Source organism: Nocardia glycosmidis (assembly GCF_052545115.1).
Genome location: NZ_JBQWRH010000006.1, coordinates 115,344 through 173,014, shown reverse-complemented (window position 1 = coordinate 173,014; position 57,671 = coordinate 115,344). Strand labels below are relative to the sequence as shown.

General features: G+C 68.1%; 51 protein-coding genes and 1 tRNA gene (2 of these 52 cut by a window edge). 25 read left to right on the top strand and 27 right to left on the bottom strand.

Annotation, left to right across the window (positions count from 1 at the left end):
• A protein-coding gene (locus tag ACT86A_RS10150) for a dolichyl-phosphate-mannose--protein mannosyltransferase (protein ID WP_445091779.1) crosses the window boundary here: on the bottom strand, positions 1–785 show its start. It extends 841 nt beyond the left edge of the window; the window shows 785 of its 1,626 coding nt (coding positions 1–785); its start codon is at positions 783–785; its stop codon lies beyond the left edge, outside the window.
• A 238-nt stretch (positions 786–1,023) separates the two neighbouring features.
• Here ACT86A_RS10150 and rsmI point away from each other — a divergent pair, with 238 nt between their 5' ends.
• A complete protein-coding gene (gene rsmI, locus ACT86A_RS10145) occupies positions 1,024–1,866 on the top strand; it encodes a 16S rRNA (cytidine(1402)-2'-O)-methyltransferase (protein ID WP_445091778.1) in 843 nt (280 codons plus the stop codon).
• Positions 1,867–2,117: 251 nt separating this feature from the next.
• Here rsmI and ACT86A_RS10140 read toward each other — a convergent pair whose 3' ends face one another.
• Together ACT86A_RS10140 and metG are read right to left on the bottom strand one after the other, a co-directional pair.
• Positions 2,118–2,786, bottom strand: a complete 669-nt coding sequence (locus ACT86A_RS10140) for a TetR/AcrR family transcriptional regulator (RefSeq protein WP_445091777.1) — start codon at positions 2,784–2,786, stop codon at positions 2,118–2,120.
• A 215-nt stretch (positions 2,787–3,001) separates the two neighbouring features.
• Positions 3,002–4,588, bottom strand: coding sequence for a methionine--tRNA ligase (metG, locus tag ACT86A_RS10135; protein ID WP_445091776.1), 1,587 nt, complete (start codon positions 4,586–4,588; stop codon positions 3,002–3,004).
• Between the two features lie 71 nt (positions 4,589–4,659).
• Here metG and ACT86A_RS10130 point away from each other — a divergent pair, with 71 nt between their 5' ends.
• The 3 genes from ACT86A_RS10130 (at position 4,660) to rsmA (ending at position 7,810) form a co-directional block, all read left to right on the top strand.
• Positions 4,660–5,487, top strand: coding sequence for a TatD family hydrolase (locus ACT86A_RS10130; RefSeq protein WP_445091775.1), 828 nt, complete (start codon positions 4,660–4,662; stop codon positions 5,485–5,487).
• 198 nt (positions 5,488–5,685) lie between these two features.
• Positions 5,686–6,813, top strand: a complete 1,128-nt coding sequence (locus ACT86A_RS10125; RefSeq protein ID WP_445091774.1) for a resuscitation-promoting factor — start codon at positions 5,686–5,688, stop codon at positions 6,811–6,813.
• Between the two features lie 130 nt (positions 6,814–6,943).
• On the top strand, positions 6,944–7,810 hold the full coding sequence (gene rsmA / locus ACT86A_RS10120; protein ID WP_445091884.1) for a 16S rRNA (adenine(1518)-N(6)/adenine(1519)-N(6))-dimethyltransferase RsmA: 867 nt from the start codon (positions 6,944–6,946) through the stop codon (positions 7,808–7,810).
• Between the two features lie 23 nt (positions 7,811–7,833).
• Here the strand turns inward: rsmA and ACT86A_RS10115 are convergent, their stop codons facing one another.
• Positions 7,834–8,040, bottom strand: coding sequence for a heavy-metal-associated domain-containing protein (locus tag ACT86A_RS10115; protein WP_445091773.1), 207 nt, complete (start codon positions 8,038–8,040; stop codon positions 7,834–7,836).
• Positions 8,041–8,446: 406 nt separating this feature from the next.
• Positions 8,447–10,258, bottom strand: coding sequence for an ABC-F family ATP-binding cassette domain-containing protein (locus tag ACT86A_RS10110; protein WP_445091772.1), 1,812 nt, complete (start codon positions 10,256–10,258; stop codon positions 8,447–8,449).
• Between the two features lie 308 nt (positions 10,259–10,566).
• Here ACT86A_RS10110 and ACT86A_RS10105 point away from each other — a divergent pair, with 308 nt between their 5' ends.
• Entirely contained in the window at positions 10,567–10,794 is a 228-nt protein-coding gene (locus tag ACT86A_RS10105; RefSeq protein WP_445091771.1) for a hypothetical protein, read from the top strand.
• 30 nt (positions 10,795–10,824) lie between these two features.
• Here the strand turns inward: ACT86A_RS10105 and ACT86A_RS10100 are convergent, their stop codons facing one another.
• The 3 genes from ACT86A_RS10100 to ACT86A_RS10090 form a co-directional block, all read right to left on the bottom strand.
• Positions 10,825–11,760 (bottom strand): 4-(cytidine 5'-diphospho)-2-C-methyl-D-erythritol kinase, encoded by a 936-nt coding sequence (locus ACT86A_RS10100; protein ID WP_445091770.1) that lies wholly within the window; start codon positions 11,758–11,760, stop codon positions 10,825–10,827.
• Positions 11,761–12,076: 316 nt separating this feature from the next.
• Positions 12,077–12,973, bottom strand: a complete 897-nt coding sequence (locus ACT86A_RS10095) for an Abi-alpha family protein (protein WP_445091769.1) — start codon at positions 12,971–12,973, stop codon at positions 12,077–12,079.
• Entirely contained in the window at positions 12,964–14,286 is a 1,323-nt protein-coding gene (locus tag ACT86A_RS10090) for a DUF445 domain-containing protein (RefSeq protein ID WP_445091768.1), read from the bottom strand. The genes ACT86A_RS10095 and ACT86A_RS10090 overlap by 10 nt, the downstream gene beginning before the upstream one ends.
• 192 nt (positions 14,287–14,478) lie before the next feature.
• Here ACT86A_RS10090 and ACT86A_RS10085 point away from each other — a divergent pair, with 192 nt between their 5' ends.
• The gene (locus ACT86A_RS10085) at positions 14,479–15,348 is read left to right on the top strand and encodes an Abi-alpha family protein (protein WP_445091767.1); all 870 of its coding nucleotides are present in this window, start codon (positions 14,479–14,481) and stop codon (positions 15,346–15,348) included.
• 519 nt (positions 15,349–15,867) lie between these two features.
• Positions 15,868–16,395 carry a nuclear transport factor 2 family protein gene (locus ACT86A_RS10080; protein WP_445091883.1) on the top strand — a complete coding sequence of 176 codons (528 nt, stop codon included), beginning with the start codon at positions 15,868–15,870 and terminating at the stop codon, positions 16,393–16,395.
• Position 16,396: 1 nt separating this feature from the next.
• Here ACT86A_RS10080 and ACT86A_RS10075 read toward each other — a convergent pair whose 3' ends face one another.
• Entirely contained in the window at positions 16,397–18,040 is a 1,644-nt protein-coding gene (locus tag ACT86A_RS10075) for a peptide chain release factor 3 (RefSeq protein WP_445091766.1), read from the bottom strand.
• Positions 18,041–18,346: 306 nt separating this feature from the next.
• On the opposite strand from ACT86A_RS10075, the gene ACT86A_RS10070 reads away from it, so the two are divergent.
• A complete protein-coding gene (locus ACT86A_RS10070; RefSeq protein ID WP_445091765.1) occupies positions 18,347–18,937 on the top strand; it encodes a 50S ribosomal protein L25/general stress protein Ctc in 591 nt (196 codons plus the stop codon).
• A 15-nt stretch (positions 18,938–18,952) separates the two neighbouring features.
• Positions 18,953–19,537: an aminoacyl-tRNA hydrolase gene (gene pth, locus ACT86A_RS10065; protein WP_445091882.1), complete on the top strand. Its 585-nt coding sequence runs from the start codon at positions 18,953–18,955 to the stop codon at positions 19,535–19,537.
• Positions 19,538–19,661: 124 nt separating this feature from the next.
• On the opposite strand, the gene ACT86A_RS10060 is transcribed toward pth, so the two are convergent.
• Positions 19,662–21,314, bottom strand: coding sequence for a fatty acyl-AMP ligase (locus ACT86A_RS10060; protein ID WP_445091764.1), 1,653 nt, complete (start codon positions 21,312–21,314; stop codon positions 19,662–19,664).
• A gap of 120 nt (positions 21,315–21,434) precedes the next feature.
• Positions 21,435–22,619, bottom strand: a complete 1,185-nt coding sequence (locus tag ACT86A_RS10055) for an aminotransferase class V-fold PLP-dependent enzyme (protein WP_445091763.1) — start codon at positions 22,617–22,619, stop codon at positions 21,435–21,437.
• A 177-nt stretch (positions 22,620–22,796) separates the two neighbouring features.
• On the opposite strand from ACT86A_RS10055, the gene egtA reads away from it, so the two are divergent.
• The 4 genes from egtA (at position 22,797) to egtD (ending at position 27,530) form a co-directional block, all read left to right on the top strand.
• Complete coding sequence (gene egtA / locus ACT86A_RS10050) at positions 22,797–24,143, top strand: ergothioneine biosynthesis glutamate--cysteine ligase EgtA (RefSeq protein WP_445091762.1); 1,347 nt, start codon at positions 22,797–22,799, stop codon at positions 24,141–24,143.
• Between the two features lie 112 nt (positions 24,144–24,255).
• Complete coding sequence (egtB, locus tag ACT86A_RS10045; protein WP_445091761.1) at positions 24,256–25,602, top strand: ergothioneine biosynthesis protein EgtB; 1,347 nt, start codon at positions 24,256–24,258, stop codon at positions 25,600–25,602.
• Positions 25,603–25,733: 131 nt separating this feature from the next.
• Positions 25,734–26,540 carry an ergothioneine biosynthesis protein EgtC gene (egtC, locus tag ACT86A_RS10040; RefSeq protein ID WP_445091760.1) on the top strand — a complete coding sequence of 269 codons (807 nt, stop codon included), beginning with the start codon at positions 25,734–25,736 and terminating at the stop codon, positions 26,538–26,540.
• Between the two features lie 18 nt (positions 26,541–26,558).
• Positions 26,559–27,530, top strand: a complete 972-nt coding sequence (gene egtD / locus ACT86A_RS10035) for an L-histidine N(alpha)-methyltransferase (RefSeq protein ID WP_445091759.1) — start codon at positions 26,559–26,561, stop codon at positions 27,528–27,530.
• A 342-nt stretch (positions 27,531–27,872) separates the two neighbouring features.
• On the opposite strand, the gene ACT86A_RS10030 is transcribed toward egtD, so the two are convergent.
• The 6 genes from ACT86A_RS10030 to ACT86A_RS10005 all read right to left on the bottom strand — a co-directional run bounded on the left by ACT86A_RS10030 (position 27,873) and on the right by ACT86A_RS10005 (position 32,803).
• Positions 27,873–28,517, bottom strand: coding sequence for a DUF2461 domain-containing protein (locus tag ACT86A_RS10030; RefSeq protein ID WP_445091758.1), 645 nt, complete (start codon positions 28,515–28,517; stop codon positions 27,873–27,875).
• An 86-nt stretch (positions 28,518–28,603) separates the two neighbouring features.
• The gene (locus ACT86A_RS10025; protein ID WP_445091757.1) at positions 28,604–29,581 is read right to left on the bottom strand and encodes a hypothetical protein; all 978 of its coding nucleotides are present in this window, start codon (positions 29,579–29,581) and stop codon (positions 28,604–28,606) included.
• Between the two features lie 102 nt (positions 29,582–29,683).
• Positions 29,684–29,944: a hypothetical protein gene (locus ACT86A_RS10020; protein ID WP_445091756.1), complete on the bottom strand. Its 261-nt coding sequence runs from the start codon at positions 29,942–29,944 to the stop codon at positions 29,684–29,686.
• Positions 29,945–30,127: 183 nt separating this feature from the next.
• The gene (locus tag ACT86A_RS10015) at positions 30,128–31,108 is read right to left on the bottom strand and encodes a ribose-phosphate diphosphokinase (RefSeq protein ID WP_445091755.1); all 981 of its coding nucleotides are present in this window, start codon (positions 31,106–31,108) and stop codon (positions 30,128–30,130) included.
• A complete protein-coding gene (glmU, locus tag ACT86A_RS10010; protein ID WP_445091754.1) occupies positions 31,105–32,595 on the bottom strand; it encodes a bifunctional UDP-N-acetylglucosamine diphosphorylase/glucosamine-1-phosphate N-acetyltransferase GlmU in 1,491 nt (496 codons plus the stop codon). Before glmU ends, ACT86A_RS10015 begins: the two co-directional genes overlap by 4 nt.
• Positions 32,596–32,732: 137 nt before the next feature.
• Positions 32,733–32,803, bottom strand: a tRNA-Gln gene (locus ACT86A_RS10005).
• Between the two features lie 689 nt (positions 32,804–33,492).
• Between ACT86A_RS10005 and ACT86A_RS10000 the strand changes: the two genes are divergently transcribed.
• The 6 genes from ACT86A_RS10000 (at position 33,493) to ACT86A_RS09975 (ending at position 40,324) form a co-directional block, all read left to right on the top strand.
• Entirely contained in the window at positions 33,493–34,107 is a 615-nt protein-coding gene (locus tag ACT86A_RS10000; protein ID WP_445091881.1) for a TetR/AcrR family transcriptional regulator, read from the top strand.
• A 181-nt stretch (positions 34,108–34,288) separates the two neighbouring features.
• Positions 34,289–34,936 carry a TetR family transcriptional regulator gene (locus ACT86A_RS09995; RefSeq protein ID WP_445091753.1) on the top strand — a complete coding sequence of 216 codons (648 nt, stop codon included), beginning with the start codon at positions 34,289–34,291 and terminating at the stop codon, positions 34,934–34,936.
• A gap of 232 nt (positions 34,937–35,168) precedes the next feature.
• On the top strand, positions 35,169–38,780 hold the full coding sequence (mfd, locus tag ACT86A_RS09990; protein WP_445091752.1) for a transcription-repair coupling factor: 3,612 nt from the start codon (positions 35,169–35,171) through the stop codon (positions 38,778–38,780).
• 137 nt (positions 38,781–38,917) lie between these two features.
• Positions 38,918–39,547, top strand: coding sequence for a nucleoside triphosphate pyrophosphohydrolase (locus ACT86A_RS09985; protein ID WP_445091880.1), 630 nt, complete (start codon positions 38,918–38,920; stop codon positions 39,545–39,547).
• A gap of 134 nt (positions 39,548–39,681) precedes the next feature.
• Complete coding sequence (locus tag ACT86A_RS09980; protein WP_445091751.1) at positions 39,682–39,930, top strand: type II toxin-antitoxin system VapB family antitoxin; 249 nt, start codon at positions 39,682–39,684, stop codon at positions 39,928–39,930.
• Positions 39,875–40,324: a PIN domain-containing protein gene (locus tag ACT86A_RS09975; RefSeq protein WP_445091750.1), complete on the top strand. Its 450-nt coding sequence runs from the start codon at positions 39,875–39,877 to the stop codon at positions 40,322–40,324. The genes ACT86A_RS09980 and ACT86A_RS09975 overlap by 56 nt, the downstream gene beginning before the upstream one ends.
• A gap of 316 nt (positions 40,325–40,640) precedes the next feature.
• Here ACT86A_RS09975 and ACT86A_RS09970 read toward each other — a convergent pair whose 3' ends face one another.
• From ACT86A_RS09970 to ACT86A_RS09925, 10 genes are all read right to left on the bottom strand, one after another.
• A complete protein-coding gene (locus ACT86A_RS09970) occupies positions 40,641–41,051 on the bottom strand; it encodes a PIN domain-containing protein (RefSeq protein ID WP_445091749.1) in 411 nt (136 codons plus the stop codon).
• Positions 41,048–41,266, bottom strand: a complete 219-nt coding sequence (locus tag ACT86A_RS09965) for a type II toxin-antitoxin system VapB family antitoxin (RefSeq protein WP_445091748.1) — start codon at positions 41,264–41,266, stop codon at positions 41,048–41,050. The genes ACT86A_RS09970 and ACT86A_RS09965 overlap by 4 nt, the downstream gene beginning before the upstream one ends.
• A 306-nt stretch (positions 41,267–41,572) precedes the next feature.
• On the bottom strand, positions 41,573–42,148 hold the full coding sequence (locus ACT86A_RS09960; RefSeq protein ID WP_445091747.1) for a TerD family protein: 576 nt from the start codon (positions 42,146–42,148) through the stop codon (positions 41,573–41,575).
• Between the two features lie 67 nt (positions 42,149–42,215).
• Positions 42,216–42,599: an SDR family oxidoreductase gene (locus tag ACT86A_RS09955; RefSeq protein WP_445091746.1), complete on the bottom strand. Its 384-nt coding sequence runs from the start codon at positions 42,597–42,599 to the stop codon at positions 42,216–42,218.
• 396 nt (positions 42,600–42,995) lie between these two features.
• A complete protein-coding gene (locus tag ACT86A_RS09950) occupies positions 42,996–43,964 on the bottom strand; it encodes a DUF389 domain-containing protein (RefSeq protein ID WP_445091745.1) in 969 nt (322 codons plus the stop codon).
• Between the two features lie 20 nt (positions 43,965–43,984).
• Positions 43,985–45,391, bottom strand: coding sequence for an MATE family efflux transporter (locus tag ACT86A_RS09945; protein ID WP_445091744.1), 1,407 nt, complete (start codon positions 45,389–45,391; stop codon positions 43,985–43,987).
• 177 nt (positions 45,392–45,568) lie between these two features.
• The gene (locus ACT86A_RS09940; protein ID WP_445091743.1) at positions 45,569–46,600 is read right to left on the bottom strand and encodes a PLP-dependent cysteine synthase family protein; all 1,032 of its coding nucleotides are present in this window, start codon (positions 46,598–46,600) and stop codon (positions 45,569–45,571) included.
• A gap of 52 nt (positions 46,601–46,652) precedes the next feature.
• A complete protein-coding gene (locus ACT86A_RS09935; protein ID WP_445091879.1) occupies positions 46,653–47,957 on the bottom strand; it encodes an alanine racemase in 1,305 nt (434 codons plus the stop codon).
• A gap of 344 nt (positions 47,958–48,301) precedes the next feature.
• Positions 48,302–49,312: an ornithine cyclodeaminase family protein gene (locus tag ACT86A_RS09930; protein WP_445091742.1), complete on the bottom strand. Its 1,011-nt coding sequence runs from the start codon at positions 49,310–49,312 to the stop codon at positions 48,302–48,304.
• Positions 49,284–50,438, bottom strand: coding sequence for a TauD/TfdA family dioxygenase (locus ACT86A_RS09925; RefSeq protein WP_445091741.1), 1,155 nt, complete (start codon positions 50,436–50,438; stop codon positions 49,284–49,286). Before ACT86A_RS09925 ends, ACT86A_RS09930 begins: the two co-directional genes overlap by 29 nt.
• A 319-nt stretch (positions 50,439–50,757) precedes the next feature.
• On the opposite strand from ACT86A_RS09925, the gene ACT86A_RS09920 reads away from it, so the two are divergent.
• The 6 genes from ACT86A_RS09920 to eno all read left to right on the top strand — a co-directional run.
• On the top strand, positions 50,758–52,275 hold the full coding sequence (locus tag ACT86A_RS09920) for an ABC transporter substrate-binding protein (RefSeq protein WP_445091740.1): 1,518 nt from the start codon (positions 50,758–50,760) through the stop codon (positions 52,273–52,275).
• Positions 52,272–53,201, top strand: a complete 930-nt coding sequence (locus ACT86A_RS09915) for an ABC transporter permease (RefSeq protein WP_445091739.1) — start codon at positions 52,272–52,274, stop codon at positions 53,199–53,201. The genes ACT86A_RS09920 and ACT86A_RS09915 overlap by 4 nt, the downstream gene beginning before the upstream one ends.
• A 226-nt stretch (positions 53,202–53,427) precedes the next feature.
• Positions 53,428–54,255 (top strand): ABC transporter permease, encoded by an 828-nt coding sequence (locus ACT86A_RS09910; protein WP_445091738.1) that lies wholly within the window; start codon positions 53,428–53,430, stop codon positions 54,253–54,255.
• 33 nt (positions 54,256–54,288) lie between these two features.
• On the top strand, positions 54,289–56,049 hold the full coding sequence (locus ACT86A_RS09905) for an ABC transporter ATP-binding protein (protein WP_445091737.1): 1,761 nt from the start codon (positions 54,289–54,291) through the stop codon (positions 56,047–56,049).
• 112 nt (positions 56,050–56,161) lie between these two features.
• Positions 56,162–56,887 carry a lytic transglycosylase domain-containing protein gene (locus tag ACT86A_RS09900; RefSeq protein WP_445091736.1) on the top strand — a complete coding sequence of 242 codons (726 nt, stop codon included), beginning with the start codon at positions 56,162–56,164 and terminating at the stop codon, positions 56,885–56,887.
• A gap of 385 nt (positions 56,888–57,272) precedes the next feature.
• Positions 57,273–57,671, top strand: the 5' end (the start) of a protein-coding gene (gene eno, locus ACT86A_RS09895) for a phosphopyruvate hydratase (protein ID WP_445091735.1). Its footprint extends 888 nt past the window's final position; the window shows 399 of its 1,287 coding nt (coding positions 1–399); the start codon lies at positions 57,273–57,275; its stop codon lies beyond the right edge, outside the window.

Below are 57,671 nucleotides of genomic sequence, written 5' to 3'. Positions count from 1 at the left end.
ACCCGGTAGGCCCGCCGGGCCGAGAGATCGAAGTAGACGCTGAGCAGACCGAAGGCCGCGATGAAATAGATGCCGGACCATTTGGTGCCGCAGGCCAGACCGAGCAGTACGCCCGCGCCGAAGCGCCACCAGCGCACGCCGAGGCGTGGCCCCCAGGCCGTCAGACCGATGCGGCGCTCGGCGTCGGCTTTGGCGATCCGGGCGCGGACCTCGTCGCGGTCGACGATGAGACAGCCGAAGGCGGCGGTCACGAACAACGCCATGAAGATGTCGAGCATGCCGATGCGTGAGGAGACGAAGGTGAGCCCGTCGGCGATCAGCAGGATGCCCGCGATCGCGCCGATCAGGGTGGAGCGCGTCATCCGGCGCACGATCCGGATCACCAGCAGCACCAGCACGGTTCCGGCGACCGCGGCGCTGAAGCGCCAGCCCCAGCCGGTGTAGCCGAACATCGCCTCGCCGATCGCGATGAACTGCTTGCCGACCGGCGGGTGCACGACCAGCCCGTAGCCCGGGTCGTCCTCCACCCAGCCGCCAGTGAGCATCTGCCAGGCTTGCGGGGCGTAGTGCTTCTCGTCGAATACCGGGGTGCCCGCGTCGGTCGGATAGTTGAGCATCGTGAACCGCGTCACCGCGGCGATCGCGGTAAGGAAAGCCGTCACCAGCCACCCCCGCAGCCGGTCGTTCGGCCCGAAGTCGGGCGCCGGACGCAGCGGCGCCGGACTCGACCAGGAGGGCGCCGCCCCGAACCGTGCGGTCGCGCGCTGGTCGGTCACCTGGGTCACGCCCCCGATCGTATGCGGTGCCGCCTCTGCGAGTATTCAGGCCGTGCCAGTCGGGTGGCTCGAGAGTTATGTGCAGGTCTTGCGTCGGGTGCCGGAATACGCAACCAGCTGGGTTTCGTGAGAGCATGGGTAGCTCGCCGGGCACCCGGGACCTCGAGCGATACCCGACGCAGGGCCTGAACGCGAATCCTGCGTCGTCGACTTGTGCGGCTTTGCGGCCCGGAGAGGCGGGGCAGACGTGGCGACGGCGGGCAGGCTGGTCCTCGCGGCGACACCGATGGGCGATATCGGCGACGCCTCCCAGCGCCTGCGCGAGGCTCTGGCTACGGCCGATATCGTCGCCGCCGAAGACACCCGCCGCACCAGGTCGCTGGCCAAAGCGCTCGATGTCGAGATCACCGGCCGGGTGGTCAGCTTCTACGACCACGTGGAGACGGCGCGAATCCCGATGCTGCTCGACGAGATCGTCGCCGGGCGCACGGTGCTGCTGGTAACCGACGCCGGCATGCCGTCGGTCAGTGACCCCGGCTATCGGATGGTCGCCGCCTGCGTCGAGCGCGAACTGCCCGTGACCTGTCTGCCCGGTCCGTCCGCGGTGACCACGGCACTGGCCCTGTCGGCCTTGCCGGTGGAGCGGTTCTGCTTCGACGGGTTCGCACCGCGCAAATCCGGTCAGCGCCGGGAATGGTTGCGCACCTTGGCCGCCGAGCCGCGTGCCTGCGTCTTCTTCGAAGCGCCGCACCGGCTCGCCGACTGCCTGGCCGACGCGGTCGAGATTCTCGGACCGGATCGCCGCGTGGCCGTGTGCCGGGAGCTGACCAAGACCTATGAGGAAGTGGTCCGCGGCACCCTCACCGAGGTCGCCGCCTGGGCGGTCGAGGGCGCGCGCGGCGAGATCACCGTGGTCCTGGCGGGCGCTGCGCCGCCTTCCGCCGATCCCACCGACCTGGTCGACGCGGTCGAAAGCCTCACCGCCACCGGCATCCGTCTCAAGGATGCCTGCGCCGACATCGCCGCCGCGCACGCCGTTTCCCGCCGGGAGCTCTACGACGCGGTCCTCACGGCTCGACGCGGTTCGTAAACGTCCGGCACGACTGATGCAGACGCACCAGGGCTCCCGGTCACCGCTGGTTCCCGGGAATGGCCGCCCCAAAGCCGATACCGCAGCGCTGATGGATCGCTTCGGCACCCGCAAAGAAGACGCGCCCCGTCGTGGCTGGCGCGGCCGCACGACCTGCGTGGTCGGATGCGGTCGGGCCGAAGCATCCCCGCGCGTCGCCCGTATCACCTGCGGCCGCTTCGACGGCGGATCGCTGGAAAGGAGGGTGGGGGTCAGGCCGGAACGGGTAGACCCAGCGTCGTCATGACGAACCGGACGAACAGCGGCGCCAGGTCGGGTACCCGGGCGGGTCCGTCGGCGACGATGACGCGACGGGTCCGTTCGCCGATCGCGTCCGGGATCAGGGCGATCAGCTCGTCGGAGACCTCCGGCAGCATCGGGTCCGCTGCGCGCGCCTCGTCGTAGAACAGTCGATACAGCTGGGCGAAGCGATCGACGGCCAGGTCGCGGTAGCCGACAGCCGCTTGGTTCACGCGGAACGACTCCACCAGCACCAGTCGCGCGAAATCCGGCTCGGTGGCGATGGTCCGGCAGAACGTGACGACGATGGATTCGATTTTCGCGTACGCATCGGAGTCCGGCGGCAACTGCGCGAGTTCCTCCGCGATCCGCGACGCCACGATGTCGACACCCGTGTGCACCGCCTCGACGAAGCACTCCTCTTTGTTGGCGAAATGGTCGTAGAAGGTGGTGCGTGAAACCCGTGCTCGGGCAACGAGATCGGTGAGTGTCGTCGCTGGATAGCCCTTGCTGTCCACACACCCCACCATGGCTTCGACCAGTCTGCCGCGCTGCGACGTGAGCACGGCTTCGCGCGCGGCGCGATGACGCTCGGCGAAACCGGACCGTTGAACGGATGTCGTCGCATGCTGGTGGCGCATGACTGCCCTCTCTGTGCCGGAACCGATCCGAACGCCGACATCGACGTACCGATCGCACACGGTCCGGGCCGCTGCACGGCCGCGAACCGGTGTTTCATTATCCGACAACGTATTCCACTGCGGGAAGGCAGGTGGATCCAGGAGTGCGCGGGCCGCCGACGGTCAGCACGAAAGTGGTTGCGCGCCTTGATGTTGCGGCGCGCACCACGGTCGCCTCAAGCCTTCGGCTCGAGGTACTTGGGGAATACCGGTTCCGGTGCGGGCAGCGCCAGCCCGGGTTCGATCGGGGTAGCGATGTCGGCGAAGGACCGGTTCTGCTGGCCCAGTTGATCGAGGATGCGTCCCGCTGAACCCGGCATCACCGGCTGCACCAGGATCGCCACGATCCGCAGCACCTCCAGTGTCACGTACAGCACCGTCGCCTCGCGGGCGAGGTCCTGCGGCGTACCGGATTTCGCCAGCGCCCATGGCGCCTGCGCGGAGAAGTACTTGTTCGTCTCGCCGAGTGTCAGCCAGATCGCCTCCAGTGCGAGATGCATCTGCTGCGCGTCGAATTCGGCGCGGCAACGCTCCAGCAGGCCGCCGGCCAGACCGAGCAGGGCGCGATCGTCCGCGGTGAACTCGCCGGGCGTCGGCACCACTGCGCCGCAGTCGCGCGCGACCAGCTTGGTGCTGCGTTGCACCAGGTTGCCGAACTCGTTGGCCAGGTCGCTGTTGATCCGGCCGACGATCGCCTCGTGGCTGTAGCTGCCGTCCTGACCGTAGGAGATCTCACGCAGCAGGAAGAAGCGCACCGCGTCCACGCCGTAGTTCTCGACCAACTCGAGCGGGTCGACCACATTGCCGACCGACTTGGACATCTTCTCGCCCTTGTTGTAAAGGAACCCGTGCACGAACACGCGGCTGGGCAGCTCCACGCCGGCCGACATCAGGAACGCGGGCCAGTACACCGTGTGGAACCGGGTGATGTCCTTGCCGATGATGTGCACGTCGGCGGGCCAGAACTTGCCGAACGCGGCGGCGTCGGTGTCCGGGAAGCCGACGCCGGTGATGTAGTTGGTCAGCGCGTCCACCCACACGTACATGACGTGATCCGGGTGGCCGGGTACCGGCACGCCCCAGTCGAAGGTGGTGCGCGAGATGGACAGATCTTTCAGGCCCGCCTTGACGTAGCTGACGATCTCGTTGCGACGGGTTACCGGCGCGATGAATTCCGGATGCTCGTCATACAGTGCGAGCAGCTTGTCCTGATAGGCCGAGAGCCGGAAGAAGTAGTTCGACTCCTCGGTCCAGGTGACCGGGGTATTGGACTCGGTGGAGACGCGTGTGCCGTCGGCCAGCACCGTGGTCTCCTCGTCGGTGTAGAACGCCTCATCGCGCACCGAGTACCAGCCCGAGTAATTGCCCAGGTAGATGTCGCCGTTGGCGAGCATCCGCTCCCAGATCGCGACGCTGGCCACCTGGTGGTCGGCATCGGTGGTGCGGATGAACCGGTCGAAGGAGATCTCCAGCGTCTTGTCCAGCGCCTCGAACACGTCGGAGTTGCGCGCGGCGAGCTCCTCCACCGGGATGCCCTCGGCGGCCGCGGCCTGCTGCATCTTCTGGCCGTGTTCGTCGGTGCCGGTCATGAAGAACACGTCGTATCCGTCGAGCCGTTTGAACCGCGCGATGGCGTCGGCCGAGATGTACTCGTACGCGTGTCCGATGTGCGGCGCGCCGTTCGGATAGGCGATGGCCGTGGTGATGTAGAAGGCGGGGCGGTCAGCTTCGCTCATGGTGTGTCTACTGTAATGCGCGTGCATTTCTTCGCTCGCGTGAATGTCCCCGTCGATCGTGGGGTCGTCGCGCCCGCGCTGCGCGGCGAGGGGCGGCGATGAGCGCCGCCCGTCCCGCGCCGGAGCTGCCGCAGCCGCTCGCGCCGATCGTGGACGCGCACACCCATCTGGACGCCTGCGGCGCGTCCGACGCGACTTCCACCGCGGCGATCGTGGACCGGGCCGCGTCGGTCGGTGTCGGTCAGGTGGTCACCGTGGCCGACGACCTGGCCGCCGCGCGGTGGGCGGTCCGCGCCGCGCACTGGGACGATCGCGTGTTCGCCGCCGTCGCACTGCATCCGACCAGGGCGAACACCCTCGATGACGAGGCGAAGGCCGAGTTGGAGCGCCTGGCGGCGGACCCGCGCGTGGTCGCGGTCGGCGAGACCGGCCTGGACTATTACTGGCCGGGCAAGCTGGACGGCTGCGCCGATATCGAGACCCAGGTCGAGGGTTTCCGCTGGCATATCGACCTGGCCAAACGGGTCGGCAAGCCGCTGATGATCCACAATCGCGAGGCCGACCACGACCTGCTGACGGTGTTGCTGGACGAGGGCGCGCCGGACACCGTGATCTTCCACTGCTTTTCCTCGGACACGAATATGGCGCTGTCCTGCGTCGCCGAGGGATACATCCTGAGTTTTTCCGGGACGGTGAGTTTCAAGAACGCGCATGAGCTGCGCGAGGCGGCCGCAGTCGTGCCCGACGAGCAGATCCTGGTCGAGACGGACGCGCCGTATCTGACCCCGCATCCGTTCCGTGGCGCGCCCAACGAACCGTATTGCCTGCCGTACACGGTGCGAGCGCTGGCCGCGTTACGCGGGCAGGATCCCGCGGAATTGGCGAAAATCACCACCGCCAACGCGCGTCGCGTCTACGGAATCTGAGGCGTGCAGAACCGGGAGCCCGGCCGACCGTATATCCGGCTGCCCGGCTCGCGATTTCAAATTTGTGTCCTATCTCACGTTTAGTATTTCGTTTTGTGAATTACCTGCAATGTCGATATCTGATTGTGATATTGAAAAGCCGCTGTTCCAGAGCTTGCGGTTGCCGGGTGATGGTGGGCTCGTTATCGTGCTGTGATCATGTCAGCCTTTACGCGGATCAATCAGACGCGGTCCCCGCTGCTGTACTTCGCGGTGGCGACGCTGCTGCTGACCCTGATCGTCGGTGCGGGCCTGGCGATCGTGAACCGCAAGACGGTGACCGTCGTCGTGGACGGCGAGCAGCTTTTCCAGACCACCATGTCGCGCGACGTGCGCGGGGTCTTGAAGGCCGCGGGCTTCGTCGTCACCGACCGGGACAGGGTGGCTCCCGCGCTGGCCGCGCACATCGGCAACGGCGGGACCATCACGCTCAACCGGGCACGTGAAGTCGACCTGTCGGTCGACGGGTCGACGCAGAAGGTGTGGACCACCGGCGTCACCGCCGGGGAGGCGCTCGAGCAGCTGAAGATCCCGAAGGACGTGTACGTCTCGCCGGCGCGCGAGGAGCGATTGCCGCTGCTGGGCGCGTCGTTGCGGATCGCGACGGCGCGCACCGTCTCGCTGCTCGATGGCATCGGTAAGCCGGTGGACGTGCGTCTGGCCGCCCCCACGGTCGGCGAGTTCCTCGGCCTGGCCGGCATCCCGCTGATCGAGCAGGACTCCGTCGAACCCGCCGCGTCGACGCCGCTGACCAATGGTCTGCGAATCACGGTGACGCGCAAGCGGATCGAGCAGCACACCGAGACGCTGCCATTGGATCCGGCGGAGCAGGTCATCGAAGACCCGACCTGGAACATGAGCCGCACCGTGGTGGAGTCGGCCGGCGCACCGGGCGTCCAGAGCGTCACGTTCGCGGTCACCATGGTCAACGGTCAGGAAGTCGACCGCAGGGCGATCGGTTCGACGGTGATGGTGACCGCACAGCCGAAGACCGTCCGCAAGGGCGCCAAGCCCGGCACCGAGGTGCCACCGGTGCGCGACGGTGCGATCTGGGACGCGCTGGCCCGCTGTGAGTCGACCGGCAACTGGTCGATCAACACCGGCAACGGCTACTTCGGCGGCGTGCAGTTCGACCAGAGCACGTGGGAGCGGCAGGGCGGTTTGCGGTATGCGCCGCGCGCCGATCTGGCGACCAGGGAAGAGCAGATCGCCGTCGCCGAGATCACCCGGCAACGGCAGGGGTGGGGTGCCTGGCCCGCCTGTACCGGCAGGCTCGGCATCGGCTGACGCCTTGCTGTCCAGCGGTCGGTGTGGCTTCGCGTTGCTCTTGCTTATGCGCGCCGAGTTCGTGGTGAGCGGGAGAGGCCGCGTCGTGCACCGGTTCGGTTGATAGATTCTGGAGGTGTCCGAACCTGAGATGGCCGCTCGCGGAAGTGCCGCGCTGCTCGGTCCCGCCGAGGTGCGCGTGCTGGCCGAACGGTTCGGGATTCGGCCGACCAAGCAACTCGGGCAGAACTTCGTCCACGACGCGAACACGGTGCGGCGGATCGTCGCGGCCGCGGGCGTGGGATGCGCGGACGTGGTGCTCGAGGTCGGACCGGGTCTCGGTTCGCTGACCCTCGCGTTGCTGGATGTGGTGGATTCGGTGGTCGCCGTCGAGATCGATGCGGCGCTCGCGCGGCATCTTCCGGTCACGGTCGCGGATCGGGCGCCGGACCTGGCGGCGCGACTGCGGGTGGTCGAGGCGGACGCATTGCGCGTGACCGCCGCGGATCTGCCCGCCGAGCCGACCGCGCTGGTGGCCAACCTGCCGTACAACGTGGCGGTGCCGGTGTTGCTGCATCTGCTCGCCGAATTGCCGAGCATCACCGTGGCTTTGGTGATGGTGCAGGCGGAGGTCGCCGATCGGCTCGCCGCCGACCCGGGCAATCGCACCTATGGCGTGCCCAGTGTGAAGGCCGGCTTCTTCGGTACGGTCCGGCGTGCGGGCGCGGTCGGCACCCAGGTGTTCTGGCCGGTTCCGCGCGTCGAGTCGGGCCTGGTCCGGATCGAGCGTTTCGCCCAACCGCCGTGGCCGATGGACGATCAGCACCGTCGCCGGGTCTTCGATGTCATCGACGCCGCGTTCGCGCAGCGCCGCAAGACCCTCCGGGCCGCGCTCGCCACCTGGGCGGGCTCGCCCGCCGAAGCCGAGCGCCGACTGCTCGCCGCCGGTATTTCGCCCACAGCACGCGGAGAGACCCTCGACACCGCGGCCTTCGTGCGTCTCGCGGCCCAGTCGTAGCGCCCGGCTTCGACAGTGGCTCCTCAGACGGCGACTTCGTAGCCTGCCTCGTCGACAGCGGCGACGATATCGGCCGCAGCGATCGGCGCGGCGCTGTCGACCCGGACCGCGCCGCTGTCGAGATCGACATCGACGCTGGTCACACCATCGATCTTGGCGATCTCGGTCTTGACGGAGCTGACGCAGTGCCCGCAGGTCATCCCGGTGACGCGGTAGGTGGTAGTGGGCATGTCCGACTCCTTCGCTCCATGATGGTCATACATCCCGGGGGTACCCCGACTCTTGGTACGATACCCCCCAAGGGTATACCGTGCAAACGATGTGTGAGGCCGCTGCTCCTCGCGCGCCGTGCGTGTGCCGAGTGTTGCCCGAGACAGGGCGCGGCCGTGGCGTGTTGGCGGGATGGCCGAGCACCCCGTTCGTCTCCGATGCGCTTTGGCAGTAGAGCGCAAGTCGATGCGGGAGATGCTTCGGCTGACCGCGGCCGCAGCTGCCAACCGGGAAACGTTGGACGGGAACGGGATTGCTGCCGAGGCGCGCGGCCCGGCCGGGCGGTCGCCGTCGGCGAGGTCGCGGGTTTCCAGCTCCCGTCGTTTGCTCCCGGCCGATGGCCGGTTGCAGCGGTAGTCCCGCGACTTACACGCCCTCGGCCAGCTCCAGCCAGCGTTCCTCGGCGGACTCCTTTTCCACGAGTACCTGTTTGAGTTCGGTGCCGAGGGTCACCAGCTTGTCCGGCTCGGTGGCGGCGTCGGCCAGGGCGGCGTGCAGACGCTGCTCGCGGTCGGACAGTTTGTCGATAGCGCGTTCCAGACGGGTCAGCTCTTTGCGGGCCGCGCGGTAGGCCGCGGAATCGGTGGCCGGCGCGTCGACGGGCTTGGCCTCGGGCGCTGGGGCGCGGGTTCGGTCCGCGGCCGGTGCCGCGCGCTTGGCCAGGTACTCCTCGATGCCGCCGGGCAGGTTGGTGAGCTTGCCGTCGCCGAACAGCGCCCAGGTGGAGTCGCAGATGCGCTCGATGAGGTAGCGGTCGTGGCTGATCACCACCAGCGTGCCCGCCCAGTTGTCGAGCAGATCCTCCAGCTGTTGCAGGGTGTCGATGTCCAGGTCGTTGGTCGGCTCGTCGAGCAGCAGCACGTTCGGCTCGGACATCAGGATGCGGGTCAGCTGCAGGCGGCGGCGCTCGCCGCCGGACAGGTCGCCGACCGGCGTGCGCTGGCGGGCGGGGGTGAAGCCGAGCCGCTCGGCGAGTTGCCCCGCCGAGATCTCCTTGTCGCCGAGCATGATGCGCTGCGCGACCTGCTGCACCGCCTCCAGCACGCGCAGGTCGGTCGGCAGGTCGTCGAGTTCCTGGCGCAGCCAGCCGATCTGCACGGTCTGGCCCTGGATTCGCTTGCCCGTGGTCGGCATCGGGCCATTCGGGCCGGTGTCCGCGGCCAACGCGCGCAGCAGCGTCGTCTTGCCCGAACCGTTGACGCCCACCAGCCCGACGCGTTCGCCCGGCGCCAGCCGCCAGGTCAGATCGCGCACCAATTCCCTGCCGTCCGGGGTCGTGAGGGTGGCGTCCTCGAGTTCGATGACGACGCGCCCGAGGCGCTTGCGCGCGAACGCGGCCAGCGAGACGCTGTCGCGCGGCGGCGGCACGTCCGCGATCAAGGCTTCCGCGGCCTCGACCCGGTAGCGCGGCTTGGAGGTGCGGGCCTGCGGGCCGCGCCGCAACCAGGCCAGCTCCTTGCGGGCCAGGTTGCGCCGCCGCGCCTCGGACGCGTCCGCTTGGCGGGCGCGCTCGGCGCGGGCGAAGATCCAGTCGCCGTAACCGCCCTCGTAGCTTTCGACCTTGCCGCCGACCACCTCCCAGGTGTTGGTGGCGACGGTGTCGAGGAACCAGCGGTCGTGGGTCACCACGACCAGTGCGCTGCGGCGGCTGAGCAAGTGCTCGGCCAGCCACTGCACGCCCTCCACATCGAGGTGGTTGGTCGGCTCGTCCAGTACCAGCAGGTCGAGCTCGCGCACCAGAGCGGCGGCGAGCGCGACTCGGCGCCGCTCGCCACCGGAAAGGTTGTCGACGACGGTGTCCATGCCGAGACCGGCGATGCCGATGCCTTCCATCACCGAGCGGATGCGCGGGTTGGCGGCCCATTCGTGTTCGGCGACCTGATCGGTCATCGCGTCATCGGCGAGACCGGCCAGGACCACCGATCCCACGGTCGCGCCCTCGGGTAGCGTGCCGCGCTGCGTTACCACCGCCAGCCGCAAGCCGCCGAGCCTGCTGACCCGGCCGCTATCGGGTTCCTCGATGCCGGTGAGCACCTCGAGCAGAGTGGTCTTGCCGCCTCCGTTGAGGCCGACGACCCCGATTCGTTCGCCCGCGTGCACGCCGAGCGACACGTTGTCCAGCAACGGTTTGATCCCGAAGCTCTTGTGGACCTGTTCGAGATTGATCAGGTTGGACATGGATCCTTCCGTGTCGTGCGCGACGGGCCGATGATCGCCCCGAGCCAGCGTACCGACCGGGCGCGGACGGGCTGTCGGCCCGCCGAGCGGGCGCTTGCGGGACGAACGTTGTTCGTTCAAATTCACTCTCGGCACGAACAACGTTCGTGCCGTGCGTTCGTGCCAAGGAACCGATCCGGCGCTCCCCAGAACTACAGCCCCGGAATGGGAGCCCCACCCCGCCTCGGGGTATCCGGCAGGCGGCACCGTTCCCATTGCGCTCCCTCAGCGGACCCCATGCCCGTCGGCCTCGGCCTGCCCACGTCAACGTGGCGCTCGGTCCGCGGGATGTCATCGACGAGGCGGGCAGCGCGATGGGCGCCTACCGCCGATTCACCGGACGCGCCGAGTCCATGGTTGCCGGAATGCTGCTCACGGCGGGCGAAATCCGCATGGCCGTAGCACAATTCGAAGATCTTGGCGCCGACGAGGTGATGCTCTACTGCTGCGGGCGCGATGTCGACCGAATTGATCGGCTGGTCGAGGTCGTCTCCTGACCGACCGTGCTCGGGCAGCGCCGGACGATGTCAGTGCTTCCCGGACGTGTCGCCGCTGACGACGCGCGCACCGGGCGCCGGGCCGCTGGCGGTCCGCACGCTGCGGCACACGCCCGCGCCCGCGAGTTCGGCCGCCACCGATATCGCGGATTCCGCACTCTCACAGACGAACGCGCAGGTGGGGCCGGAGCCGGACACCAGCCCGGCCAGCGCGCCCGCGCTCACCCCGGCGCGCAGCGTGCGGCGCAGTTCCGGCTTCAGCGACAGCGCCGCCGCCTGCAAATCGTTGCCGAGCAGGGGAGCGAGCTGGTGCGGGTCGCCGGACGCCAGCGCCTGCATCAGCCGTTGCGGGTCTCCGATGCGAGGGGGTTTTCCGTGCTCGCGCAGCCGGTCGAGTTCGGCGAAGACGGCCGGGGTGGACAGACCGCCCTTCGCGAAGGCGAGCACCCAGTGAAATGTGTTGCGCGACAGCACCGGAAGCAGGCGTTCCCCGCGGCCGGTACCCAGCGCGGTGCCGCCGTGCAGCGCGAAGGGGACGTCGCTGCCGAGTTCGGCGGCCACCGCGGCGAGCTCGTCCCTGGACAGACCCAGATCCCACAGCTCGTTCAGGCCGACCAGCGCCGCGGCGGCATCCGCGCTGCCGCCCGCCATGCCGCCCGCCACCGGAATGCCTTTGCTGATCGCGATTTCCACCAGGGGAGCGCGGCCACCGAGGTGTGCGAGCCGTACGGCGGCCTTCCACACCAGGTTCGTCCGATCGGTCGGCACCTCCGCGGCGCCCTCTCCGGTGACCCGAACTGCCAGCGAAGCCGCGGGCGCGATCTGCAGATCGTCGCTCAGCGACAGCGCCTGGAACACCGTGGTCAGGTCGTGATAGCCGTCGGCGCGCAGGTCGCCGACGCCTAGGTGGAGGTTCACCTTCGACGGCGCGCGCACGGTGACGGGACTCGGCACAACGGACAGCACAGTGCTCAAGCCTAATGGGCGCAGCCGCACGAAGTCGGTCCGAATCCCGCACCGGACCGAGCGGTGCCGGGCATCGGCACCGCGCCCTGCGCCGATGGCATCGATCCACTGTCCGGTGACCCATCGCGCGTCACGGCGGATTCGGCACACGTGTGCTCGCCGAGAGGTTCGCCGCCCGTGTCCAGGGCGATATCGAAACGGGCATCCTGCCGGACCATCTGGACGCGCGCGGGCCCGCTACGTCGGCACGGTAACGGCGGCGCCGACCGTGCGGAACTCGAGCGGGTGGCCGAGCCGGCGATGCGGGGTGGTGGATCTAATCCCCGGCGGCGCGCCCGTCCGCCACGACCACCGGTAGGCAGGTGCGCACGAAGTCGGCGCCGAAGTCGGTGAGCGCGAGGCTGCGGTAGATCACCTTGGTACCGAATCCGGACCGCTTCAGCTTCTCTCGCACCGCTGACTGCGCCTCCAGCACCTGGTAGCGGTTCGGGTTGCCGACCGGCTCGAGCGTGTGCTCGACCAAACCGAGTCGGCACAGGTTGGTCAGGTACTGCCGAATCCGGTTCGGGAAGCGCAGGCCGGCATGCTCGCCGATCAGCGTGAGCATCGAGCCGACACGTTCCGCGCCGAGCGCGCGTGGCCGTCCGGTGCGGATGTCGATCGAGGGCTGCGGCCCGTCCAGATGCAGGAAGCGCAGGATGCGGGCCTCGTCCGGGGTGAGCTCGGCCAGCATGCCCGGGAAGGCCGGGTGATTGTCGTCCTCGCCGTGGGCGGCGCCGGCCGACAACCGCAGCAGCGCGGCTCCCTGCTCGCGCAGCGTAGGGACGTCCTTCCCGGTGGGTGGTTGGGCGACTGCGGGGATGCCGAGCGCCCTGCGCATCGCCGCGCGGACCTCGGATTCGGCCTCGGCGAACACTTCTCGGGCCGGTACGCCTTGGATGCTGCGCCGCACCACAGTCGAGGTGACACCGACCGCGGTGCCGAGACCCCAGGCGGTCACGCTCGTGACGGCGCTCCACGCGACCCTGGCGACGCCGGTGGCAGCCCGCGCCGTGGCCACGGAAACCGTTACCGGTCCGGCTGCTTCGTCGGCAAGAGTGATGTCCGAGGCGGGCCGCCGGGCGATCTCCCGCAATGGTTCGGCATTCGCCTGCGTCGCATCGCGGTGCTCGACAGGCTCGAGACCGCCGTCGTCCTGACCCGCTACAGCCATGATGTCGCCACTCCCGTTCCGAAGATCAGGATATGAGCGTATCCGGCGAACAGGCCGAGCACACCGCCGTGGACGAAAAGCAACCATTCATCCTGTTTGATCGCGGCGCGCAGCATGTCGACGAAGTCCGGCGGCGACAGCGCCGACATCTGCTTGGCGATGTACTCGTTGATCTGCCTGCCCTGGCGAACGTTGAACTCGGGGTCGGCGAACGCGATCGGCGCGATGGCGATCGCCTCGGTGGTCAACGTCGCCTGCAGCGAGTTGTATTCGCGACTGCCGAGCACGAACTTGACCGCGGGACGTGCGAGTCCCAGCGCGCGGTCGGCAGCGGGACGCAGCGTGTCCTCGAGCATCTGCATGGTGCGGTCCGAGCGCGGACCGTTGAGCAACTCGTCACCGATATTCGCCACCGTGATCACCTGGCTGGAAACCAATTCCGCATAGCCGTCGGAGATTTCGGACTTGCGTTTGATCAGCAGGCCCTGCCGCCAGGGGCACCACCACTTCGGATATGCGGGCGCGAAGATCATATTGATGCCGATCCAGTTGACCACCCAGCCGATGACCACGCCGCCGATCGGGAGCACGACCAGGGGAGACCATCCGGTCAGATGCAGGATGGCGACCAGTACAGCGCCCATCGGCGCGCCGAAGTAGAAACCGAAGTTCTGCATGAAACGCAGTTCCTTGGCGCCGAGCACCTGGAAGAGGGTATTGAGCAGATGCGGCCGGGCCTGGAAGTAGCGGATCACCATCTGCTTCACGTCGAGCAGCTGATCGATATTCGCACCCAACTCCTCGGTGAGCTCGCGCAGGATATCGGGCAACTGCTGGCGGACCCGCTCGTGCACCACCTCGCGTACCTGCGTGGGCAGGTTGTACCAGAGTTGTGGATGCTCGCGCCGCGCGATCTCCTCGACGATATCCTCGATCTGCCGGTCGGCGATGCTCGCGAGATGTTCGGCCAGCTTGTCCGGTTCGAGCTCACGGTAGAAGTCGGCGACGCTGCCGAGTTTGGCAAGACCCTTGTCGACCGCGATGCTGGCCATCTTGTCGGCGCGCGAGGGGACGATGCCCTGCCAGCCGAGGCGGCCGTCGTAGCTGAGCAGCGGAAGAACTTGAATACGCTTGGGCAGGAATGGGTACAGGGCGCGCAAACCAGGAACTCGGACGCCGTGGAAGGCGACCGGCTGGAACAGCATGAGCACACCGGTCCAGTTTGTGATGTAGCCGATAATGCCGGTGAAAAGCGGTATCGTCACGAACTCGAGCAGGATCGCGGGGTGGATTCCGAATACGCTCTCTAACACGACACCCTCCTGCGGATACGCCGGTGATCGCCGCCTCGCCGGCACCCAAAGCTAGCACTCGTTCGACAAGGAAACCTTATTGCGCGCCGCGCGCCGGTCCGCCGGTCCGAGTCGACGCGCTGCGAATGACCGGCGGCACAACCCGAAGTACTCTGTGGGCGGATTCGTTCACCCGGCGATATCGGAGAAGACGTGACAGACGACAGGACCGGACGGGACGTGACCCGGGCCGGTTACCGCTCCGTCGAGCGCAGTTCGGATGTCGAACAGCGGCAGATCAGCAACGAAGCGCGGCTGATCCGTGGCGTGTTCCGCGCGGCAGGACTTGCCGCGGGTACGGTCGTGCGCGGCAGCCAGTGGGCTGTGGGCACCACCTTCGAGGTCACCAAGGAGATCACCCAGGCGGCGCTGGACGGCGACTCCTCGGCCGATCTCGCCGAGCGGACCGGAAACGCGTTGCGCTCCATCGCCCGCAGTGCTCTCGGTGTCAACGAGGGCTCGGTGCGGGAGGTCGTCAGCTACGTCCCGACGTCCAACGGCGCGCAGCAGGCGCTCGCGGGCGCGCAGCTGCGTTCGGCTACCACCGAGGAACTGCGCCGTCGCGGTGACTCGCTGCTGGCGATGTCCGCCGATGTCTACTTCACCGAGGACGTGCACCCCGCCTACGACCGCATCCTCGACGAACTCGCCCCCGATGAGGCGCGCATTCTGCGCTTCATGGCGATCAACGGCCCGCAACCGTTGGTCGACGTGCGCACCAACCGTCCCCTGGGCATCGGCTCGGAACTCGTGCAGGGTGATCTCACCTCGGTGCCCGAGCAGGCGGGCGTGCGCTACCCGGACCGGGCCCGGATGTATCTGATCAATCTCAACCGTCTCGGTCTCACGCTGACCTCCGAGGATCCGGTGGTGCTCAGCCGGTACATGGTGCTGGAGGTCCAGCCCGTGGTGGAGGCGGCGCTGAAGAAGGCGGGCCGGGCGCCGAAGATCGTCCGCAAGAGTCTTCGGCTCACCGAGTTCGGCGAGGATTTCTGCGGTACCTGTTTCACGATCGGAAGCTGAGCGCGTCCGGTGATACGCGTTCGGTGATATTCGCGAGAATGTTGCCCCAACCGTGATAGCAATCTGATACAACCCTCCCAATTCCCGACTCGGGGTGGGATTGTTGAGGGTATGGATCAGGGAACCGGCGGGCAGGAACGCGGCGACCCAGCTGTTGGCGTCGCGGCGCAAGTGCGTATCGGCCGGGGCACGGGCTCCGGCGGGCAGGAGCGCGACGACCCGGGATCGCGCCCGGGCCGCCACCAGCGCAGCGTGGGGATCGACCCCGGCCGGTCGGAGCCGGCGGCTCAGGGCGCCGAGCCCGGCAGACCAGAGCGCGGCGGTGAGCGGGGCGCCCGTGAGCGCGGTGGTGGTGAGCGCGGCGGTGGTGAGCGGGGCGCCGGTGAGCGCGGCGGTGGTGAGCAGGCCCGCGAAGAACGGCGCGCGCAGGGGCGGATGCGCGTCGACGCGGAGGCGATCGACTTCGGGCAGGTGCGGGATGATCCGAGATCGGCACGAGGCCGCGAAGGTGAGCGGGAAGTGGACGACATATCGGCGATCAGCCGGCTGAAGTACCGGTTCCTCCGCACGCTCGACACCAAATCATGGGACGAGTTCGCGGACACCATGGTCCCCGAGGCGACCGCGACCTACAGCGAATATCTCCAGTTCGAATCGCGTGAGGCATTCATCGCGTTCATGCGCAACACGCTCGGTCCGCACGTGATCACCGAGCACCGATGTGACCACCCGGAGATCGATGTCGACGGCGACAGCGCCAGCGGCACCTGGTACCTCGCCGACACGGTTCTCATTCCGGGCCACAACATGCTGCTGCGTGGTGCGGCGTACTACAACGATCGCTACGTCCGCTGCGACGACGGACGCTGGCGGATCTCGCACACCGGTTACGAGCGCACCTACGAGGTGGTGCTTTCGCTCAGTGACCTGCCGAGCCTCCGGCTGACCTCCAGCCGCTGGGGTCTGATCGCCCGCGAAGAGGGCATCGCCTCGGTCGAGCGCGAACCCACCGGCCCGACGCTGCGGACCGAGTCCGAGGCCGGCTGACTCAGTCGGCGGTGGCGACCAAGGGCTCCAACACCAGCGCCGGGTGTTCCTTCTCGATGTATTGCAGCCGCCACTTGTCGCTGAACAGCGCGAGCAGCGCACCGTCCGAGCGGGTGAAGACTTCCACCCCACGCTGTCGCCCGAGTTCGTCCGCCGACGCGGCGTCGGTGCGCCGGGCCAGCGTGTAGCCGAGGTGCTCCATTGTGGTCTCCACATTGAACTCGGTGAGCATGCGCGCGGTGACCACCTCGAACTGCATGGGGCCGACGGCGGCGAGCACGGGCGAGGCATCGCCACGGATGTCGTTGCGCAGCACCTGCACCACCCCCTCGGAGTCGAGCTGGTCGACCGCCTTGCGGAACTGCTTGTATTTGCCCGCGCTCTGCGCGCGCAGCACCGCGAAATGCTCCGGTGCGAACGACGGGATCGGCGGGAACTCCACCTTTTTGTCCACATACAGCGTGTGCCCAGGAGCCAGCGCGGTCGCGTTGACCAAGCCGACCACATCTCCCGGGTAGGCGGTGTCGACGGTGGCCCGCTCGCGGCCGAACACGGTCAGCGCGTACTTGGTGGCGAACGGCCGGCCGGTCTGCGCGTGCGTGACCACCATGCCGCGCTCGAACTCGCCGGACACTATTCGCATGAACGCGAGCCGGTCGCGGTGGGCGGCGTCCATGCCTGCCTGGACCTTGAACACCACCGCGCTGAACGGGTCGCCGGTCTCGCGCGGTGTGCCGTCGACGTCGCCGCGCGCGCGAGGGGCCGGCGCGAGCGCGACCAGTGTCTCCAGCAGTTGGCGTACGCCGAAGTTCAACATCGCGGACGCGTAGATGACCGGCGAGGTCTGTCCGGCGAGGAACAGTTCCTGGTCGTGGTCCTGGCCGGTGGCCGAGAGCAGTTCGCTCTCCTCGGCGGCGGTGTTCCACGGCTCGCCTTCGCGGGCCTCGGCGGCCGCCGCGGTGAGCGACTCCTCGGGCGCGATGGTCGCGCCGCCGGCGGTGCGCGTGAAATGGATGTATTCGAGCGGCACACCGTCCGGGCCGCGACGCAGTAGCCCGCGGAAATCGCCCGCGATGCCGACCGGAAGGAACAGCGGGGTGGGGGTGAGGCCGATCCGCTCATAGATCTCGTCGAGCAGTTCCAGCGGTGCGCGCCCCGGCCGATCCCACTTGTTGATCACCGTGATCACCGGGATGCCACGGTGCCGGCACACCTGGAACAGCTTCAATGTCTGCGGCTCCAGGCCCTTGGCCGCATCGATGAGCATCACCGCTGCGTCGACAGCGGTGAGCACGCGGTAGGTGTCCTCGGAGAAATCGGAGTGGCCGGGAGTGTCGACCAGGTTGATGACGCTGTCCACATCCGAATGCTGGGCGCGGTAGTTGAATTGCAGCGCGGTCGAGCTGACCGAGATGCCGCGTGCCTTCTCCATCTCCATCCAGTCCGAGACCGTGGACTTGCGCCCGGCCTTGCCGTGGATCGCGCCCGCCTCGGAGATCATCCTGGCGTGCAGGGCGAGCGCCTCGGTGAGCGTGGATTTGCCGGCGTCCGGATGGGAGATCACCGCGAACGTGCGCCGCCGGGCGACCTCGGCGGGCAACCCGCGGGGCGCGGGCGCGGCAACACCCTCAGAGGAGGCGCTCAACGCAAAACAACCTTTCGCAGACGATCGATCGGCAACCACGCCAGCGTACGCGACCGACACGAACCGGAGTCGATGCGTCGGTAACCACCCAATTGAAAGACCACCCGCATGCTGGGGTATGGTGTTCGGGTTGTCTCGGCGAGGGTGACCGCAGACCAGATTTGCGACACCGTGATCGACGCGGCGCGGCTTCCGGCCGCCTTCGTTCGGTCTTCGCCCCGACGAATAGACCACCCCGGTCAGGCGTGCGCAACCCCTGACGGGTAACGCTGACCGCCCGGAAGAGCCGTAGGAGTAGATCCAGTCATGTCCGACGTCAACCTTCTCGAAGCCGCTGTACGCACCGAGTTCGGCAAAGGTGCTGCCCGCCGCACCCGACGTGCCGGAAATGTCCCGGCCGTGCTGTACGGCCACCAGGCCGACCCGCAGCACCTGTCGGTCAACGCCCAGGCCTTCGCCGCCATCCTGCGCGAGCACGGCACCAACGCGGTGCTGAACCTCGTCATCGACGGCAAGCAGCAGCTCGCGCTGACCAAATCCGTTGTGGTGCACCCGATCCGCCGCTACATCGAACACGCCGACCTGCTCATCATCAAGCGCGGCGAGAAGGTCACCGCGGATGTGGCGGTCACCGTGGTCGGCGACGCCGCCCCCGGCACCCTGGTCACCCAGGAGACCACCACCGTCTCGATCGAGGCCGAAGCACTGAAGCTGCCCGAGGCCATCGAGGTCTCCGTCGAGGGCATCGAGGCGGGCACCCAGATCGCCGCGGGCGAGCTGAAGCTGCCCGCCGGTGTCACGCTGGCCGCCGACCCGGAGCTGCTGATCGTCAACATCATCGCCGCCCCGGCCGCCGAGCCTGCCGCGGGCGAGGCCGAGGCCGAGACCGCCGAATAAGCCGGAAGCAGAGCGCTGAACGCCGAATCGTCCACGGGGCCCGCGCTCGTCGTCGGACTGGGTAACCCAGGCCCTGAGTACGAGCGCACCCGGCACAACGTCGGTTTCCTGGTCGCCGAGGTCCTCGCCCAGCGCGTCGGCGGTCGCTTCGGTGTGCACAAGAAGTCCGGCGCCGACCTGCTGCAAGCGCGGCTGGATGGCCGCCAGGTGCTGATCGTCAAGCCGCGATCGTTCATGAACCTGTCCGGTCGGCCGGTGGCCGCGCTGGCCAGGTTCTTCTCCGTGCCGCCGACCGAGGTGATCGTCGTGCACGACGAACTCGATCTGCCGTTCGGCGCGATCCGGCTCAAGCGCGGCGGCGGTGAGGGCGGCCACAATGGCCTCCGCTCCGTCTCCAGCGCCCTGACCACCAAGGACTATCTGCGCACCCGGATCGGCATCGGCCGCCCGCCGGGTCGGCAGGACCCGGCCGATTATGTGCTCAAACCGTTCTCGGCGCCCGAGCGCAAAGAGGTGCCGGTGATCGTCGAGCAGGCCGCCGACGCGGTGGAACTGCTGCTGCGTGTCGGCCTGGAGACCGCGCAGAACCAAGTGCACTGAGCCGCACGGGCGGCGCCGACCGCCCGGTGGCATCCGGTTCTTGTTCGAAGCCGGCTGATTACCCTCGCGCACAACGGAAGTCGCGCCGGGGCGGCTGCACGCACGAGCGGAACTCAGCGGTGGATCATCCGCGTGGCAGATGTATCGCCGTCGCGGATCGGCGTAATTTACCGGACGAGGTCTTCGGCAGGGCGCCGGGGCCGAGCACCGCGACAGTACGTGGTCGCGCGCCTACCTCGGAGAAGACCGCGTGCACGATCTCGTGCTGGATGCGTTTGACCTCCTCGGGGTTCTGATAGCTGTTGCTCTCCACTACCACGGCAAAGGTTTCGCGCTTCTGGCCCGCGTCCAAGCGCACCGCGACCGCGTTGCCGGGCCGGACGCCGGACACGCTGGTCGCCGCGCGCTCGATGTCGGTGGGATAGATGTTGCGGCCGCCCATGATGATCACGTCCTTGATCCGGCCGCACACCACGATCAGGCCCTCATCGGTGAAGTAGCCGATATCGCCGGTGTCCAGCCACCCGTCGGCGTCCAGTGCGGAGCGGAATCCGTCTACCGTCACATAGCCGGCGGTGACCGCGGGACCGCGCAATTCGATGACGCCTACCGACCGGGTCGGCAGCGGCTGCCGTTCGCTGTCGACGATCCGGCCCTCCAGGTGGTCGACCAGGTAGCCCAGGGTGGGCAGCCGACGGATATTGGCTGGATGCCCGTGCTCGCCCGGCACCGGCACCGCCTTGCCCAGCGCCTCGAGCAGATCGGCGTCGATCACGTCGAGCACTTGTCCGCGGCCGGGGTCGGGGATCGAGACGGCGAGGGTGGTCTCGGCCATGCCGTAGACCGGGGTGAGTGCCATCGGATTGAGCCCGAAGCGTTTTCCGGCCGCGGCCAAGGCGTCCATGGTGTCCGGGTCGACCGGTTCCGCGCCGTTCCACATGTAACGCACGCTGCTGAGGTCGAACGCGCCGTCATCGGCCTGGCGTAGCCGGCGGGCCAGCAGTGAGTAGGCGAAATTGGGTGCGGCGGTGACGGTTCCGCGGTATTTGCTGATCAACTCCGCCCACAGCAGGGGTCTGGTCAGAAAGTCCACCGGCGTCACGCACACCACTTCGGCACCGAATTGCATGGGCACACTGAGGAATCCGACCATGCCCATGTCATGGAACAGCGGCAGCCAGCTGACCATCACGTCGTCGTCCGGCTGGAACTTCACCCGGTCGAACATCGCGTAGGCGTTGACGAAGAAGTTCGCGTGCGTGATCCGCACCGCCTTGGGCGACCCGGTGGAGCCGGACGTCAACTGCTGCAAGGCGATATCGTCCTCGTCAGTGGGCACCGGGTCGAGGTCGGGGCCGTCGGGCAGCTGGTCGACGCGGACCACGGTGATCCCGCGTTCGCGCAGCAGTGGCTCGGCCGCCTCGAACGGTGCGCCCAGCACGACGGCGCGCGCGTCGATCATGGTCAGCACGGTCTCGGTGTCGCGGGCCCAGACCATCAGATCGGTGCGCGGGGTGGGCTGATGCAGCATGGTGATCGACGCGCCGCGCATCCAGATGGCCTGGCAGACCGGGGCGATGTCGACGGGCAGTCCCGCGAGCACCCCGACAGCGTCGCCGTGCCCGATGCCCGCCTGGGCCAAGCCGCCCGCCATGCGCCGGGCGATTCGATGAATTTCCGGCCAGGTGCGCCGCAGCGGAGCCGCCGGCTCGCCGGTCACCAGCCCGCGTTCGGAGCTCTGCGCCGTGGCGTACATCTCGTCGGTGAACCTGCTCAACGTCCAACTCCTCAGCACGAAACGTCGGCCGGTATCCGGCCTCCCCCAACTATCCCGCCATCGCGGCGTCGCGTTAACCCCCTTTCTGAGGCGCAGGTCAGGGTGGGGCCGGGTGTGGGCCTAGAGCGCGGCCACCGCGGCGACGAAGCGGTCGAGTTCGTCGAAGCCGACGAAGCAGTGTGGTGAGGCGCGCACGACCGACGCGAGGCCGCGGCTGGTCATGTCGAGCAGGGTGGAGCTCGAGTGGCTGACGGTGACCGTGATGTCCTGCGCCAGCAGCCGGTCACGCACCTGGACGGAGTCCACGCCGTCGACGGTGAACGACACGATGCCACTGTGCCGGATGCCGAGGTCGCGTACCGTGACACCGGGAATCTCGGGCAGCGCCTTGCGCAGGTGTTCGGCGCGGGCGGCGATCGCCGCGTAGACGTCCTCCGGACCGAGGTCGAGCAGATATCGCACCGCGGCGCCAAGGCCGAGTCGTCCCGCGACGTCACATTCCCAGAACTCGAAGCGGCCGGCGTCCGGCGCCGGCCGGTAGTCTTTCGGGCTGGTCCATTCCGCGCTGTGCAGGTCGAGCCGCTCGGGTTCCATGGACCGTGCCAGTTCCGGTCGCAGATACAGGAACCCGGTGCCGCGTGGGCCGCGCAGCCACTTCCGGCCGGTGGCCGACAGGGCGTCGACGTCGAGTTCGGCCACGTCCAGGGGCAGTTGTCCGACGGACTGGCAGGCGTCGAGCAGCACCAGCGCGCCGACCGAGTGCGCGATCCGGGTCGCCTCGGCGGCCGGGTTCACCAAGCCGCCGTTGGTCGGCACGTGCAGGACCGAGACCAGCTTGACGCGTTCGTCGACCAGCGCGGCCAGCGCGTCGAGATCGAGCTGCCCGCTGCTGTCGCTGGGGATTGTCTCCACGCTCGCCCCGGTGGCGCGGGCGCGCTGCAGTGCGGCGATGGCGTTGCTGGCGTAGTCGGCCTGGGAGATCAGGATGCGGTCGCCTGGGGACAGCGGAACCGAGTAGAAGAAATCCCCCCAGGAGCGGGTGGCGCTGTCGCTGAGCGCGATGCTCTCCGGCTCGGCGCCGATCAGCGCGGCGATCGCGGTCTTGACGTCGGCGAGGTCGTCGAGCCGCTCGTTCGCGGCGCGGTAGCCGCCGATCTGCGCTTCGCGCCGCAGATGCGCGATGACGGTGTCGGTGACGACCCGCGGCGGCAGCGAGGACCCGGCGCTGTCGAGAAAAACGGGACCCGGTCCGGACTCGGACACGCATCCTGGAGTATCGGCTCGTACGCGATCGTCATCCAGCATGCAGCCGACCTTAACGCGTGGATTGTTCGGCTGCCTGTCGGTTTCCTGTCGGTCTGGATGGCTACGCTGGATGGATCGCCGAGCGAAAGTCGGTCCCGCAGTGCAAGACGACTCGGGGTCCATGGCGATAACCGAAGAGCAGCGGACTACACCCGGGACGCCCCAGTGGAGGTTGGCATGGCGATCACGCTCGAGAGTCCTCAGTCGGCCAGTTGTGCCGGCGAGCAGCGGGATTTGTCCTCCCGCGCGGCGGCGGAGGCGTACATCGGCGGCGTCTGCTTCAAGCTGGGACCACCCGCTCTGATCGGTGCCGAACTCGAGTGGCTCACGGTGCAGGGTGAGTGTTCGGCGTCCGGCCGCTCGGCCGCTCCGCGTCCGCAGCTGCCTGCCCTGGCGGATGCCCTCGGACCCTACGCACCACGGTCCATCGCCCCTGATTCACCGGCGCTCGCTCTGCCGGGGGGCAGCCGGGTCACTCTCGAGCCCGGTGGTCAGATCGAACTCTCCAGTGCCCCCTACGGCACCGCCGTGCAGCTGTGCGACCGGCTGCACGAGGATGCCCGCCTGTTGCGGGAACTTCTCGCGTCGCGCTCCATCCGCCCCGTTTCCCTCGCCGCCGACGCGGACCGCCGCCCGAAACGACTGCTGCGGCTGCCGCGCTACCGCGCGATGGAGCGAGCCTTCGGCGGCATCGGGCCGTTCGGCAAGCTGATGATGTGCAATACCGCCGCCACCCAGGTCAGCGTCGACGCGGGGGCCGACCGGGCAGAGGTCACCGCGCGCTGGACCGCGCTGTACGCGATCGGTCCCGCCCTCGTCGCCGCGTTCGCTTGTTCCCCGGTCCTGCGCGGCGCGCCGCCCGGAGCGTGGGCGTCCCAGCGGATGCGTGCCTGGCTGCGCCTGGACACCGCGCGAACCCGCCCGCCGGTGCTGGACTGGACCGACCCCGTGGCCGCGTATGGCCGATGGGCGCTGGACGTGCCGCTGCTGTGCGTCCGTCGAGCGGACGACGACGCCGCAGCGCCCGGTGACGGTCACGACTGTGGATGGTCCGCGCCGCCCGGCGCGACGTTCGCCGACTGGCTGTCCGGCGCGCTGGACGACGAGATCGGCCGCCGCCCCGACGCCGACGATCTGGACTATCACCTGACCACGCTGTTCCCGCCGGTGCGCGCGTCGGGTCATCTGGAGGTCCGCTACATCGACGCGCAGCCCGGCGCCGCGTGGACCGTTCCGGTCCACGTCATCGACGCGCTGCTGTCGAGTCCGGCGGTCGTCGCGGAGGCGACAGCGATCGGGGCGCCGACCGCCGCCCGGTGGGTCGACGCGGCCCGCTCCGGGTTGGCTGAGCCGGACATCCGGACCAGTGCGGTCGAGCTGCTCCGGCTCGCGGCCGCGCACGCGGCGACCGAGCAGGCGGCCCGCGCCATCGAGTCCGCGGCCGAGCGATGTCGCGGCGGTGGCACTCCGACCGAGGACGACGCCGAGAATATCGGTGCACAGACTCCGGGAGCCGCCCCGTGACGACGCATCTGCCGCGCAGCATCGACCGTGCGCCTTTCGAGCAGACCGGCGAGGGCCGAATCGCCCGCGCCTGCGACGACACCGATCGGCACGAATCCCGGAGACGTTTCCCATGACCACCTCGCACCCAGCCCCGTCCGATCATTCCGGCACCGAGCAACTCCGCGACCGAATCGCCGAGGTCCTCACCCGCGCCCGGCAGCGCACCCTCGCCCTCACCGACTGTGTCGACGAAGCCGAACTGGTAGCCCAGCATTCGCGGTTGATGAGTCCGCTGGTCTGGGATCTCGCGCACATCGGCAATCAGGAAGAACTCTGGCTCGTTCGCGATGTCGGCGGCCGCGAGCCGGTTCGCGCCGACATCGATGAACTCTATGACGCCTTCAAGCACGCCCGTGCCAACCGGCCCGCGCTGCCGCTGCTGGACCCCACGCAGGCCCGCGGCTACGTCGGCACGGTGCGCGACAAGGTGTGGGATGTCCTGGAACGCAGCGACCTACAGGGTAGGCCCCTGGTCGACGGCGGTTTCGCGTTCGGCATGATCGCCCAGCACGAGCAGCAGCACGACGAGACCATGCTCGCCACCCACCAGTTGCGCGCCGGAGCCGCCGTGCTCTCCGCGGCCGCGGCACCGACCACTTCGGTGAGCGTCAGCGGGGACATCGTCATCCCCGCGGGCGAGTTCACCATGGGTACCTCGACCGACTCCTGGGCGTTGGACAACGAGCGCCCAGCCCATCCGGTGTGGGTGCCCGGCTTCGCGATCGACGCCGCCCCGGTGACCAACGAGCAATACCTCGCCTTCGTCGACGACGGCGGCTACGAGCGTCCCGAACTGTGGTCCGAGCGCGGCTGGTCACATCGGCGAGCGGCTGGTCTGGTCGCGCCGCAGTTCTGGGAGAGCGACCCGTCCGGACGCTGGTGGCGGCGAGTGTTCGGGGTGATGACCCCGCTGCGGCCGCGTCAGCCCGTTGTGCACGTCTGCTGGTACGAAGCCGAGGCCTATGCGAACTGGGCGGGCAAGCGGCTGCCCACCGAAGCGGAATGGGAGAAGGCGGCCCGGTTCGACCCGGCGACCGGAATCTCACGCCGATTCCCCTGGGGCGAAGCCGATCCCGACGCCGCCACGGCGAATCTGGGGCAGCGTCACCTGGAACCCGCCGAGGTCGGCGCGTATCCGGCCGGTGCGTCTCCCGCAGGCGTGCATCAGTTGATCGGCGATGTCTGGGAATGGACCGCGTCGGGCTTCGAGGCATACCCGGGCTTCCGCGCCTTCCCGTACCGGGAGTACTCCGAGGTGTTCTTCGGCGGCGACTACCGCGTGCTGCGCGGTGGTTGCTTCGGTACCGATCCGGTCGCCTGCCGCAGCACCTTCCGCAATTGGGACCATCCCATTCGACGCCAGATCTTCGCCGGTTTTCGCTTGGCGCGCGATCTGCGACCGGGAGAAGGCGAGTGAGCGAGCGCCAGGAGCCGTACGCCCGCGAGGCGCCGTCGTGACCCAGCTTCGCCACGATGGGCGGCGGTCAGGCGGTCCGTGCGAGCCTGCGTACCGTCCGCGCCTCAGACCTACAGTGCCGGCGGGCGCCGATGTGTAGACATCTCGGCTATATCGGCCCGCCGGTGCGCGTCGGCGAGATGCTGACGCTCGGACCGCATTCGTTGCGCACCCAGTCGTGGGCTCCGCGGGACATGCGCCGCGGCGGCACCATCAACGCCGACGGATTCGGCGTCGCCTGGTGGCACACCGTGCAGGATGTGGTCACCGTCAGCCGGTATCGCAACGCCGCGCCGATCTGGACCGATCCGGCGGTGGAGGAGGTGCTCCCGCAGCTGGAATCGACCGCGGTGCTCGGCGCGGTGCGGTCGGCGACGGTTGGCATGCCGGTGGAGCGCTCGGCATGCGCGCCGTTCACCCGGGACCGCTGGGCCTTCAGCCACAATGGCGTGGTTCCGGACTGGCGCCGCACGCTGACCGCGGTGGCCGCCGAGTTCGCGCTCATCGCGGCCGAACTCGGCGCCGAGGAACTGTTCACCGCGGCGCGGCTGCTGGAGGCGGAGTCCGCTACCGACACAGCCACGCTGTGGGTGCTGCTGTGCGATCTGCTGGCTACCAGTTCGCCGGACGGCGACTGGTCGGCAGCCCCCGCGGCCTTGCGGCTGCTCGTTTCCGCGATTCTCGACCGGACCCCGGAGGCCCGGCTGAATTTCCTGCTCTCCGACGGTGCGCAGCTCTGGGCGACCACCTGCCACCACTCTTTGTCGGCGCTGGTCACCGACAGCTTCGCCATCGTTTCCTCCGAACCGTTCGACGACGACCCCCGCTGGCAACCGATCCCGGACCGCAGCCTGGTCACCGCCAGGCCCGGTGCGTTGTCCGTCGACGTTCTCCTCTGACCTCGAAAGGCACTGCCCATGACCGCAGCGACCCTGGACATCCACCTCACCGACGACGACCTGACCGCCGGTCTGCGCACGGACGCCCGATTGGGACTGACCGCCGACCCGAAGTGGCTGCCACCCAAATGGTTCTACGACGCGCGGGGCAGCGAGCTGTTCGAGCGGATCACCGCGCTGCCCGAGTACTATCCGACGCGCACCGAGCGCGGGCTCCTGGAGTTGGTGGTCGATGAGATCGCCCGCGCCGCCCAGGCCGAGGTACTCGTGGAACTCGGCGCGGGTTCGGCGGCCAAGACCCGCTTGCTGCTCACCGCGCTGAGCGCGCACAGTCCCCTGAATACCTATGTGCCGCAGGATGTGTCGTCGTCGGCGCTCCGTGCGACGGCGGACCAGGTCGCCGTCGAGTTTCCCGGGCTCGCCGTGCACGGGGTGGTCAGCGATTTCACCGACACGCTGCACAACCTGCCGCGCGGCGGCCGCCGGATGATCGCCTTCCTCGGCGGCACCATCGGCAATCTGGTCCCTGAGGAGCGGGCCGAATTCCTGAGCAGTATCCACGACGTCCTCGAGTCCGGCGAGCATGTGCTGCTCGGCGCGGGGCTGGTCATCGATCCGGCGGTGCTGGTCCCCGCCTACGACGACGCCGCGGGCGTCACCGCCGAGTTCAATCGAAATGTGTTGCATGTGCTGAACGCCCGCTTGCGCGCCGACTTCGCACCGGAGAAATTCCGCCACATCGCGGTCTGGGACCCGGTGCGCGAGTGGATCGAGATGCGACTGGAGGCGAGTGAGGACATGACCGTCAGGATCGCCGACCTCGACCTGACCGTCGGATTCGCCCGCGGGGAGCAGTTACGCACCGAGATCTCAGCAAAGTTCCGGCTCGAGCGCCTCGATGCGGAACTTGCCGGCGCGGGCTTCACCACGCAGCACGTGTGGACCGATCCGGACGAGCGGTTCGCCCTGGTGCTCGCCGAACGCCGCTGACCGGCTGCCGGCACGGGTCGCCCGGTCGGTGACCCGTACCGGCGCCTCTTCAACCACGAGGCACAGTCTTCCCACGGGTTGGGCACCGGTTTGTGTTGCGGCCGGCGGCAGGTCCACCGGGCACAGCTACACGCCGGTGCCACTACTGTGCGTGCCGGGGCGCTGCCGCCGAGCTCGCCGGATTCGGGTCCAGACCATCGGCACGGATATGCCGGTGTGCGGTCGCGGCGTTATGACGGCGCCGCGCTGACCACTGCGGCGTGCTACTCGATCAGCGGTCGTGGCGTTACGACGGCGCCGCGCTGACCACTGCGGCGTGCTACTCGATCAGCGGTCGTGGCGTTATGACGGCGCCCCGCCGACCACCGCGGCCAGCCACTCGACCAGCGGCCGCATGGCTTCCCAGGTGGCGCGAACCTCTTTCGCCGCCTGCGGTGTCTCCAGCCAGGCGGGTGCACCGAAGTCCTTACTGCAGCTGAGGGACTTGTGCCGGAGCAGGTCGATGCGCGGATGGTCGTCGTCGTAGCCCTTCGGCCTGGTCTTCAGTTTCTCGCCGCCGACGGTGAAACCCACCCGGGTCAATTTCGCGAGAATCGTCACCAGTTCGGTGCCGCGCACGTCGTCGTCGATGGTGGCGCGCAACTGTTCGAGCTGACCGGGCGAGGCCTGGTAGAAGCCGCCGCCGACGAGCAGCCCGCCGGCATTGATCTGGACGTACCAGCCGACGCCCGGCGCGGCGCGCACCACGGCGCCCTGGGCGGTCTTGTACGGCGACTTGTCCTTGGCGAACCGCAGGTCCCGATATGGGCGGAAGATCTTGGCCGATCCGAAGGCCGGTTCGAGTTCGGCGATGAGCGCGGTCATCGGTTGCTTCACCGCGCGGTCGTAGATCTCCTTGTTCGCCGTCCAGAAGGCCTTGGAGTTGTCGGCCTCGAGGTCTTCGTAGAAGTCCAGACCGGCGAGCGGAAAGCCCGCGAATCCGGTCATGATCGTGCCCCCGCCGCAGCTATACGGTCGTCGTGGAAACCCGGGCCTGACAGTGGGGCCGTACCGAATTGACGCATACCGGAAATCTACGTCGTCAAGTCTCCGCCGAATACGACGAACCCGATGATCAAGCCGATCACCATCCCGATGCCCGACGCAATCGCTGCCCATTTGCCGAGTGATTCGCCCTTGTTGTGCCCGATTATGCCGAGCACGATCCCGGTTGGGCCGAACAGGATCGGGCAGAACAGCACCGCCGTCACCGCGCAGACGAATCCGATGATCGAGTACACCTGGTTACCCGGCTGCCGAGACGGCGTGGCATAGGGTTCGTACCCCTGTTGCGGGTAGGCGGGGTAGCCATACTGCGGCGGTGTTCCCCCGGCCGGATAGTTGTACGGGTACTGGGACGGCCCGCTCGGTGGATACGGCTGCTGTGCGTCGGCTGGCGGCTGCCCTGCAGGAGGGTACGGCGGCTGCCCTGCAGGAGGGTACGGCGGCTGCCCGCCCGGAGGGTACGGCGGTTGCTCGCCGAGCGGCTGCTCTCCCGACGGGTACGGCGGTTGACCGCCCGACCCGTACCACGCTTGATCGCCTGGCGGGAACCGTCTCGACTCGTTGTCCGGGGGTTGCGGCGCGTTGTCCGGGGGTTGCGGCGCGGAGCCGGACAACGGCGTTCCCGGTGACGCGGGTTCGGCGCCCCACGATTGCTGACCGCTCTCGCCATCGGCGCCCCATGGCTGGGGTTCGGCGGGCTGCCCGCTGGGTTCCGCCCCCCACTGCCCACCTAACGGGCCCGCCGGCGGCGCGCCGGTGGGCTGCCACCATTCTCCGGCGGGTGCGGCTTCGGCTGGACCGGGCTCGCCTTCAGGTTGCTGCGCATCAGCGGGACCCGGCTCGCCCTCGGGGCGCCGGGCCGGGGATTTCGGTTCCTTTTCGGCGGATTCGCCGCCTTGCGCCGACGACATAGGCGGCTGCTCGGACTCTCCGCCGGAGTGCCTCGACGGCGGCGTGGGCGGACGCTGGGCGTCGTCCGCGGGTCCCGGATCCTTCGGCGTGCTCATCGCACCCTCCTCGTATCGTCCCGGTCACACCACCTATGCCTACCACGGCGGACTCGTCGTCCCACGCGATTGCGTCAGTGTGGCGCGCGACCGGGACACCTCTCAGAGGTCCTCGTCGCTCACGATCTCGATCGCGGCCACCTCGGCCGACCGGTCGTCGGCCTCGTTCTCTTCGGCGCGGCCGTTGCTTCGGGTCCACTCCTGATCGAGCTCGTCACCAATGCCCAGCCTGCCGTCGTCCTCGCTCTCGTAGTAGCGGATGGCCAGGTCGTCGGGCGGATCCTCGATGTTGCGCTGGTACTCGCGGATCTCGTCCTCTTGGTCGTCATCCCCCATCTCGGCTTCCAACGGGTCACGGTCCATACACCCAGTATCCCCCCGGATCACCAGGACTAACGGGCCTATTCAACGCAACGACTGATCTCGAAAGCACATGGGTAACTCACCGGGTACGCCCAGAACCCGCGCTGCACTCAACGCAGGACCTGGACGCAAATCTCGCGCCACCCAACCTGTACGGCCTAAAGACCCGGAGAGGCGGGACTGTCAAGCGTTGCCGTTGAAAAGGCCGGTAACCGAGCCGTTTTCGAAGACCTCACGGATAGTGCGGGCCAGCAGGGGAGCAATGGACAGCACGGTCAGTTGCGGGAATTTCTTTTCCTCGCTGATCGGCAGCGTATTCGTCACCACGACCTCCTTGGCGCCGCAGGTGGCGAGGCGTTCGGCGGCGGGCGGGCTCAGCACGCCGTGCGTCGCGGCGATCACCACGTCACCCGCACCGGCCGCCTCGAGCACCTTGACCGCGCCCGCGATGGTGCCGCCGGTGTCGATCATGTCGTCGATCAGGATGCAGGTGCGGCCCTGGACATCGCCGACCACGCGGTTGGACTTCACCTGGTTGGGCACCAGCGGGTCACGGGTCTTGTGGATGAACGCCAGCGGCGAGCCGCCCAGCGAGTCGGCCCACTTCTCGGCGACGCGCACGCGGCCGGAGTCTGGGGAGACCACGGTGATGTGCTCGAGGCTGTAGTTGGTGCGGACGTAGTCGGCCAGCTGCAACTGGGCGTGCATGTGGTCGACCGGGCCGTCGAAGAAGCCTTGGATCTGGTCGGTGTGCAGGTCGACGGTGATGATCCGGTCCGCGCCCGCGGTCTTCAACAGATCGGCGACCAGCCGGGCCGAGATCGGCTCCCGGCCACGGTGCTTCTTGTCCTGGCGGGCGTACGGGTAGAACGGCAGCACCGCGGTGATCCGCTTCGCCGAGCCGCGCTTGAGCGCGTCGATCATGATGAGCTGCTCCATGAGCCACTGGTTCAGCGGCGCGGGAAAGCTCTGCAAGACGAAGGCGTCGGAGCCGCGCACCGATTCCTCGAACCGGACGAAGATCTCGCCATTGGCGAAGTCGCGTGCGACCTGCGGCGTGACGTGGACGTCGAGTTCTTTGGCGACCTGCTCAGCCAGCTCGAGGTGGGCGCGTCCCGAGAAGAGCATCAGGTTCTTCTGGTTGTCGATCCATGACGCGGTCACTGTTTCTTGCCATCCTTTTGCTCGATTGCCTGCCCCGACACCTCTTCGGCCGCGATGGCTTCCGCCGCCGCGCGCGCCGCGTCCGTTCCTGGACGGTGCCGCTGCACCCAGCCTGCGATGTTCTTCTGCGGTCCACCGGACACAGCGAGAGCACCGGGCGGAACGTCTCTGCGCAGTACAGTACCCGCCGCCGTGTAGGCGCCGTCACCCACCGTCACCGGCGCGACGAACATCGTGTCGCTGCCGGTGCGCACATGCGAGCCGACGACGGTGTGGTGCTTGCGCACACCGTCGTAGTTCACGAAAACGCTGGACGCGCCGATGTTGCTGTGCTCGCCGATGGTGGCGTCGCCGACATAGGTCAGATGCGGCACCTTGGAGTGCGCGCCGATCGAGGCGTTCTTGGTCTCCACGAAGGCGCCCAGTTTGCCCGCGTCGCCGACCACCGTGCCCGGGCGTAGGTAGCTGAACGGGCCGATCGTCGCGTTCGGCCCGATGGTCGCGCCATCGCCGTGCGTGCGGACCACCTTGGCGCCCTCGCCCACCACGACGTCGGTGAGCGTGCTGTCCGGGCCGACCTCGGCGTCCTCGCCGATGACGGAATTGCCGAGTAGCTGAACCCCGGGGCGCAGTACCGCGTCCCTGCCGATCCGCACACTGGCGTCCACCCAGGTGGAGGCGGGGTCCATGATCGTGACGCCGGCCCGCATATGGCGTTCCAAGATGTACCGGTTGAGTGTTCGGGCCGCGGCGGCGAGCTGTACCCGGTCGTTCACCCCGGTGACCTTGGCCGCGTCGACCAGGCGGGCGCCGTGCACGGGGTGGCCTGCCTCGCGGGCCAGGCGCAGCACGTCGGTCAGATACAGCTCGTGCTGGGCGTTGGCGGTGGACAGCCTGCTGATCATGGTGCGCAGCACGGCGGCGTCGAACGCGTACACACCGGAGTTGACCTCGGTGATCGCGGTCTGCTCGGGGGTGGCGTCGGCGTGCTCGACGATCTCGGCGAGCTGGCCGTCCGCGTCGCGCACGATCCGGCCGTAGCCGTTCGGGTCCTCGGGTACGAAGGTCAGCACCGTGACCGCGGGCCGCTCGGCGTAGCTGCGGTGCTCATCGAGCAGCGCGGCGAGCGTGTGCCCGTCCAGCAGCGGCACGTCGGCGGAAGTGACCAGCACGTCGCCGGTGAAGCCGACCGGCAGTGCGTCCAGTCCGCACTGCACCGCGTGCCCGGTGCCGAGTTGCTGCTCCTGCACGGCCGGAGTGATCTCCCGGCCCAAGTCGCCGGCCGCTGCGGAAACCGCCGCGCCGACTTGTTCGCGGTCGTGGCCCACCACGGTGATGAGGTATGCGGGGTCGATCTCGTTGGCCGCGTACAGCGCGTGCGCGAGCATGCTCCGACCGGCCAGCGAATGCAATACCTTGGGGGTCTTCGACCGCATTCGCGTCCCGGCACCGGCTGCGAGAACGACGACGGCGGTCTGCTGTGGCATGGATCTCCCTCGGCTGCCTGTCCTCATGCTGTGCTGTCGTCGTGCTTGGTCAGCGTTGTGCTTGGTCAGCGTTGTGCTTGGTCGGCGTCGTGCTTGGTCGGCGCTGCGCGGGCCAACGATGGGTTCGTGCGCTCGAGCTCCGCCGCCAGGACTCGAACCTGAACTATCTGAACCAAAATCAGAGGTGCTGCCATTACACCACGGCGGATTGCCACACCGGCGGTTGAGTAAACCCCCGCCGCTGTGCCTCGGCACGGGATGAATCCTCGCACACTCGCCCGCCTCCCGGCGAATTCGCCTCCCCGCCTCCCCGCGTCTTCAGGCCGTACCGGTTGGGTGATTGCGCGAGCTGCGTTCAGGTCCTGCGTCGGGTGCCGGTCAAGTTCTGGGCGTATCCGGTGAGTTACCCATGTACGTGCGAGATCAGTTGTCGCGTTGAGAGTGGTCAGTGGCTTGTCGCGTTGGGGGTGGCCTGTCGCGTTGAGAGGGTGTTGTGGGGTTGCTCGGGCCCGGTGTCGCAAGCCGGTGATGAGGCTTGGTGGCGCTTGGGTTCGGTGCCGGATTTGACGATTCGAGTACGCGGGCGAGCGGCCCGTGTCCGGGTCGGGCGCGAAAGATTCGTGCAGCGACGACGAGGGTCGATTAGCGGCGTTCCGACCCATCTGGAACAGTTGTACCAACCATCGGTGTTGTATGTCGGAGCTTTTCCCGACGTGACGGCTGATTTCGTACGAACATGGGTAACTCATCGGGTACGCCCAGAACCCGAGTGGAACCCGACGCAGGACCTGAACGCAAATCCTGCGCCACCCAACTTGTACGGCCTAAAGACCCGGAGAGGCGGGGAGCATAGTGTCAGTGTCTTCGGGTGAGTCGCACCGGGTGTCCCGGCCGCGCATGACCGGTACCCAGCGGCGCCAGCAGTTGATCGAGATCGGTCGCGCGCTGTTCGCGGAACGGGGGTACGACGCGACATCGATCGAGGAGATCGCGCAACGCGCCCAGGTCTCCAAACCCGTAGTGTACGAACACTTCGGCGGCAAGGAGGGGTTGTACGCGGTCGTCGTCGATCGTGAGATGTCGATGCTGCTGGACATGATCACGTCCTCGCTCACCCGCAACCGATCCCGGATCCGGCTGGAGCAGGTCGCGCTGGCGCTGCTGACCTACATCGAAGAACGGACCGACGGGTTTCGAATTCTGGTGCGCGATCAGCCCGCCGCCGCGGCGGAAGGCAGGTACTCCAGTTTGCTCAACGAGGCGACCAATCAGGTGGCGCATATTCTGGCGGGCGATTTCGAACGACGCGGATTCGACCCCAGCCTGTCCCCGCTGTACGCGCAGGCGCTCGTCGGTCAGGTCGCCACCGCCGCGACCTGGTGGCTGGACGAACGCAAGCCGTCGAAAGAAGTGGTCGCGGCACATCTGGTGAACCTGTGCTGGAACGGGCTGAGCCATCTGGAGGCCGATCCGCGGCTGAGTTCGCAATGGCGTGCGGGAGCCGGAGAGTGACCCGCATTGTTAACCAGCGAATTGCGCAGTAGCTCTATCCGAATGCGCGAATTGGCTGCCGGGCGCGCTCCTGGTGGTACGGTTCACCCATCCTCAGGGTGCTGTTCGAGCGGTAAGTCGGTCAACTTCGGGATGTCGGTCTACTTCAGGATGGCTGGTTTTTGGATGACAGGCGGATCTGATGGCTAGGCAAGCGCGCGCGGAGATCACCCGCGATTCCGTCCTGGCGGGCGCTGCCGATGTCTTCCTGCGTTTGGGATATGCGAATGCGAGCTTGAGCGAGATCATCGCGCAGTCCAATGTGACCAAGGGCGCCTTGTACTTTCACTTCGGCTCGAAGGAAGAGCTGGCCCGCGCGGTGGTCGACCAGGGCAATGAGCGACTCATCAGCTCGTGTCAAGGCTTCTTCGATCCCCGGGTGCCGGCGCTGGAAGCGTGCGTCGGGATCACGTATGTCATCGCCGATCTATCGATGAACGACCCGATGGTCGGCGCCATGCTCAAGCTCACCCACCAGATCGGTGACTACCGGGGCGCGCAGGGCGACAACATCGCCAAAACCTGGGGCGACACCTACCGGCTGCTCGCCGAACGGGCCATCTCCCAGGGCGACCTGATCCCCGACCTGGACGCCGAGGTCATCGGACTGCTGCTGCAAGAGATGGCCGCGGGCGTCCACATCATCGCCGTCGGCACCGAATCGATCGAACAGGTCGCGGTCCGCATGGAGCGCGCCTGGTATTTCGTGCTCCCCGCCATCGTGCCGGCCGAGAAGCTCTCGTACTTCAGGGAATTCGCGGCCCGGCGGTTGCGGCGCTACGTGCCGTAATTCGGCCGCGCCGGCGCTCGAGTGGTGGCGGGTGACGCACCTCGGTAGGGCTGTTCGGTTCGAGCATGGTGGAGCGGACGCGCAGCGGCGTCCGCGCGGGCTGAGGGACCGGCCCGGACCTCGCTGAGCGGGGACCGCGAGCCGCAGCGCCGTAGGCGCTGCAAGTCGGTCGAAGTCACTCATTAGACTCGGTTGGCTGCTCGAACCGCCCGTCTGCGCTCAGGAGTTGTCGATGTCCACCCACCGCCCGCCGCTGGCGGGACTGGCCGCCGCGGCTGGTGCCGATACCGCGCTGCGGACCGTCACGGAGCTGATCGGCACCTCGTCGGTCGAGTTGGTAGCGCCATCGGCGGTGCGGCCGTTCGTCGCCGCGACTATCGCGGCGAGCGCACCGCTGGTGGTGGTCACGGCGACGGGCCGCGAGGCCGACGATCTGACCGTCGAGCTGGCGGAACTGCTCGGTCCGGTGGTGGCGCAGTTCCCGTCCTGGGAGACGCTGCCGCACGAGCGGCTCTCGCCCGGCGCGGACACCGTGGGGCGCAGGCTGGAGGTGCTGCGCCGGATCGCGCACCCGGACGATCCGTATTTTCCCGCGCCGCTGCGGGTGGTGGTGACCACCGTGCGGTCGTTGATGCAGCCGATGGCGAGCAGGCTCGGCGATATCGAGCCGATCGTGCTGCGCGTCGGCGTCGAACTGGACTTCGACGGACTGCTCGCGCGGCTGGTGGAATTCGCCTACACGCGGGTGGACATGGTGGGCAAGCGCGGCGAGTTCGCGGTGCGCGGCGGCATCCTGGACGTCTTCCCGCCCACCTCGGACCATCCGGTGCGGGTGGAGTTCTGGGGCGACGAGATCACCGAACTGCGGCCGTTCGCCGTCGCCGACCAGCGCTCGCTGCCCGAGGTCGTGGTGGACGTGGTCGTCGCGTCGCCGTGCCGCGAACTGCTGCTCACCGCCGCCGTGCGCGAGCGCGCCGCCGAGGTGGCCGTGGCCAACGCGGCCGACGCGGCGCTGGTCGAGATGCTGGAGAAACTGGCGCAGGGTATTCCGGTCGACGGCATGGAGGCGCTGTTGCCGGTGCTGCAACCCGGGGAACTGTGCCTGCTCACCGAAGTGCTGCCCGAGGCCACGCACGTGCTGCTCTGCGATCCGGAGAAGATCCGTACCCGTGCGGCCGACCTGGTACGCACCGGTGCGGAGTTCCTGGAGGCATCCTGGACGGCGGCCTCGTTCGGCGGCGCGGCCCCGCTCGGTGGGCACGGACTCGATCTGGCCGCCTCCGCCTACCGCCCGCTCCCTGAGATACATGCCAGCGCCGATCAGGAGGGGCTGCCCTGGTGGACGCTGAGTCCGCTCGCCTCCGGCGACTCGTCCGAGGTTGTGCTGCCGGTACTGCCCGGCCCGGCCGCGCGGGGATCCGACGAACTGGTGGCGACTCTGTTCGCCTCGTTACGCGCGCACGTGTCCACCGGCGGGAGGGCCGTCGTGATCGTCGCGGGTCACGGCACAGCTCAGCGCATTCTGGAACGGCTTGCCGACGCCGACGTGCCGGCCGCCGCGCTGGACGCGGGCGCCGAGCCGAACGAAGGCGTGGTCGGCGTGCTGTGCGGTTCGCTGCACGACGGCTTGGTGTTCGAGAACGCCGGGCTGGTGATCGTCGCGGAGTCCGACCTCACCGGCAACCGGGTCACCGCGCCGACCGAGGGCAAGCGGATGCCCGCCAAGCGCCGCAACCAGGTCGACCCGCTCGCGTTGAGCGCGGGCGACATGGTGGTGCACGACCAGCACGGTATCGGCAAGTTCGTCGAGATGATCGAGCGCACCATCGGCGGCGCTCGCCGCGAATACCTGGTGATCGAGTACGCGCCGAGCAAACGCGGCCAGCCCGGCGACCGGTTGTTCGTGCCGATGGAATCGCTCGACCAGCTCTCCCGCTACGTCGGCGGCGAGATGCCGAGCCTGTCCAAGCTCGGCGGCTCGGACTGGGCCAACACGAAACGCAAGGCGCGCAAGGCCGTCCGCGAGATCGCCGGCGAGCTGGTGCAACTCTACGCCGCCCGGCAGGCCGCGCCCGGCCACGCGTTCGGCGCGGACACACCGTGGCAGCAGGAGATGGAGGACGCGTTCGCGTTCACCGAGACCGTCGACCAGATGACCGCCATCGCGGAGGTGAAGGCGGACATGGAGAAACCGGTCCCGATGGACCGTGTGGTCTGCGGCGACGTCGGCTACGGCAAGACCGAGATCGCTGTGCGCGCGGCGTTCAAGGCGGTGCAGGACGGCAAGCAGGTCGTCGTGCTGGTGCCGACCACACTGCTCGCGCAGCAGCATTTGCAGACCTTCAGCGAGCGGGTGGCGGGCTTCCCGATCACCGTGAAGGGTTTGTCCCGCTTCACCGACCCAGCCGAGGCCCGCGCGGTGATGGAAGGAATGGCCGACGGCGGCGTCGACATCGTGGTCGGCACGCACCGGCTGCTGCAGACCGGCGTGCGCTGGAAGGATCTCGGCCTCGTGGTGGTCGACGAGGAACAGCGGTTCGGTGTCGAGCACAAGGAACACATCAAAGCGCTGCGCACGCACGTCGACGTGCTCACCATGTCGGCCACCCCGATTCCGCGCACCCTGGAGATGAGCCTGGCCGGCATCCGCGAGATGTCGACCATCCTCACCCCGCCGGAGGAGCGTCATCCAGTGCTCACCTACGTCGGCGGCTACAACGACAAACAGGTCACCGCGGCCATCCGCCGCGAGCTGCTGCGCGACGGCCAGGTGTTCTACGTGCACAACCGGGTGTCCTCGATCGACAAGGCGGCCAAGCGGATTCGCGACCTGGTGCCGGAGGCGCGGGTGGTCGTCGCGCACGGCCAGATGAACGAGGACGCGCTGGAATCCACCGTGCAGGGCTTCTGGCAGCGCGAGTTCGACGTGCTGGTGTGCACGACGATCATCGAGACCGGACTGGACATCTCCAATGCCAACACGCTGATCGTGGAACGTGCTGACGCGCTGGGCCTTTCGCAGCTGCACCAGCTGCGCGGCCGGGTCGGACGCAGCCGGGAGCGCGGCTACGCCTACTTCCTGTATCCGCCGGAGAAGCCGCTCACCGAGACCGCCTACGACCGCCTGGCCACCATCTCGCAGAACTCCGACCTGGGCGCCGGCATGGCGGTCGCGATGAAGGACCTGGAGATCCGTGGCGCGGGTAACGTGCTGGGCGCCGAACAGTCCGGCCATGTCGCGGGCGTCGGCTTCGATCTCTACGTCCGTCTGGTGGGCGAGGCCGTCGAGGCGTACCGCGCTGCCGCCGACGGTAAGCCGATCACCACCGAGGAGGTCAAGGAGGTGCGCATCGACCTACCGGTGGACGCGCACATCCCGCCCGACTACATCGCCAGCGACCGGCTTCGCCTGGAGGCGTACCGCAAACTGGCTGCCGCTCAAGACGATTCGGCCCTGGCGCTGGTCATCGAGGAACTCGTCGACCGCTACGGCCCGTTGCCGGTCGAAGTCGGTCGCCTGGTCTCGGTAGCCAAACTGCGACTGCTCGCTCGTGCGTACGAGGTCACCGAAATCGCGGTCACCGGAACGACATTGAAGGTCTCTCCGCTGCATTTGCCCGATTCCAAGCAGCTGCGCCTCAAGCGGATCTATCCGAGCGCCGGGTACCGTGCCGCGTCCGGTGTGGTGCAGCTGCCGCTGCCGCGTGTCGAGGACAGTGTCGGCGCCGAGCGGGTGCGTGACGTCGTGCTGCTGCAGTACGTCGCCGACCTGTTGCTTGCCTTGGACGGAAAGGCGCAGGGCGCGGTCGATCTCACCGTCGCCGCCGAAATGGCGCCCCGATGAGCTCTCGCGAAAAGTCGGTCCTGCGCGCCGCGCGGCATCGCGCCGCCGAGCGTGCGGCGTCCGGCGGTGCGGATCGTTCCGTAACGAACGGCGACACGGCGGTGGTCGCGGCGGGGCTGGCCGGAGCCGTCGAGGTGATGGACCGGCTCTGGCATTTCGGCGGCTGGGAGGTCACCCAGACGCACGACTCGCTGCGCCCCTATCTGCTCGAGGAGACGTACGAACTGCTCGACGCCATCCAGCACAACGACGCCGAAACGATCAAGGAAGAACTCGGCGACCTGCTGCTGCAAGTGCTCTTCCATTCCCGGATCGCCGAGGCCGCAGGCGAATTCACCGTCGATGACGTAGCCGCCGCTCTGGTCGCCAAACTCGTCAACCGCAGCCCGCACCTGGCGGGCTCCGCGATAGATCCTGCCGCGACTGTCGAAGAGAAGATCGCCGCCCAGGAACGAGCCTGGGAAGAACGCAAATCCGCCGAGAAATCCCGCCGCTCCTGCCTCGACGGCATAGCCATGGCCCAACCCGCCCTGGCACTGGCCGAAAAGGTCATCTCCCGCGCCACCAAAGCGGGTCTCCCCGCTGATCTCATCCCGGAATCCCTCCGCATCGTCCATCTCGGCGGCCCGGAAAGCGCCGAGGAGCGCCTCCGCAAGACCGCCCTCGCCTTCGCCGCCGTCATCCGGGCGGCGGAAGATGCGGCCGAAAAGGCGCGCGGAGCCCGACTCGCCCTCACGTCCGAGGACTGGCGCGAGTTCTGGCAGTAATCGCGGCAGCCGCCTCGCTCGATATCGCCGCCGACGAGGATCCCGGCGTGGTTGCGCGCTGATCGTCGCCGGTCGCTGCTATAACGATTAGATACATGTCTGATGTGTGTGGCCAACATTGCAGGCGGTGAGTGATGGCGATCACGGAGATCGACTTGGATGACGAGGCCGTCGCGGAGGCAATGCGCCTGATGGGGACATCCACGAAAAATGAGACCGTGAACGTCGCACTTCGGGAGTATGCGAAGCAGCTCAAACGGTTGGAAGCATTCGACAAACTGCTGGACATGGGCCGACAGGGTGTTTTCGATCAGGCCGCGGCCGCTCATGCCGCAGCGCGAGAGGCCCGTAAACAGGCGTGGTCCGAGGAGTCCGCCGAGTGATCGGGTATCTGCTGGACTCTACGGCCCTCTGCTACCTCCTGCGAAACCCCGGCGCGGCGGATCATTGGCGGGAGCAGGCGCTCTGCGCATCTGCGAGCCCACTCGTGCCGAATTCCTGCTCTCGGCTGTCGGGCCTGCGAACCGAGACGAGATGACCGACGCGCTGGACGAGCTGTGTGGCCCGGCAGCAGTTCCGAAGTCGGTATGGCGCTGGGTCGACGCTGCCCAGTACAAACTGACGCAGCGCGGTCAGCACCGTTCAGCGGGAGTGATCGATCTGGTCGTGTGCGCAACGGCGGTGCACCATGGGCTGACGGTGTTGCACACCGACAACGACTTCACTGCGGTGGCCGGTTGTGTCGCCGAGTTGAGTGCACATGACATTCGAAGATGAGTTCAGTACCCGCTTACCGAAACATCCGAAACTGTCGTTCGAAGATTGCTATCTGGCTGCATGCGCAGAGCTGTCCGACGCACAACCACTGTGGACCTTCGACAAGAAATTGGCCACCCATACGAAGACGGCTCGCCTTGTGCCGGTGTGAGGGTCGCGTCGGGTCTGCGACGAGTGCAACGACCCAGAGACGGTGTCTCACGTCGATGTGACGCGCTGCCCCGGGGTACGGGTCGCAGCGTGACACTGACATTCCGGAATTCGAACTCGCTCAGATGTTGATGCCGTAATCGCGGGCCTCGGCATGGTCACGATCTCAGCCGATGTCGTGGATGTTGTGGTCCCGCAGTTCGGGTGCGTGACGCGCGACGGTGGTGAAATCCTTGTCGTCGTGCAGCACGATCAATCCGTGATGTGCCGCGGTCGCGGCGATTATCAGGTCGATCGCCGATGCGCTGCGGTGTTCGCCCGCACGGGACATCCGGTATTGGGTCGCAGCGACCCAGCGGTCGGCGTGTTTGGGAACGGCGACATCGGGATACAGGTCGGAGAACATGTCGCCGATCTCGTCGTACTCGGCCCGGTCGCGGGCGCTGAAGAAGAACTCGGCGCGCTGCGGATAGCACGAGCCGATGGCTTCGGCGTCGATGGCGTCGAACCACGCTCGCTGCAGTTTCTCGTCCGACAGGAGGCGGACCAGGGCCGAGGTGTCCAGCAGGTAGATCACCGAGTCTTTTCCGACTCATGCCTGCGTGCGGCGTCCTCGACCGCACCCCAGTGCCGTGCCCGGTCGAAGTGCTGGGTGATTCGGGCAGCGCGCTCCTGCTTCTCGGCGTAGAACCGCAATGCCAGGTTGACCGCTTCCTTCTTGGTCTTTGCTTTGGAGAGCGTCATGGCGCGCTGTAGCACGTCGTCATCGAGGTCGATCTGGGTGACAGTCATGGCAAGCCCCCGCTCATGTTGGCTATGTACAAGAAAGGATACATCATCAACATTGCCCATCCCATCGCATCCCATGGCTGGTCCGCACGAGGCCGTTGGCGAAACTGGTCGCGAGCCCGCACCGAGCTATCTACCGCCTTCGCCACCGTGGTGGCCGGGCGCAACTTCGATCGGTCGCGGTATCAGCGCGGCGCAGGTTGGGCTCGGCTCGGCCTGTCCTGAGCAGACACCAGGCGGGTCGGGTCGTCCGGAATTCGATATCGAATCGACCGTAAGACCCACGCGGCGTCCAGAATTCGAGCTCGCTCAGACGTTGACGCCATAATCCCGCGCGATCCCCGCGAGACCCGACGCGTACCCCTGACCGATAGCCCGGAATTTCCATTCGTTGCCGTGGCGGTACAGCTCGCCGAAGATCATGGCCGTTTCGGTGGAGGCGTCTTCGGAGAGGTCGTAGCGGGCCAGTTCGACGCCGGTAGCCGCGTCGATCACCCGGATGAACGCGTTGCGGATCTGGCCGAACGACTGGCCGCGGGCGTCGGCGTCGTGGATGGACACCGGGAAGAAGATATTGGTGATCGTGGGCGGGGTGGCGGTGAGGTCGATGTTGATCACTTCGTCGTCGCCCTCGCCCGCGCCGGTCAGGTTGTCGCCGGTGTGCTCGATGGACCCATCCGGAGAACGAAGGTTGTTGTAGAAGATGAAGTGCTGGTCGGAGAGCACTTTCAGATTCGGCCCGCAGGCGAGCGCGCTGGCATCGAGGTCGTAGTCGGCGCCGGTGGTGGTGCGGACATCCCAGCCGAGACCCACCGACACCTTGGTGAGATTCGCGGCTTGCTTGGACAGCGAAACGTTGCCGCCTTTGGCCAAAGTGACGCTCATGATTCCCTTCCGCGCGGCACAGCCGGTGCCGCATTTCTTCTTTGCTGCCCGGAAATGTCGGGCTGGTTCAGTTCTGGTCGTCCACCCAGGATTGCAATGTGCTCACCCGGCCTTTCAGCGCGCGAAGCTCGCTCTCGTCGTCGAGCACCGCACGCTGGATGCCGTGCGTGATCGCGAAGGCCGACTGAGTGTGGTCGTCGATCACGTCGACGTCGATACGTACAGCCACATAGTCTTCGGCGTCGGGCATGCTCTGCGCGATCACGCGCGCGGTGCCGCGCGCGCACATCGCCACGTTGCCGCCGCCGAGGATCAGCAGTGCCACCTGGGGGCGCTCGCGCAGCCGGGCCAGCGAGCCGCGGTCGAATTTGAGGCTGATGAGTATCTGCCGATCGCCCGCGCGCACCGGCCATGACACCGGAATCGCGTGCGGCGCCGGATCGGTGGTCACCAGTACGCCGATCGTCTCCAGGGGCCATTCGGGGAGCACGTCCAGCTCGGGATGATCTGCCGAGTTGTGTTGGCGTTGGGCGGGCCTGGCTCCGGCTGCCATCTTCATCACCTCATGCATCGTCGCGCGCGGCGGACTGTGCCGCGCTAGCTAGCAGTCTAGGGTGCTGTGCCCGTTGTCCGTTGGTGCTGCACCTTTTGTCCGGACTTGCGCTCAGGTGACGATCGGGACGACGGCCGTCGAGGGTCTCGCCGAAAAACGGACACCGAGATGTCGAGCGTGGTGGCAAGTGCCGCGCGTGTCTGCCGAACCGGTGGTGAGCCCGCAAGGAGAGTGATCGCGCCGGTCGGGAGGGCGCTACGGCGCGCGCAGATTACGGCGCGACCGACAGCGTGGTCACAGCATCCGGCGCGGCTTGCTCATTGCCGCGGCGCGGCGCACCGACACCCGGGACCACACCGCCTGCTGCACCGCCAGTGTGGCCCAGCCCGCCAGCGCCATCCCGGATACGTTCACCACCAGTTGCAGGGCGCTGCCCCAGATCGCCGGCCCGACGCCGAAGGCTGCGCCGAGCGCGATATTTCCGGCGGCGGGCACGGTGGTCACCGAGATGAAAACACCAGCCATACCGCCGGCCTTGGCCGAAGTGAGTGCGAGCACTCCCGCGGCGGCCGCGACCACAGCGACGATGAACGACCATTTGTCGGGGGTGTAGATGAAGGCCGTCCCCGGACGTGGACCGGTCACGTCATCGACGGTGATCCAGCCCAGCGCACGCCCGGTCAAAGCGAGTACGAAGGTGACGGCGATAGCGGCCGCGAAACCGAACAGCAGTGTGCGCACGGCGAGTCCGAGCAACGCGAATCGGCGGCGCACCAAGGCGACTCCGAGCGCGGCGATAGCCCCGAATTCCGGACCGAGGACCATTGCTCCGATGACCAGAATCTGGGAATCCAGCACGATCGCGATGGCGGCGATCACCGTCGCGAAGGTCATGAAGCTGAGATAGGTCCAGTTCAGCTCGGTTTCCTCATACGAGCGCTGGGCGACATCGGCCCAGACCACAGAATCCGCACTGCTGCCAGGGGTGCGCACTTCGCAATCGAATCCGCTGCGTGACAGCCAGGTACGCACCGGCTCGATCTCGATGCTGCCCGCGTGGTGCAGTCCGATCGCACGCAACCGTTCGATCACGTCGTTCGCCGCCTCCCGCGCCACATCAGCCAGTACCACGTCACCGCTGGGCCGCAGTGCGGCGCCGCGCATGACCGCGAGGCCACTGACGGCATCGTCCTGTTCCAGGATTCGGATCACGTCATCGGTCATCTCGGCCGGAGCCAGCATCCGCAGGTGCAACACCCCCATAGTGTGCCGCGCTGCGCCGACTAACGGTTCGGGGTGGTGAGGGTTTCCGGGAGCAGGCTGGGGCGGTCGCGTTCCTGTTCGTCGAGCAGCGTGAAGTAGCGGCGGAGCATCAGGATGGCGGTGGTGGCCAGGCCCGCGGTGAGACCCCACCAGACACCCGAGGCGCCGAGCCCGAGTGGCAACGCGAGCAGCAGGGCGACGGGCAGGCCCACACCCCAGTAGCCGATCAGCGAGAGCCGGAAACCCGCATTGGTCGCCTTCAGCCCGCGCAGCAGGCCGGTTCCGATGTTCTGCGCGGCATCGAAGAACTGGAGCACGATGCCGATCAGCAGCAGTGTGTGCGCGATCCGGATGGTGTCGGCGTCGGAGGAGTTCAGGAAGGGCCGCAGCACCAGGTCCGGGGCGAGCACATACAGCGCACCCGTCACGGCCGCGACCACCGCCGCATGCCGCAGCGCGAGCCAGGCCACCGCGCGGGCGTGGGTGTACTCGTCGCGGGCGACGGCGTGGCTGACCAGGATCGAGGCACCGTGGGACAGGCCGATCGCCACCTGGAACACGATGTAGATGATCTGGTAGACAACGTTGTGCGCGGCCAGCGCCGCGGGCCCGATACTGCCCATGACCAGGGCAAGCGCCGAGAACATGCCGGCTTCGGAGCCGTAGGTGAGCGCGATCGGCAGGCCCAGCTTCAGCTCCGCCTTGACCGTCGCCGGTCGCACCGGCAGCGGACTCATCGGCAGCGTGCGGCCGAGCTGATCGTCGCGCCACACCATCGCCCAGAACACGCCGAAGGTGATCAGGAACACCAGCGACGTCGCGACGCCGATGCCGGTCAGTCCCAGCGCGGGCAGCCCGGCCCTGCCGTGGATGAAGCCGAGGGCCAGCAGCAGATTCAGCACCACCGATCCGAGCGTCACCAGCAGCAGCGCTTGTGGTCGCTGCATGCCGACGGTGTACTGGCGCAGCACCTGGAACCACAGACAGGGCAGCAAGCCCGGCGCGAGGGCGACCATCAGCGGACGCGCGTCGGCGAGCACGCCCGGGTCCTGTCCGAGCCAGGGCAGTGCCCAGCCGAGCCCGATCAGCACCGCGCCGCCGACGAGGCCGGCGACCGTGGCGATCAGGAAGCTCGACCGCAGCAGATCCCGGATCTCCTGATCGGGCGAGTCGCCGCGCTTGTCCGCGCCACTGACGGCCGTGGCGATCTGGTTGCCGCTGGCGGTGATCAACCCGACGCACATGGTGCGGATCTGGTTGAACAGCACGATCGCCAGGCCGCCCGCGGCGACTTGCCGCACGCCGAGCGTGCCCATCAATGCGATGTTGGTGGTCGACACCGCGATCTGCGCCAACTGGGTCAGTGCTATCGGCGTCGCGAGCGCGGTCAACCGCCCCCCGTCGCCGCGGAAACTCGACAGGTTCACCGAACCTCCTCGGGGGACGACGGAAGCGACGCGCTCATCGGTACCGATGCCGGCCGCTGCGCCGCCCCCGGACGGGACGGCGAGCTGGTCTCGCGTATGCCAGAGACCGCGGTCAGCATAGGGTTCGCCGTGCAGTGCAGAAGCCAGGACGCGCGGTCCGAGCGCTGTGGGCCGGGCTCACCGGGTCTCTACCAGGGCGCGCCGGGCGGCGGGCGCGTAGCGCCGCAGCATGTCGAGTACCTCGCGTTCGGTATCCGCGCTCAGCAGGTCCCGGTCGCTCATCCACTCGTCGTCGAAGACGGTGTCCAGGTACTTCTCCCCGCCGTCGCACACGATGGTGACCACGGTGGAGCCGGGCGGGAACTGTTCCAGCCGTGCGAGCGCGGCGTGCACCGAGCCGCCCGCGGACCCGCCGATCATCAGGCCGAGTTCGGCCGCCACCGCGCGGGCGGTCGCGAAGGCCGCGACGTCGGAAACCTTCACGCCTTCATCGAGTAGCGAATAGTCCACGGCGGTGCCGATGGTGGCGCCCGGCGGGGTGCCGGTGCCCGACTGCCAATACGGACCGCCCGGCCCGCCGAAGGCGATCGAACCGACTGGCTCGACGCCGATCACGTACGGGACGCAGCCGAGCTGGCGCAGCCGGGTCGCGGTGCCGAACAGCGAACCGCCGGTGCCCACCGCCGACAGCAGGATGTCGACCCGCTCGACATCCTCGAGCAGTTCCTCGGCCACCGCGTAATAGCCGACCGCGTTGGCGTCGTTGTTGTGCTGCTCGGTGAAATACGCGTCGTCGCGTCCGGCCGCCATCGCCTCGGCGAGGTCCTCTCGCGCCGAGGTGGCCAGGTTGTCGTCGCCGTCGTCGGCGACGTACACCAATTCCGCACCCATCGCTCGCATCGTGCGCAGTTTGTCCTTACAGGCGTGGTGGTCGACCACCGCGGTGAAGCGATACCCGCGTTCGGCGGCTACCACCGCAAGGCCGAGCCCGGTGTTCCCGGATGTGGATTCGATGATATGTCCGCCACTGCTCAGCAAACCCCGTCTCTCGGCGTCGAGCACCATTTCGCGCGCCATCCTGATCTTGGCCGCGCCCGTCGGGTTGAACTGCTCGAGCTTGAGCAGTAAGCGGGTGCCCGTCTCGGTCGCGGCCAGCTCGAACAGCGGCGTGCGGCCGATCAGATCCGTCACACGCGTGACGAGCGGCATTGATTTCTCCTTGTTCGTGTCGGGGGACGTGCGTGTCGGGGGGAAGTGGTGGTCAGCTACCGTCGCGGGTCCAGCGAAAGCGACCGCTGGGCGTGTCGTGCAACACGACTTTCGGCGGGATAGGCAGTTCGTGAAAGGCGGATTCGTTCGAATCCATCTGGTAGCCAGCGGTATTCGGGTAGATCAGCAGGTCGCCGACCGCGGCGCGGCGGGGCAGCGGCACCCGGCGCCAGCTGAGCATGTCGGAATCCAGGCAGGTAGCCGCGCCGACGCTGGTCGGCGTCGGCGCACCCGGGCGTTCGGGCCACAGCACCGGATCGGGCAGGTACTCACTGCCGAACCACTGCTCGGAGAGGCTCAGGCTGGTGCCGTCGACGGTGAGCAGCTGGTAGGGACGACCGTGCGCGTGTCTGGTCTTGCGGCCCTGCACCCGGAAGACGGTGCAACCCGCGTGCGCGAGCAGGGCGCGTCCGGGCTCGATCGCGAGCCGGATTGCATTGTCCCGCAACCGCTGAGCGAGATCATCGTGGTCGAGAATCTGGGCGAGCATGGCCGCGCCTGGCACCGCGAAGTGGTAGGGGTAGTACGAATCGAACGACCTCCCCGAATGGAACCAGTGCCTGCCGACCCGCTCGGCGAACGCCGCCGCCGCCGCTGCCGGAACGTAGTCGACGCCGAACCCGCCGCCGATCGACACGATTGCGGCCGGATGGCCGCGCGTGCGCGCGTGCAGGCAGCGAGCGATCAGCTCGCCCGCCAGGTCCGCGCGTGCCGCGGCGTCGTAGCCGGACAGGTGGAAGCTGAAACCTTCCAAGCGGATCGATGTGCGGGCACCGAATACCGTGAGTGCGGCGTCGATTTCGGCATCGGACATGCCGAATCGGCTCGCCGCGGCGGCGGGCAGGATGCGCAGCAGCACTCGCGCGGGCGTCGCGGGAGAACCCAGGGCCGCGAGCCGGTCGAGTTCCTCGAGATCGTCCACCGCGACCAATGCGCCGTGTCGGGTCGCCAACCACAGCAATTCGTCCGCCTTGGCCGGGCCGGTCACCATGAGCTCGGCACCGCGAACACCCTGTGCCAGCGCCGCGGTCAGCTCACCGACGCTGGCGACGTCCACGCCCGCACCATGCTCGGCGCAGGCGCGCGCGACACACGCGGCTTTGTTCGCTTTCTTGCCGTAGTAAACAGTGCCCTGCACCCCGGCTCGCACGAAGGCGGCCCGAAACTCGCGGATGTTGTGCGCGACGCGCGCCGGGTACATGATGTGGAACGGCCCGTTCATCGCAAAGGCGATGTCGCCCAGCAAGTTCGGATCGTCGAGCAGCTGACGCTCCCACGGGTCGAGATGCGCGGGCATCGGCGCCGCGCTGATCGAGTCGGGCGCGATGCCGATCGAGTCGGGCACGGCGTTGATCACGTTTGAGTCTTGCTCAACCTCAGCGATCGGATCCGTTGTGCCATCCAATATTTCGGTGAAACATCCGGTGGTCGATTCACTGCTGGCAGGGGCGGGCATGCCTGGCCGCTCGGGCGCAACGTTGATCACGTCGGAATCTGCCGCAACCGCATCGATCGGATCCGTTGTGCCACCCAATCTTTCGGCGAGGCATCCGGTGGCAGGGATGCCTGGCCGCACCGAGTCATCGACTGTGCCGACGACGGGTCCACTCGGTGTGGAAAAGGCGGTGCCGGCGTTCGCCTCTAATCCCATAGTGGTACCTCCGTACCACGGCCCTCGGCGATGGCCCGCTCGGCCAAAGCATGGGCAACCGCGATGTCGGTGAGCACCAGGCCGCTGTTGTAGACGAAAACGCGCTCCTCGTCCGAGCGCCGCGCCACCGCACGCCGGTTCAGGATCTGCGGCAGCTCGGCGTCCACCGCGCGCAGCGTTCCGTCGGGGCCGACCATGTCGGTGCCGGTCAGCGCCATCTGCTCAGCGCTGGTCGCGATCACCCGATCGGCGTCGACCAACGTCGAGGGCGCGAGCCCGTAACCGACCAGTACCGCGACCGAACCCGGTGCCAGATCCGTGGATTCGAGCGCGACCTCGGTGCCCGGTCCCGCGGTGGCCAGCACGACGTCCGCCGTCGCGGCCGCCGCGCGCGGATCTGTCACAGTCTCCAGCAGCGCGTGCGGGTAGTGCTCGGCGAGCCCGCGATGCACAGCTTGCAGCCCCTCGGCGTGCGTCCCGTAAACCATCAGTTTGCGCAGCTGCGGGTTCGCGGCGAGCAGATGCGGAAGTGCGTTGCGCCCCTGAGTCCCGGTGCCGATCAGCAGCACGCTTTCCGCGCCGCGCCGGATGGTCTCCCGCACCAGCAGCGCAGAGACCGCGGGGGTACGCAGCGCGCCCACTCTGGCGCAGTCCATCATCGCGATCGGCGCGCCGGTGGCGTCGTCGTAGAGCGTGATGGTCGTGTAATACCGCTTCGTGCTGCGGTCGTGGCCGGGGTCGAACTTGTAGGAGGTCTTCATCGCGACCACGCGTCGTCGGCCGTCGCGGCCGAGCATGGCATAGGCGACCGACCAGCCGTCCGGGTTCGCGACGCTGAGCTTGCGCGGGTTGTCCGAATCACCCGCTGCGAAGGCCAGGTAGGCCTCTTCCACCGCGCGCACGACTGCGGCGGGGGTGATCGGCACATCGGCCAGGTCGCTGCGGCTCAGCACCCGCAGGGGCGTGCTTCGGTCACGGGTGTTCAACGGGTCCTCGATCATTCGGTACTACTCGCTCTCGAGTGCCGGCCTCGACCGGCGGGATGCCCGCCGACCGGAACGGGGCGACAATGTGTTGCCCATAGCCATTCTCGTTGGTCTCTTCGGCCCGCCGCTGTCGTTCCGAAAGCCGGATGTTCACTCGCTTGAGCCATCGATCGGTGCCGTCGTACCGTGCGGTGAACGGCACCCGGCCGTGCACCGCGACGTCGTTGTCCACCAGCAATATTTCGCCGGGCGCGAGCGCGGCGGTCACGCAGACGCGTTCGAGCTCCGCGGTGAGTCGCTCGTAGGCCGCGCGGAATTCGGGGCCGGCGTCTTCGAGCGGGGTGTATGCCGGGTCGTAGCGGATGGTCTGCTCGGCCGGGCCGGTTGCGCTCCACAGAGTAGGAATCGCAGTGGCCGAGTAGGTTTCGTGTCCGGCGCCGTAGGAGACATCCGGCAGGATCGGCAGCGTCGGCGCGCTGAGAATCGCGCGCTGCTCGGGGGATAGCTCGATGTGGCGCACCGACGACACCGTGGTGCCGACCAGGTCCGGGTTGCGCAGGCAGGCCAGCATCAGCAGGTGGGCTCGCCGCGGATGGAACGCGTCCTCGGTGTGCGGGCTCAGCAGTGTTCTGCTGCTGGCGCCGGACTGTTCGTGCTCGTGACCGGCCGCGGGAACGATGTTGTTGACCAGCCGTCCGTCCTGTTGGCCTTGCCAGCCGAACGGCTCACCCGCGCTGCGGGCCAGCAGCAGCATGACGAGGTCGAATTCGAACGAGCATGCGCGCGCCGCCCGGTCGCCGCTCCACCGGGCGGCCTCCCGCCAGCTCGGCGGAGTCGGGCCGAATTCGTGGTCGGACACCGGAAGACAGCTGACGATCGTGGCTCCCGCCGCAGTGGCGGGCGGGCGCAGGGCATGACGGACCTCGGCGGGAAGTTCCGCGGCGCGGGTCTCGATCTGGGCGATCAGCGCGGGATCGGTGAGTCTTCGCGCGGTGGCGGCCGGATCGGCGAGTGTGGCGTCGAGTGTCGCGGATATTTCGCTCGCGAGCTCGCGCACCGCGGCACCCGCGGCTGCCGGGAGCTCGCGCCGTTCGAGATCTAGTGGGTGAAGCGTCTTACGTTCGGAGAGAACGCCTTTCACCGGGATTCCCTTCTTCGCATCGGTTCGAAAAGCAGGGTGACGATCGAATTGCGAAGGTATCGGGTTCCGCTAAGTAAAGCAAGCCTTACCTAAGTGCGCGGGAGAAAAATAGCCGATCTGCATAACTTGGATCCGTCGAGGCTAGGTCGTGGAGCGGGTGTCGGGAAGCGGTTTCGCGGGTTTTCCGGTGGTGTGCCCTCGGGCTGCCGTTTTACTGCCGGTATCGGCGAGTCGTCCGGAAGATTAGGCTAGCCTGTCCTGATTGACGTAGTGATCATGCCGGATCGCGGCGGGTTCGTCCAGGAAGAGGGGCAGCGCAATGGGTTTGAATCGACGGCAGTTGTTGCGGTCGAGTCTCGGCGTGGGGGCGGTGCTGCTGGTCGCCGCCTGTTCCGACGGCGCGGACTCCGCCGGGACGGCGCGGCGCGGGGGCACCCTGCGCGTCGGCGCGCTGGGCTCCTCCGCTCGGCTGGAACGCGATCCACACGGCAATCTCAGCAACGACAGCGACTTCCTGGTCACCTCGCTGGTCTACGACGCCCTGACCGTGCCGGGCGCCGACCCGAACGTCGCACCCCGCCTGGCCACCCGGTGGGAGCCGGACGCGTCCCGGCGTCGCTGGAGCTTCACCCTTGCCGAGAACGCGAGCTTCCATGACGGATCGCCGGTGACATCCGACGATGTGGCGTGGTCGTTGCGCCGGCTGCGCACGGTCGGCGGCGCGTCGAAAATGCCGGTGGCCGTCGAGGACATCACCGCAGACGGTCCGCACCGCGTGGTGCTCGCGGTGCCCGAGCCGAATACCCAGCTGCCGCTGCTGGTCCGGTTGATGACCTTCACGGTCAAGAAGGACACGACGGATTTCTCGAAGGCCATCGGCAGCGGACCGTTCCGGCTGGAGTCCTACCAGGACGGCAACGCCCGGCTGGTGCGCAACGAACAGTGGCACGGCACGCCGCCGCTACTGGACGCCATCGAGGTCACCATGTTCGAGAGCGTGACCGCCCTGGGCAACGCGGTTCTGGGCGGCCAGATCGACCTCGCCTCCAATGTCGGCGCCATTGCGGGCCGCACCGCCGACGGCCGCGGCGACTTGACGGTGCTGCGCCGCGCGCACGACACAGTGGTCGGCGTCGCCATGCGCACGTCCGACGGTCCGTTCGCCGACGTGCGGGTGCGCACCGCGCTGCGGCTCGGCGTCGACCGCAATGCCCTGGTCAACCAGGTTCATTCGGGCTACGGGACGGTCGCCAACGATATTCTCGGCACCGGCGATCCGGTCTACGACACCTCCCTCCCGCAGCGCACCCGCGACCTGGACCGCGCCAAGACGCTGCTGCGCGAGGCGAACTTCGACACCGGACGGACCTATCCGTTCGTCACCAAGGCCGAGGCGCCCGGCGAGGTGGAATCGGCGAAGGTCATCGCCACGCAGCTCGCCGAGATCGGCGTCCGGCTCGATGTGATCAGCCAGGAGCCGAACGCCTTCTATGACCAGACCTGGCTGAAGGCTCCGCTCTACACGATCTCGTGGGGCACCAACGATTCCACGCTGTTCTTCGCGAGCAAACTGCTGTCGAGCAACTCCAATCGCAACGAAACCGCTTTCAAAGACGTGGCTTTCGATTCAGCAACGGCCAAAGCGCTGGCAGCACAGAGTGACTCGGAATACAAGAGTAACGCGCAAGAGCTGCAGCGCATTCAGTACGACCGCGGCGGCTATCTGGTCTGGGGCATGGCCGACGGTATCGACATCGCCTCCTCCCGAGTGCGCGACCTACCCACGCTCGGCGGCTTCGCCCGGGTCCAGCTGGAAAGGGCGTGGCTGGCCGGGTGATCCCCTTCGTACGACTGCTGCTGCGGCGCGTCGCGCTGCTGGTGGCGCTGCTGGCTACCGTCTTCGTCGCGGTGGACCTGCTGCCGGGAAACACCGCCCGCGCGGTCCTCGGTCGCGAGGCTGCCCCGGAGCAGATCGCGGCCAAGGAACACCAGCTCGGGTTGGATCGTCCCCTGCCGGTGCGGTTCTGGGACTGGATATCGGGCGTCGCGACCGGCGATTTCGGCCGCACCGCCCGGGGACGTTCGGTGAACGAGTTGCTGGCCGACAAATTCCCGCCGACACTGCTGCTCGGCGGGCTCGCCTTGGCGGTGACCGTGTTCGCGTCGCTCGTGCTCGGCGCATGGTGGGCGACCCGGCCCGGCAGTGCGGCGAGCCGCGTGTTGCAGCCCGCGACGACCACGGCGGTGGCCATTCCCGAGTTCGTGATCGCGACGCTGCTGATTCTGGTGTTCGCGCTGGCCCTCGGCTGGCTGCCGGCGGTCACCGTCACCGACCGCTCCGGATTCCCGGCCGGACCCGACATGCTGGTATTGCCGGCGCTGGCGCTGGCGCTGCCGCAGATCGGCTGGAACACCAGGGTGGTGCGGGCCGCGCTGACCGACGCCGCCGCAGCGCCGCACGTGGAAAGCGCAGTACTGGACGGGCTTTCCGCCCGCCGCGTGCTGGTTCGGCACGTGCTGCCGTTCGCGCTGCCGACGATCGTCGCCAGCTTCGCCACCACGGTCGGGATGCTGCTCGGCGGTTCCCTGGTGGTCGAGACCATCTTCAACTATCCAGGTCTCGGCGCGGTGCTCGCCGGTTCGGTCGCGGACCGCGATACCGCGGTGGTCGCTGCGGTTGTGGCGCTGTCCGGGGTGGTCATGATGATCATGCTCGCTGCCGCTGACAGCATCCGTGCCTGGTCGCTGCGGGGGATGCGATGAGGTCATGGTCCATCGCATCCGCCATTCGCTTCGCTGAAACCGGAGCAGGCCGGAGAGGTGCGGGTCAGCGCAATGTCGCGGTGACGCAACGCGACCGGGACGCCGTGAACATCGCCGCCGTGGTCCACGCCGGAGCGGGTGACGCAATCATCGCTGAGCCTGGGTGTGTGCGCCAAACCTGCGAGCAGCTTCGGGCGGAGACCTTCATGGCCGGGGAGGTCGGCCGATGATCGGTCTGCATTCGAGCGATATCGCGAGTCCCGCGCGGCGGCGGCTCAGCTTGCTGGCTGTCGCGCCCGCCCTGCTGGTCACCGCGCTGGCGGCACTGGGGCCGATGCTCGCGCCGCATTCGGCCGAGGAGGCGATCGGGATGCCGTTCGGCGATCCCGGCGGCGGCGCGGTGCTCGGCACCGACCGGCTCGGTCGCGATGTGCTCAGCCAGTTGCTGGACGGCGGCTGGGGATTGCTGCTGTCGTCGGCGGTAATCGCGGTGCTGGTGACCGGGTCGGCGTGTGTGCTCGGCGTGGTGGCGGTCCTGCGCCCGCGGATCGGCGCGGTGATCGAACTCGGCACCGACTTCTTCATCCTGCTGCCCGCTGTCCTGGGCATCCTGCTCGTGCTGACCTCGTGGCCGGAAGCGGGCAGCGTCGGACTGATCGTGTTGGCGCTGCTGTTCGGGGCTCCCTATTGCGCACGGATCTTCGCGGCGGCCGCTGCCGGTGTCGCCACGTCCGGATACGTGGAAAGCGCGCAGGCGGCGGGCGAGTCGCTGCCCTATCTGGTTTTCCGGGAGGTGATCCCGAATCTGCGCGAAGTGCTGACGACTCAGCTGGGTCTGCGATTCGTGGTGGGGATCTACCTGGTCGCCACCGCATCGTTCCTGAATCTGCCGACCACGCTGGGCGCGAGCAACTGGGCGGTCATGGTGCGTGACAACGCCTCCGGCATGCTGCTCAATCCCTGGGCCGTGCTGGCGCCGAGCCTGGCGATCGCGATCGTCGCGGTGAGCGTGAACCTGGCCGTGTCGGCATTCGGACGAGGGGAGCGGGAATGAACGCCGAGTGGACCGGAGACAAGGGGACCGGGAATGGACATCGCCGTCACGAGGGAATCCGAAGTGTCGCCCGACCGCGCACCGATGCGGTGTGTGGCGATGAGTGACCTCGTACTGGTCGACAGTTTGACCGTCGTCGGCGCGAACGGGCAGGAATTGGCCGGTCCCACGACCTTCCGGATACCGGCGGGCACCGTCACCGCACTGACCGGTCCGTCCGGGTCGGGCAAGACCACGGTGATGCGTGCGCTGCTCGGGCACCTGCCGTCCGCTGGGGCGCGGGCCAACGGCTCGGCTTCGGTCGCGGGCCACGACGTGTTCGCGCTGAATCCGGATGCACTGCGCCGGTTTCGGCGACGGCACATCGCCTACGTCGGGCAAGACCCGGGCTCGGCGCTGAACCCGCTGCTGCGCGTGCGCGCCCTGCTGCGTGAGGTGGCGCCGGACGCATCCAAGGCCGCACTGGCCGAGACGCTCGAACTGGTCGGCCTGTCGCCGGAGTACCTGCACCGCCGCCCTGGCGAGCTCTCCGGTGGTCAGCAGCGTCGCGTCGCACTGGCCAGAGCGCTGATTCGGCGGACCGCTGTGCTGGTGCTCGACGAACCGCTCGCCGGGCTGCACGGCGCGTTGCGCACCGATATCGCCGGCCGGTTGGCCGAGCTCGCCCGTGAACGGTCGGCAGCGATCCTGCTCTCCGGTCACGACACCGCACTCGTGCACTCGATCGCCGACAATGTGGTCGAACTCGGGGCCGTCTTACCGGCGTTCGCGCCCAACCCCCCTCCGGTCCAGGTGCTGCGCATCGGAAATACCAGGTCGGCACCGGCTTCCGGCGTAGTCGTGAAATCCGATCATCGCTCAGCGGCACCGGCGGTACTGCTCGCGGTCGACCCGACGGATGCCGATCACACCGCACCACGGTCGATGCTCGAGGAATGCGGTGGTGGACCGGTATGCGACTGCCGTTGCGGGGAATCGGCTCCGGATCGCGAGCAACCTGGAGACGCGCTCGGCGTGACGCGGCTGCGGGCCGCCGAGCACAATGGCCGAGCCGTCCCCGAGGTCGTCTTGCGTGCCAGGGGAATCGGGGCGTCGGTCGACGGACACCAGACGCTCACCGGCGTCGATCTCGCGCTCGATGCGGGTACGGCGCTCGCGGTGGTCGGAGCTTCCGGCGCGGGCAAGACCACCCTGGCGCGGGTCATCGCGGGATTGCATCGCGGCGCGACCGGTTCGCTCGAACTGCGGGGGAAGCCGATCGCAGTGGGGGCGGACAGACGAATCCGCCACGGCGCGGGCGGTATCCAGCTGGTTACGCAAAATCCCCGATCGGCGCTCAACCCGCGGCGTACCGTGGCGCAAACGCTCGGTCGTCCGCTTCGTCGGATCGGGCGCGTCCCGCGACGGGACATCCCGCGGCACATCGCCGATCTCCTGGCGTCGGTCGAGCTTTCCGCGGACTCGGCGGCCCGATATCCGCACGAACTGTCCGGTGGCCAGCGCCAGCGCGTCGCACTGGCCAGAGCTCTCGCCGCCGAACCCGCCGTGCTGCTGTGCGACGAGATCACCTCCGCGCTCGACCATGCCAGCGCCGCCGCGATCATGGCCCTGCTGGACCGCATCCGCGCCGAGCATGGCACCGCTCTGTTGATCATCACCCACGATATGGCCCTGGTCGCCGAATACTGCCCGCGATTGCTGGTCCTCGATCACGGGCGCGTCGTCGAATCCGGCTGCACCAGAACGGTGCTCGCCGCCCCGACCCACACGGCGACCAGCGAGCTGCTGGTCTGAGCGGCGGTATGCAGTTCGGCCACGCTCGACGGCTGCGGGCCAATGGGCACCCGACACGCGCGCAGTGGTCTCGGTCACCGAATAGCCGTGCGCGCCGGTCGCCGTCTGGATCATGGGAGAGGTGTTGAAGAAGACCGGCGCCTCGGCCGCCGCAGTGGTGCTCCTCGGACTCGCCGGCTGCGGGATCGACCGCCCGCCGATTCCCGAGGGCATTCCGCCCGGTCCCGGTACTCCGGTGCCCGTCATCGATCTGGACGCCCCCGGCCGCGCCGCCCTCCAGTTGCGCCCCTGGGCCGACGAGCAGGCCGACCGGCTCGCCATCCCCTCGACCGCGCTGCAGGCATACGGCTACGCCGCGGCCGTGATGACCAGGGCCCGTCCCGACTGCGGCATCGCCTGGACAACGCTCGCGGGCATCGGCAGCGTGGAGAGCGGGCACGGCACCCACCGTGGCTCCTCGGTCGGAGACGACGGCGCGGTCCGCCCACCCATCGTCGGTGTCCCGCTGGACGGTTCGCCCGGCGTCGCCCTGATCAAGGACACCGACGGCGGCGCACTCGACGGCGACCCCAGCTACGAGCGCGCCGTCGGCCCGTTGCAGTTCATTCCGGAAACCTGGAAGCGCTGGGGCGTCGACGCCAACGGAGACGGCGTCGCCGACCCACAGAGCATCGACGACGCGGCGCTCACCGCCGCGCGCTATCTGTGCGCCAGCGGTGGCGACCTCACCTCCGAGCTCGGTTGGCAACGGGCCTTGCTGACCTACAACCAGTCGCGCGGCTACCTGCTCACAGTGCGCGATCGGGCCGCCGGCTACAGCGTCGGGCGCCGAGTCTGATCGGCTGTGCCCGATCAGCGGGCGCTCGCTGTCCGGCCCGGTTGCTCGCGCGGTGTTTGGTTGCGGTGCTCGCTCGAGTCCTGTGTGGCTGCGTGAGTTTCCGCTTTGGGCCGGATGCTCGCACTGTTTGGTTGCGGTGCTCGCGGGGGTCCTGCGTAATTACGCGAGTTTCCGCCTTCGGGCCCGTGGCTCGCGCGGTGTTTGGTTGCGGTGTTCGCTTGGGCTCTGCGTGGTTGGGCGAGCTTCCGCCTTCGGACCCGTCGCTCGCACCGCTGGGGTTGCTCGGAGTGCCGGTTACCTCCCGCGCCGCGAGGACGATAGGCTCGCAACGCACGGCCAATCCCGTAGTACCCACCGTGTCAGCAGCCGAAGGAGTGTCGTTTTCGTGGCCATCATCGAACAGGTCGGAGCTCGCGAGATCCTGGATTCGCGCGGTAACCCCACCGTCGAGGTCGAGATCGCTCTCGACGACGGCACCCTGACCCGGGCCGCTGTGCCTTCCGGCGCGTCCACCGGCGAGCACGAGGCGGTCGAACTGCGCGACGGCGGTGAGCGCTACGGCGGCAAGGGTGTGCGCAAGGCGGTGGAAGGCGTGCTCGACGAGATCGCCCCGGCCGTCATCGGCTTGGACGCCGTCGAGCAGCGCACCGTCGACCAGGTGCTGCTGGACCTGGACGGTACCCAGGACAAGTCCCGCCTCGGCGCGAACGCCCTGCTCGGCGTCTCGCTGGCGGTGGCGCGCGCGGCGGCCGAGTCCTCGGGGCTCGAATTGTTCCGCTATCTC

Excerpts from the sequence above, each read along its gene's own strand:
- ACT86A_RS10140 (WP_445091777.1), bottom strand. The coding sequence starts at position 2,786 with ATGCGCCACCAGCATGCGACGACATCCGTTCAACGGTCCGGTTTCGCC.
- metG (WP_445091776.1), bottom strand. The coding sequence starts at position 4,588 with ATGCACGCGCATTACAGTAGACACACCATGAGCGAAGCTGACCGCCCC.
- ACT86A_RS10130 (WP_445091775.1), top strand. The coding sequence starts at position 4,660 with ATGAGCGCCGCCCGTCCCGCGCCGGAGCTGCCGCAGCCGCTCGCGCCG.
- ACT86A_RS10125 (WP_445091774.1), top strand. The coding sequence starts at position 5,686 with ATGTCAGCCTTTACGCGGATCAATCAGACGCGGTCCCCGCTGCTGTAC.
- rsmA (WP_445091884.1), top strand. The coding sequence starts at position 6,944 with ATGGCCGCTCGCGGAAGTGCCGCGCTGCTCGGTCCCGCCGAGGTGCGC.
- ACT86A_RS10115 (WP_445091773.1), bottom strand. The coding sequence starts at position 8,040 with ATGCCCACTACCACCTACCGCGTCACCGGGATGACCTGCGGGCACTGC.
- ACT86A_RS10110 (WP_445091772.1), bottom strand. The coding sequence starts at position 10,258 with ATGTCCAACCTGATCAATCTCGAACAGGTCCACAAGAGCTTCGGGATC.
- ACT86A_RS10095 (WP_445091769.1), bottom strand. The coding sequence starts at position 12,973 with ATGGCTGTAGCGGGTCAGGACGACGGCGGTCTCGAGCCTGTCGAGCAC.
- ACT86A_RS10070 (WP_445091765.1), top strand. The coding sequence starts at position 18,347 with ATGTCCGACGTCAACCTTCTCGAAGCCGCTGTACGCACCGAGTTCGGC.
- ACT86A_RS10055 (WP_445091763.1), bottom strand. The coding sequence starts at position 22,619 with ATGCTGGATGACGATCGCGTACGAGCCGATACTCCAGGATGCGTGTCC.
- egtA (WP_445091762.1), top strand. The coding sequence starts at position 22,797 with ATGGCGATCACGCTCGAGAGTCCTCAGTCGGCCAGTTGTGCCGGCGAG.
- egtB (WP_445091761.1), top strand. The coding sequence starts at position 24,256 with ATGACCACCTCGCACCCAGCCCCGTCCGATCATTCCGGCACCGAGCAA.
- egtC (WP_445091760.1), top strand. The coding sequence starts at position 25,734 with ATGTGTAGACATCTCGGCTATATCGGCCCGCCGGTGCGCGTCGGCGAG.
- egtD (WP_445091759.1), top strand. The coding sequence starts at position 26,559 with ATGACCGCAGCGACCCTGGACATCCACCTCACCGACGACGACCTGACC.
- ACT86A_RS10030 (WP_445091758.1), bottom strand. The coding sequence starts at position 28,517 with ATGACCGGATTCGCGGGCTTTCCGCTCGCCGGTCTGGACTTCTACGAA.
- ACT86A_RS10025 (WP_445091757.1), bottom strand. The coding sequence starts at position 29,581 with ATGAGCACGCCGAAGGATCCGGGACCCGCGGACGACGCCCAGCGTCCG.
- ACT86A_RS10020 (WP_445091756.1), bottom strand. The coding sequence starts at position 29,944 with ATGGACCGTGACCCGTTGGAAGCCGAGATGGGGGATGACGACCAAGAG.
- glmU (WP_445091754.1), bottom strand. The coding sequence starts at position 32,595 with ATGCCACAGCAGACCGCCGTCGTCGTTCTCGCAGCCGGTGCCGGGACG.
- ACT86A_RS10000 (WP_445091881.1), top strand. The coding sequence starts at position 33,493 with ATGACCGGTACCCAGCGGCGCCAGCAGTTGATCGAGATCGGTCGCGCG.
- ACT86A_RS09995 (WP_445091753.1), top strand. The coding sequence starts at position 34,289 with ATGGCTAGGCAAGCGCGCGCGGAGATCACCCGCGATTCCGTCCTGGCG.
- mfd (WP_445091752.1), top strand. The coding sequence starts at position 35,169 with ATGTCCACCCACCGCCCGCCGCTGGCGGGACTGGCCGCCGCGGCTGGT.
- ACT86A_RS09985 (WP_445091880.1), top strand. The coding sequence starts at position 38,918 with ATGGACCGGCTCTGGCATTTCGGCGGCTGGGAGGTCACCCAGACGCAC.
- ACT86A_RS09980 (WP_445091751.1), top strand. The coding sequence starts at position 39,682 with ATGGCGATCACGGAGATCGACTTGGATGACGAGGCCGTCGCGGAGGCA.
- ACT86A_RS09975 (WP_445091750.1), top strand. The coding sequence starts at position 39,875 with ATGCCGCAGCGCGAGAGGCCCGTAAACAGGCGTGGTCCGAGGAGTCCG.
- ACT86A_RS09965 (WP_445091748.1), bottom strand. The coding sequence starts at position 41,266 with ATGACTGTCACCCAGATCGACCTCGATGACGACGTGCTACAGCGCGCC.
- ACT86A_RS09960 (WP_445091747.1), bottom strand. The coding sequence starts at position 42,148 with ATGAGCGTCACTTTGGCCAAAGGCGGCAACGTTTCGCTGTCCAAGCAA.
- ACT86A_RS09950 (WP_445091745.1), bottom strand. The coding sequence starts at position 43,964 with ATGGGGGTGTTGCACCTGCGGATGCTGGCTCCGGCCGAGATGACCGAT.
- ACT86A_RS09940 (WP_445091743.1), bottom strand. The coding sequence starts at position 46,600 with ATGCCGCTCGTCACGCGTGTGACGGATCTGATCGGCCGCACGCCGCTG.
- ACT86A_RS09935 (WP_445091879.1), bottom strand. The coding sequence starts at position 47,957 with ATGCCCGCGCATCTCGACCCGTGGGAGCGTCAGCTGCTCGACGATCCG.
- ACT86A_RS09930 (WP_445091742.1), bottom strand. The coding sequence starts at position 49,312 with ATGATCGAGGACCCGTTGAACACCCGTGACCGAAGCACGCCCCTGCGG.
- ACT86A_RS09920 (WP_445091740.1), top strand. The coding sequence starts at position 50,758 with ATGGGTTTGAATCGACGGCAGTTGTTGCGGTCGAGTCTCGGCGTGGGG.
- ACT86A_RS09910 (WP_445091738.1), top strand. The coding sequence starts at position 53,428 with ATGATCGGTCTGCATTCGAGCGATATCGCGAGTCCCGCGCGGCGGCGG.
- ACT86A_RS09905 (WP_445091737.1), top strand. The coding sequence starts at position 54,289 with ATGGACATCGCCGTCACGAGGGAATCCGAAGTGTCGCCCGACCGCGCA.
- ACT86A_RS09900 (WP_445091736.1), top strand. The coding sequence starts at position 56,162 with ATGGGAGAGGTGTTGAAGAAGACCGGCGCCTCGGCCGCCGCAGTGGTG.